Here is a 57,529-nt window from a genome sequence, read left to right on the forward strand (position 1 = left end):
CTCGCTGGGAAGGTCCGAGCGAGACGTGATCGTCGTGATCACGTTGTAGAGCCCCAGCACGAGCAGCGCGATCGTGATGACGCGGTCGGCGGGATGCCTGAGCAACGTCGACCCGTTGTACGCCGACGGGGAGTCCGGGTCGACCGGCGGGTTCTGCCGCGCCGGGGCATCAGGGATCGACGGATGCTGCGCGGCCGTGCTCTCCACGTGCCCGGGTTCCGGCGGAGCATAGTGCGGGTTGGTCTCCGGCGCCTTGATGGCCGCCCGCTGCTCCTCGGGTGTGGCGTATTCGCCGTACTGCGGGCGAGGACGGGATCCGGTGTCGTTCATCGTCCCCGGCCCCCGAGAGCGCGATCGTCCTGGTTGCCCGACTCGTCGCGCCGCAGCTCCTTGGGCAGTGAGAACATGAGGTCCTCCTCCGCGGTCTTCACGATCTGCACGTCGCCGTAGCCGGCATCTGCGAGGTCGTCCAGGAGCTCCTGCACGAGAACCTCGGGCACGGATGCCCCGCTCGTCACTCCGATCGTCGTGACGCCGTCGAGCCACTCCTGCTGGACTTCGCTGGCGTAGTCGACGCGGTGAGCGGCCTTCGCGCCGTTCTCCAACGCCACCTCGACCAGTCGCACCGAGTTGGAGGAGTTCGCGGAGCCGACGACGACGACGAGGTCGGCGTCCTGCGCCACCTTCTTGATCGCGACCTGCCTGTTCTGGGTGGCGTAGCAGATGTCGTCGCTCGGCGGATCGGCGAGGTTCGGGAAACGCTCGCGCAAGCGACGAACGGTCTCCATGGTCTCGTCGACCGAGAGCGTCGTCTGCGACAGCCAGACGACGCGGTCCGGATCGCGCACCTCGAGCGTGTCCACATCGTCGGGACCGTTCACCAACGTGACGTGATCGGGGGCCTCGCCCGCCGTTCCCTCCACCTCTTCGTGCCCTGCATGACCGATGAGCAGGATCTCGTAGTCGTCACGCGCGAACCGCACGGCCTCCCTGTGCACCTTCGTCACGAGCGGGCACGTGGCGTCGATCGCGCGCAGACCCCTGTCGGCCGCTGCCTGAACCACGGACGGCGCAACTCCGTGCGCGCTGAACACGACGTGCGCGCCCTCCGGCACCTGGTCGACGTCATCGACGAAGATCGCGCCGCTCTTCTCCAGCGTGGAAACGACATGGATGTTGTGCACGATCTGCTTGCGCACATACACGGGGGCGCCGTAGCGCTCCAGTGCCTTCTCGACAGCAACGACGGCTCTATCCACACCGGCGCAGTATCCACGGGGTGCGGCCAACAGCACCCGTTTCGGTCCGGGGCCAGGGATATCCTTGAGCCTGCCCCGGACGCCGGGAACACGCGGCATCGCCAGGTCGATCGTCGAGTCGGTCACGGTGGTTAATTCTAGGTTGACTGCACATGCGATTGAGGTGAGTGTGGGGAGGGCCGGCTCTCCTCACCGCACCGATCGAGCATGTTGAGCGGCGCGGCCGCGAACACTGGAGGAACTGAGCGTGGCGGATGCCCTGCCCACCGTCGAGACGCCGTGGCCGGTCTCCATCCTGGCCGGCAAGATCCGTGACTACATCGATCGCCTCGGCAGCGTGTGGGTGGAGGGCGAGATCACGCAGTGGGGCGTCTCTGGCGGAAACGTCTACGGAAAGCTCAAGGATCTCGAGGCGGATGCCACGGTCTCCTTCACCATCTGGTCGTCTACGCGTACGAAGATCCCCACGGATCTGAAGCAGGGCGACCGCGTCATCGTCCTGCTCAAGCCGAACTACTGGCTCAAGGGCGGCACGCTCACCATGCAGGTGTACGACATGCGCCATGTCGGGCTCGGCGACCTGCTGGAGCGACTGGAGCGACTGCGCACCCAGTTGCGCTCTGAGGGTCTCTTCGACGTCGGCCGCAAGAAGGCACTGCCCTTCCTGCCGCACTGCATCGGGCTCGTCACCGGCAAGGACTCGGACGCCGAGAAGGACGTGCTCCGCAATGCGCAGCTGCGCTGGCCGGCTGTGCGATTCCGGGTGCGGCACGCGGCTGTGCAGGGTGACAGGTCGGCGGCCGACGTGGCCGCAGGCATTCGCGAGCTCGACGCCGATCCCGAGGTCGACGTCATCATCGTCGCCCGCGGTGGCGGCGACTTCCAGAATCTGCTGCCGTTCAGCGACGAGGCCCTCGTGCGCACCGCCGCGGCGTGCTCGACGCCTCTGGTGAGCGCGATCGGACACGAGAACGACCGTCCTCTGCTCGACGACGTCGCCGACCTCCGCGCATCGACGCCGACGGATGCCGCCAAGCGCGTCGTCCCTGACGTCGCGGAGGAACTGCTGCGCGTCCAGCAGGCGTCGATGCGCATGAGCACGAGGGTGACGGCCCTGCTCGGCCACGAGATCGACCGGATCGCCCAGCTCCGCTCGCGCCCCGTGCTCGCCTCCCACACGTGGATCGTCGACACGCGCTCCGAGGAGCTCACCCGCTACGTCGCGCGTGGCGAGGAACTCGTCGGCCGTCACCTCGAACGCGCCGAGAACGGCTCTCGCGAACTCGCCGTGCGGTTGCGCGCCCTCTCGCCGCAGAGCACGCTCGACCGCGGCTACGCGATCGTGCAGAGCGAGTCGGGCATCGTGCGGTCGGCGTCGACGGCACCGAACGGCACGGCGCTCACCGTCACTCTGGCCGACGGTGCGATCGACGCTGTGTCCACAGGGGCGCGCGACGACGGGCTCTCCACCGGTCACGACGCATCCAGCGAGCGTCCGGCGCCCGCTCGTTAGGATGGATGCCATGCCAACCGACTCCGCCGGCCCTGCCGACACGCGCTTCGGCGAGCCGCGAACCGCGGACTCGGATCCGAACTCGCTGAGCTACGAACAGGCCCGCGACGAACTCATCGGCGTGGTGTCCCGTCTCGAGCAGGGCACTCCGACGCTGGAGGAATCCCTTGCTCTCTGGGAGCGCGGCGAGGCTCTCGCCCGCCGCTGCGAGGAATGGCTCATCGGCGCCAAGGCTCGTCTCGACGCGGCACGCGCCGGCGCGGAGCGTGGCGCATCGGACGATCCGCGAGGGGACGCGGCCTGAGGCCATGGCGAAGAACGAGCATCCGGTCGTCGCCGAGCTGGGACGGCCGGAGACCGCAAGGGAGACGGCGGAACGCAAGGCGCAGGCGTCTTCTGATCACCGCCGCCGGCAGACGGTCAACAACCTCATCTACTCGCTGCTGGCGACCCTGGGACTCGTGATCGTCATCGTGCTCATGGTGCCGCGCCCGGTCCCGGAGCCGGCAGCGAGCATCGACTACGCCAAGATCGCGGCGCAGGGTGCGGGCGTCGAGCCGGATCCGCTGCTGACGCCCCACCTGCCGAAGGACTGGACCTCCAACTCCGCGCAGCTGCGACAGGAGACCGACGACCAGGTCGATGAGTGGTACATCGGCCTGATCACCCCTTCGAAGGAGTACATCGGCCTCGCCCAGGGCTTCAACGCGAACGCCACCTGGCTGGCGACCCAGGTGGCCAACACCCGCCCCGTCTCGACCACCACGATCGACGGCGTCAAGTGGGACATCTACGACAATCGCGACTCGAGCCGCGACGTGGGAGACGCCAAGTACGCGCTGTCCACAACGCAGGGGAAGAGCACGGTCGTCGTCTACGGAACCGCATCGAATGCCGAGTTCCAGAAACTTGCGGAGTCCGTGAGCACTCAACTCATCCACGATGCGAAAGGTCATTGATGACGAACACCAGCCCGGCACGAGCCTGGTCCCAGTTGCAGGCGGGAAACGCCCGCTTCATCGCAGGACAGCCGCTGCACCCGCGTCAGGATGCCGAGCGTCGTGCCGAAACCCTGGGTTCGCAGGCACCCGTCGCGACCATCTTCGGATGCAGCGACTCGCGCCTGGCCGCCGAGATCATCTTCGATCTCGGGCTCGGTGATGCCTTCGTCGTGCGCAACGCCGGACAGGTCATCTCGGAGTCGGTTCTCGGATCCGTCGAGTACGCCGTCGCCGTGCTGCACGTCCCGCTCCTGGTGGTGATGAGCCACGACAGCTGCGGCGCCGTACGAGCGGCCATCGACTCCGCGGCCCCCGGCTCCGACCGGCTTCCGCCGCACATCGCCGATCTGATCGCCCCCATCGTGCCCGCCGTGCGCCGCGTTGCCGGCGAGGTCACCGATCCGGCCGCCGTCGACTCCTCGGAGGTCGCACGCGAACACGTGAAAGACACGGTCAGCGAACTGCTCCGTCGCAGCGAGCTCATCGCCCAGGCCGTGGCCGATCGGGAGCTGGCGATCGTCGGCGCGAACTATCGGCTCAGCGACGGAACCGTCACCTCGCACCTCGTCGTCGGCGAGGTGTGAGCCGACGCCTGCGGCACTCACGAAGCACGACAGACACCACAGACACGACAAAGGATCCTCGAATGGACAGCCATAATCCCGGCGACGACGCCGACTATCGCATCGAACACGACACCATGGGCGAGGTGCGGGTTCCCCGCAACGCGCTCTACAGCGCGCAGACCCAACGCGCCGTAGAGAACTTCCCCATCTCCGGCTCCAGCTTGGAGTCCGCCCAGATCGCCGCACTGGCGCGTATCAAGAAGTCCGCCGCGCTGGCCAACGCCCGGCTCGGCGTGCTCCAGGGCGACATCGCCGAGGCCATCGCCGCCAGTGCTGACGAAGTGATCTCCGGCGTCCACGACGACCAGTTCCCCGTCGACGTCTACCAGACGGGCAGCGGCACCTCGTCGAACATGAACATGAACGAGGTGCTGGCCACGCTGGCCACCCGCCGCCTGGGGCGTCCGGTTCACCCGAACGATCATGTCAACGCGTCCCAGTCCTCCAACGACGTCTTCCCCACCTCCGTGCACATCGCCGTCACGGGGGCGCTCATCGACGACCTGATCCCCTCGCTCGACCACCTCGCCGTGGCATTCGAGGAGAAGGCCGAGCTCTGGAAGGATGCGGTCAAGTCCGGCCGCACCCACCTCATGGACGCCACGCCCGTCACCCTCGGCCAGGAGTTCGGCGGATACGCCGCGCAGATGCGCCTGGGCATCGACCGGGTGCAGTCCGCGCTGGCCAGGGTCGCCGAGGTCCCGCTCGGAGGCACTGCCGTCGGCACCGGCATCAACACGCCGGCCGGATTCCCCCAGCTCGTGATCGAGCTCCTCACCCAGGAGACCGAACTGCCGGTCACGGAGGCGCGCAACCACTTCGAGGCGCAGGCCAACCGCGACGGCCTGGTCGAGGCCTCCGGCGCACTGCGCACCATCGCGGTGAGCCTCACCAAGATCTGCAACGACCTGCGCTGGATGGGTTCTGGCCCCAACACCGGTCTGGGCGAGCTGCACATCCCCGACCTTCAGCCCGGGTCCTCGATCATGCCCGGAAAGGTGAACCCGGTGATCCCGGAAGCGACGCTCATGGTCGCCGCCCGCGTCATCGGCAACGATGCCACGATCGCCTGGAGCGGCGCGTCGGGGGCATTCGAACTGAACGTCGCCATCCCCGTGATGGGGACTGCGCTGTTGGAGTCGATCCGCCTGCTCTCCAACGCATCCCGTGCCCTGGCCGACAAGACCGTCCGCGGCCTCGAGGCGAACCTCGAGCGTGCGCGCGCACTGGCCGAGTCCTCGCCGTCGATCGTGACGCCGCTGAACAAGATCATCGGATACGAGGCGGCGGCGAAGATCGCGAAGCACTCCGTCGCGCAGGGGATCACGGTACGCGAGGCCGTCATCGACCTCGGATTCGTCGAGCGCGGCGAAGTCACCCTCGAACAGCTGGACACGGCGCTGAACGTGCTGAGCATGACCACGCCGCCGACGGCGAAGTAGTCGAGCTGAACAGCCCGGTGGCCGAGATTCCTCGACCGCCGGGCTGCTCCGTCTCCGTGGTCGTGTCTCAACCGAGGAACGGCAGCGCGCCGATCGACGCCCAGAAGCCGCCGAGCAGGTAGGGGCCGAAGGCGATGTCACCGGATCCGCCGCGCACGGCCAGCCGGAACACCGCCGCTCCGCCGGCGACGATGAATCCCAGCACGACGGCGCCCACGACCACCAGCATCGACACGGATGCCCCGGCGAGGGCCAGCACCGCGGCGAGCTTCGCGTCGCCCATGCCCATGCCGCCTGCCACGACCACGAGCAGGAAGAATCCGCTGACGACGACTGTCGCGAACAGCGCGTCGACGGGGACTTCGCCGGTTGCCAGCCAACCGAACGTCACGCCGACACCAGCGAATCCGATGCCCGGCACCACGAGCGCATTCGGCAGTCGGTGCTCGGATGCGTCGACGCGGCACAGCTCCGGGGTGACCAGCGCGAGGTAGAGGCATCCGACGAGGTCGAAGCGCCATCCGACGACCACGACGGCGATCACGACCAGGGCCGCAGCCAACGGCGCCTGCCATGCCGCGTGCCGAATGAGCGTCGGGAGCGGCCGACGCGACGACGGCACGGGTACGGACACAGCGCGACCATAGCGAGGCGGCTGATCGGGCTGCCGGACTTGTGCACAAGCCCGCCCTCATCAGGAGGCCGACGAGATGAGCCGCGCGCCGGCCCCTCTCCGACGCGCGGCGTCCTTCCGGCGAACGCCCGTCTAGGCGATCTCGCCGAACTCGAGCAGCTCCGTGACCAGGGCAGCGATCGCCGACCGCTCGGAGCGGGTCAGCGTGACATGTCCGAACAGCGGATGCCCCTTCAGCGTCTCGATGACGGATGCCACCCCGTCGTGCCTGCCGACGCGGAGGTTGTCGCGCTGGGCGACATCGTGCGTCAGCACGACCTTCGAGTTCTGGCCGATGCGACTGAGTACCGTGAGCAGCACGTTGCGCTCGAGAGACTGCGCCTCGTCGACGATCACGAACGCGTCGTGCAGAGAGCGTCCGCGGATGTGCGTGAGCGGCAGCACCTCGAGGATCCCGCGGTCGGCCACCTCGTCGATGACGTTCTGCGAGACAACGGCACCGAGCGTGTCGAAGACCGCCTGGCCCCAGGGATTCATCTTCTCCCCCTGGTCGCCGGGCAGATATCCGAGCTCCTGACCGCCGACGGCATACAGCGGACGGAACACCATGATCTTCTTGTGCTGCTGACGCTCCAGCACCGACTCCAGCCCCGCGCAGAGCGCGAGCGCCGACTTGCCGGTCCCGGCTCGCCCGCCGAGCGACAGGATGCCGATCTCCGGGTCCGTCAGCATGTCGATAGCCAACCGCTGTTCGGCCGAGCGCCCGTGCAATCCGAAGATGTCCCGGTCGCCCCGTACGAGCTTCATCATGCCGTCTCCGGTGACCCGGCCGAGCGCGGATCCGCGGTCCGAGTGCACGATCAGCCCGGTGTTCACTGGCAGCTCGGCGACGAGATCGCTTGCCAGCTCCTCGTGCTCGTACAGCTGCGCCATATCGTTCGAGCCCAGGTCGATCTCCGCGACACCCGTCCATCCGGACTCCGGCGCGAGCTCAGCTCTGTACTCCTCGGCAGAGAGGCCGATGGATGCTGCCTTCACCCGCAAGGGGAGATCCTTCGACACGACGGTGACGGTGAGCCCGTCGTTCGCGAGGTTCTGCGCGACGGCGAGGATCCGGGAGTCGTTGTCCCCCAGTTGCAGCCCGCTCGGCAGCACCGACATGTTGGAGTGGTTCAGTTCGACGCGCAAAGATCCTCCCTCGCCGACCGGCACAGGGAAGTCGAGGCGCCCGTGGCGCACCCGCATCTCGTCCAGCAGACGAAGGGCCTGTCGGGCGAAGTACCCGATCTCAGGGTCGTTGCGCTTTCCCTCCAGTTCGCTGATCACGACCACCGGGATCACGACGGCGTGTTCGGCGAACCGGAACACCGCTCGTGGATCCGACAGAAGCACGGACGTGTCGAGCACGTACGTGAGCTCCGTCTGGTGCGTTTCGCGATCGAGTGCGGCCTGGTCCGACGACAAGGTGTCCACCGACGTCATCGGCTCTCGGGTATGCATCGCGGTCACAACCACTCCCACCCCGCGCCTCCCAGAGGGCCGGCGCGGATCTTGTCGGCGAAGCGGTCGCACCTTTCAAGACGATTCCAATGACGGCCGCCTCGGCCGGGCACTATGCCCGACACCTCGAAGGTAGGCCCGTCGCAACGCATCTCGTCGCAGGACACACCTGACCGTCGGTTACGCGCGCGTGAACTCTTCGGCACCCGTGGTCGGGCGTGTCGCCCGGGCACCGCGTCGAGGGAGCGCGGGGACTCCATCGCGGCCGATTTCGGGCGTTCGGGCTCCGTCTAGGCAGTGGCGAACGAGGTGAACGCGCCCCGCAGCATCTCGAGCGTCTCGTCGCCGCACGACACGTGGACACTCAGTCTGACCGCGTGCTCCCTGGTCGTCGCGGTGATGCCGTGGTTGAACAGCGAAGCGCCGAGCAGCGTGAGACGTTCCGGCGAAGGCTCGAGCACCACGATGCCGGCACGTTCAGGGGTCTCCCGTGCAGACGAGATGGGAATGCCGTACTCGTCGGCCAAATCGATCACCCGATCGACGCGGTCGGCGACGGCCGCCTCAATCACGTCCACGCCGACGGACAGCACATCCTCCAGCGCGGCAGAAAGGCGCGCCTGCGCCACGCTGTCCGGCCGCGCAACGGTGAAGGCACTCGCAGCATTCACGGGCGGCAGGAGTTCGTCGAACGGATCCACGACGCCCGCCCCCGTGTGCCCGCTCCAGACCGGCGTGAGGTTGTCGATGGCGCGTTGCGACAGCGCCATGAACGCGGCACCCCATCCGGCTCGCAGCCACTTCTCGGCGCCGACCACCACGACGTCGGCGACCTCGTACGGCGCATCCACCACGCCGAATCCCTGCACGGCGTCCACGATCAGCAGACGGTCTCCGATGACCTGACGGATGCCGTCGATGTCGGCGACGAATCCGGTCCGCGAATCGACGAGGCTCACGGCCACGGCCGTGACGGCGCTCGTGAGCTGCTCCTTGACCGTTCCGGGGGTGACGCGACCGTGATCCGTCTCGAGCCAGATGGGCTGCACGGCGTGCAGCGCCTCGGACGCCCGAGCGGCCGCGAACGTGATGGACGGGAACTCAGCACCAGAGACCAGCACGCCTCCGGTCAGCCCGAACATGGCGTGCATGAGGCCCGTGCCCACGTTCGGCTGGAACACGATCTGCTCCGCGTCGAATCCGGTGAGACGGGATGCCGCATCCCGCATCCGCGCATCCTCGGCACGGAACGCGTCCAGCGACCCGAACCTGGCGCGGGAGAACACGTCGTTGATGCCCTGCACCTCAGCCACCACTGATGCGGACAGCGGACCGACTCTGCCGAAATCCAGGTAACCCGGTTCTTCCAGGAAACCTTCGGCGAACTCCTCGACGGTTGTCACGGGACCTCCCAGTTCCATTCTGCTGCGTTGCAGGGAGCAGACAACAGAGTCAGTCCACCTGACGTGTTCGGCGACAGCCGCCGCGGCGGAAGAACCCGGCGTCAGCCGCCGTAACGACGGTGTCGACGCGAGTAGTCGCGCATCGCGCGCAGGAAGTCGACCTCGCGCAGATCGGGCCCCAGTGCCTCGACGAAGTAGAACTCGCTGTGAGCGCTCTGCCAGAGCATGAAGTCGCTCAGCCGCTGCTCTCCCGAGGTGCGGATGACGACATCCGGATCGGGCTGCCCGCCAGTGTACAGGTGCGAGCCGATCAGGTCCGGCGTCAGACGTTCGGCCAGATCTTCGAGGCTCCTGCCTTCTGCGTGGTGCTCCGCGACGATGCTGCGCATGGCATCCGTGATCTCCTTGCGTCCGCCGTAGCCGACGGCGAGGTTCACGTGCATGCCCTCGTTCTCGCGCGTGCTCTCCTCGGCGTCGGCGAGTGCCTTCACGAGCCGCCCGGGCAGTCCGACGGTCGTCCCGACGTGCTGCACGTGCCAGTCACCGGCCGTCGAAACCGCGTGGGCGAGGTCGGCGATGATCTCGATCAGGTCGGCGAGCTCGCCGCGGTCACGGTTGGTGAGGTTGTCGGCCGACAACAAGTAGAGCGTCACGACCTTCACGCCGAGCTCGTCGCACCAGCGGAGGAACTCGAGCATCTTCGCTGCGCCCGCGCGGTGTCCGTGCGCCACCGTCTCCAGGCCGAGCTGACGGGCCCATCGACGGTTGCCGTCGATGATCATCGCCACGTGGCGGGGAACCACGGCGGGATCGAGGCTCCGCCGCAATCGATTCTGGTACAGCCCGTACAGGAAGCCCGGGCCGGGCCACGGGATCCGACGAGATGTCACCCGAATACGTTAGCGCGCGGAAGCGGCCGCCCGGTCCGCGCGATCCCCAGGGGCAGGCGTCGTTCTGCGATCGGCACTGGGCGGACCTTCCCAGCTTGGCGGCATATCTCCCCGCCTAGGCTTGCCACATGTCTCGCACCCCCAACGAGTACGTCGACGTCGCCGACGAACTGGCCCAGTCCGCCGACCGGCTGTCGGCCGCCGATGCCGCCGTCAAGGCCGACGACGCGCACGAGCGGGGGATCCCGAACCTTCCCCTGGTGGACGCCTCGGCCGCCCATCCCGAGGAGCTGAAGCCCACCTGGCGCGGCTGGATCCACGCGGGCACCTTCCCCGTGACGATCGCGGCCGGCATCGTGCTCATCTGCCTCGCAGACGGTGCGCCGGCGAAGTGGGCGTCGGCGGTGTTCATGCTCACGTCGATGCTGCTGTTCGGCAACTCCGCTCTCTACCACCGCTTCAACTGGAAGCCGCGCGCCAAGATCCTGCTCAAGCGCATCGACCACGCGAACATCTTCCTGCTGATCGCCGGCACGTACACGCCGCTCGGAGTGCTCGCCCTTCCGACGCAGAAGGGCGTCATCCTGCTCTCCATCGTGTGGGGTGGTGCATTGCTCGGAATCGCGTTCCACGTGTTCTGGATCAACGCGCCGCGCTGGCTCTACGTGCCCCTGTACGTGATCCTCGGCTGGGCCGCCCTGATGTACGTCGTCGACCTGGTGAACGCGAACGCCGCCATGATGGTGCTCGTCTTCGTCGGCGGCGGCCTCTACACGATCGGTGCGCTCGTATACGGACTGAAGCGCCCGAATCCGTTCCCGGGCAGATTCGGCTTCCACGAGATCTTCCACACGCTGACCGTGCTCGCGTTCCTCTGCCACTGGGCCGCGTGCCTGCTCATCGTGCTGCACCCGGCCTACCACGGCGCCTGACGTTCGCGGCTCGGCCCACCGGCGGCCATATCAGTCACAGGACGGTCACGTGATCGCGGCGAGCGCCAGTGTTGCGGCGATGACCGTCACCGGCGCCACCACGACGCCGATCACCATGTAGCGACCCCAGGGCACACCGACGCCCAGCCGCTGCAGCCGTGAGTGCCAGAGCAACGTCGCCAGCGACGCCCACGGCGTGATCAGCGGGCCCACGTTCACACCGATCAGCAGGGCCATGAGCTGCACCGGATGCTGCGCCGCCGGTTCCAGCGCCAGGTACGCGGGCAGGTTGTTGGCCGCATTCGCACCCAGCAGTCCCACCCCTGAGACGCGCAGGAGGGCGAGTGGCGACGTCCCGTACCCGACCAGCTCTCGCACGACGGCCCCCGATCCGATCGCCTCGACCGCTCCGGCCGCCAGGAACATTCCGCCCGCGAACACGACCATCGACCACGGCACGAGGCTCACCCGGAGAACATCCCTGCGGAGCACGGCGAACACGATGGCCAGCACGCCTGCCGCGACGCATGCCGGTATCCATACCGGCATTCCCGAGACGAGAGCGGGCAGCAACGCCAGCACGACCACGGCAGCGGCCGTCGTCAGCCTCGGGTCGCGTAACTTCTCGCGTTGCTGAACGACGAATCGCGCAGCCAGGTTCTTCCGTCCCAGTACGGCGATCGCGATGCACGGCAGTACGACGGCGACGAGCGCCGGAGCCCAACTGAGCGCCACGAATGCCGCAGTACCCGATCCACCGGCAGACGAGCCTTTCAGCCGCTGCTCGGCGAGGAGGTTCGTCAGGTTGGAGACCGGCAGGAGAAGCGAGGCCGTGTTGGCCAGCATCACCGTGGTCAGCGCGAACGGAAGCGGGTTGAGCCGCACGTGTCTCGCCATCGTGACGACGATCGGCGTGAGGAGCACGGCCGTCGTGTCGAGGGATAGGAAGATCGTGCTGACGGTCGCCACCGCGGCCGTCAGCAGCCACAACGCCCAGGCGCTGCCTCGGGCAACCCGGGTCGCCCACGCCGCGAGCAGATCGAAGAGACCCGCTTCGGCAGCGAGCTCCGCCACCACCGTGATGGCGACGACGAAGAGCAGGACGGGCCAGACGCGCTCGAGGAGGGCGAACGCATCCGTCGCCGGATAGAGCCCGGTCAGGATCGCTGAGACGCCCGCGGCGAGCAGCGCCGCACCGACGATCGCCGTACGCACGAACCGGTGTTGCCCCGGTCGTCAGGCGCCGCGGTCGGAACGACGAATGTCACCGTCCCGCGACTCCGGACGCGACACCTCGACGTCCGATCCGCCCGACTGCGACGCCTCTTCGGCATCGAGCTTGGCGTTCACCTCTGCGCGATACCTGGTGCGGCGCACCCGCCGCATCATGTCCCAGATGAGGAGGATCGTCGCCAGGCCGACGCCCAGGGTGATGACGAATCCCCAAACACCGGGGGTGACGAGATCCGCGTTCGGTGTCGTCGGCGCCGGCGACGGCGTTGCCGCCAGAAACAGGATGGTATGCACCTAGTCCCCCTTGATTCCGGAGAAGAGGTCGTTCTCGGGCACTGCGGTCTCCACTTTCGAGTCGATCAGCTGGAAGTCCTCGTACGGCCATGCCGCGCGCTGCACGTCGTTGGGCCAGAAGAAGAACGAGCTGTCGGGCGACACCTGGCTCGCGTGCGAGCGCAGGGCTGCATCCCGCGCATCGAAGAACTCGCCGACGGGCACGTGCGTCGTCGCCACGTCGGGCCGTCCCTCCCATCGCTGCTTCATCTCGTCGAAGTGCTCCAGGAGCGGTGACGCCGGATCCTCGTCGCGCACGCGCTCCGCAACGCTCTGCATGCGGGTGGAGTTGAACGTGCGTTCGTAGTAGAGCTTGGCGATCTGCCATGGCGCTCCCTGAGTGGGATAGCGTGACGGATCCGCCGCCCAGTCCCTCGCCGCCACCGACACCTCGTGGCATCGGATGTGGTCGGGGTGCGGGTATCCCCCGTTCTCGTCGTAGGTGACGAGGACGTGAGGACGGAACTCGCGGATCACCCTCACGAGCGGCTCGGCGGAGATCTCCAGCGGGATCGACGCGAACGAGTTGGCCGGCAGACTGCCGTCCTCGCTCGCCATGCCCGAGTCGACGTAACCCAGCCAACGGTGGCGGATGCCGAGAACGCGCGCCGCGGCATCCATCTCGATGCGTCGCAGGCCGGGCATGTCCCGCTCGGCGAAGGCCCTGGCCTCTAGCCCATCGTTGAGGATGTCGCCGCGCTCGCCGCCCGTGCAACTCACCACCATCACCTCCGCGCCGCGGTCCACGTAGTAGGCGTAGGTGGCCGAGCCCTTGCTCGACTCGTCGTCGGGATGGGCATGCACGGCGAGCAGGCGAAGAGTCACGGTAGGCATCCGGCAATCTGGGCAGTGGGGGGCTTGACAGGTGAGAGCACGTAGGCTTGTCCCACAGCCTAATCGTTCGACTTCGGAGGTCGCCTCGTGCCCGAACCCACGGCATCCGGGCGCATCGACTCCGCCGGGACCGACGCCGTCGGCGCTCGCTATGGACGCACGGCCCGCGCCAAGAAGCGCGACCGCTGGTTGCTGATCGGGCTCGGCGCCTTCATCGTCGTCGTGATGGCCTGCTGGACCGTCTGGGCAGGACTCGACCAGGTGAGCGGATCGGGCATCACAGCCGATTCGGGCTCCGACCTGGTGGTCGACGCGCAGCACGTGAAGGTCTCGTTCACCGTGTCTGCGGATGCCGGCGCCTCCGTCGCGTGCGCCATCGAGGCTCAGGATGTCGACTTCACCGTCACCGGCTGGAAGATCGTGCAACTTCCCAGGTCCACCAAGACGACCCGCTCCTTCAGCACCGTGGTGCGCACGATCCAGCCGAGCGTGAGCGGATCTGTGGACTCTTGCTGGTCTTCGGCGACCCGCTGACGTAGAATCCTCTGATACGCCCTGACGGACACGTCGGGGCGTCGATGTTGATGGAGGCACTGTCGGCGGCTGCCGGCGCGTGCCTCCTAGCCCGTTTTCCCCCATCCCTAGGAGTTCACATGTCCCAGGACACGCAGGTCACGTTTCTGACCCAGGAGGCGCACGACCGCCTCGCCGCTGAACTCGAGCATCTCAGCACCGTCGGCCGCACCGAGATCGCGAAGCGCATCGAAGCGGCTCGCGAAGAGGGCGACCTCAAAGAGAACGGGGGCTACCACGCCGCGAAGGACGCCCAGGGCGTTCAGGAAGCGCGTATCGCCCAGCTCACCGAGCTGCTCCGGCACGCCAAGGTCGGCGTCGCCCCCGAGAGCCGCGGAGTCGTCGAGCCCGGTACGGTCGTCACGGCCGTGATCGCCGGTGACGTCGACACGTTCATCATCGGCAACCGCGAGATCGGCGACGGCAGCGAGCTGTCCGTCTACAGCGAGGCGAGCCCGCTGGGCGCCGCCATCCTCGGTCTCAGCATCGGCGAGTCCACGTCGTACACGGCGCCGAACGGTCGTCAGATCCAGGTCGAGATCAAGAAGGTCGACACCTGGACCGGACAGTAGCGCTCGCGACCGCCGTCGAGGCGGTCAGCACGAACGACGATGCGCCGTCCACCTGTGGTGGGCGGCGCATCCGTCTGTCCGGAGCCCGAACGGGTGCTCAGAACGGAAGTCAGTCGACGATCGGGTCGTAGCCCGCTTCGCGGAGGATGCGCACCACTTCGGCCCTGTGGTCGGGGCCGCGCGTCTCGACGCTCACCTGGAGCTCGACCTGGCTGATCTGCAGTCCGTGTCCGTGGCGTGTGTGCAGCACCTCGACGACGTTCGCGTTCGCCGCGGCGATCAGCTCGGACGTGCGCGCGAGCTGACCCGGCCGATCCGGCAGCATCAGCCGGAGGTTGAGGTAGCGATCCGAGACCGCAAGCCCCGCTGCGACCACGCGCTGCATGAGCAACGGGTCGATGTTGCCGCCGGAGAGCAGCACGACGGTGCGGCCGAGGTCGCCGCCTGATGCCTGTGCCGCTCCGGTGAGGAGCGCCGCGACACCGACGGCTCCCGCCGGCTCCACGACGAGCTTGGAGCGCTCCAGCAGCAGGAGGAGGGCTCGCGCCGTGTCGTCGTCGCTGACCGTGACGACGTCGTCGACGAGCTCCTTGACGATCTCGAAGTTGAGCGTTCCCGGTTTCGCGACGGCGATGCCGTCGGCGATGGTCGCTCCGGTCGTGATTTCGACCGGCTTGCCCGCCTTCAACGAGATCGGGAAGGGCGCGGCGTTCTCCGCCTGCACGCCGATGATGCGCACGTCGCGTCCCTGCTGACGAGCACGCTGCTTCACCGCGGCAGCGACGCCTGAGATCAATCCGCCGCCGCCGATCGGCACGATGACGGTGTCGACATCGGGGACGTCGTCCATGATGTCGAGGCCAAGGGCCGCCTGGCCGGTGATGATGTCCGGATGGTCGAACGGGGGAACGAAGATCGCTCCCGTGTCACGCGCGAACTCAGCGGCGGCCCGCAGCGGTTCCTCCACGGTCGCGCCGCCCAGCACGACGTGGGCGCCGTAGTCGCGGGTCGCCTGCAGCTTCGGCAGCGCGACCCCGAGCGGCATGAAGATGGTGGACTTGATACCGAGTTCACGGGCACCGAAGGCGACGCCCTGCGCGTGGTTGCCCGCCGAAGCTGCGACCACTCCCCTCGCCCGCTCCTCCGCGCTGAGCTTCGACATCATGTAGTACGCGCCACGGATCTTGTACGACCCGGTTCGCTGCAGGTTCTCGCACTTGAGCAGCACGGGAGATCCGAGGATCTCCGAGAGGTACGTCGACGTCTCGATCGGGGTCTTCTTCGCCACTCGGGACACGATCTCGTGAGCGCGCTCGATCTCGTCCAGGGCGGGACCGACGGTGAATGGACGAGTGGATTCGCTCACGGCTGTCACCCCAGAAGTCTACGTTTCGGCCCATTCCGGACCCGGAATGGGCCCTGGGGTAGCCGACGGCGGGCATCCGGGAAAGGGTGACAGCTCACAGACCCCTGCGACTTAGCGGTTGTCGTCGCCTCGTCGTGCGTCATCCGTCTCCACATCGCCCTTGCCATCGTTGCCCTGTCGCGCGACGGATGCCTCTGCGCGGAGCTCCCGCCAGCGACGCGGTCGCGGCACGGTCTGCCACAGCGCGTCGGGAGGTCCGGCATCCGCCGGTACCGCCCCCGGCCGCCACGCACCGGAGGACACATACCTCACCATGACGTTGAGCACTGCGGCGAACGGCACGGCGAAGAGCGCGCCGGGGATTCCGGCCAGCAGGGATCCCGCCGCCACGACCAGGACGACGGCGAGCGGATGCACCTTCACGGCTGATCCCATGATCAACGGCTGCAGAACGTGGCCCTCCAGCTGCTGCACGGCCAGCACACCGGCGAGCATGATGATCGCGGCCACCCAGCCGTTGTAGACGAGCGCGACGACGACGGCGAGAGCGCCCGTGATGACGGCACCGACGATCGGGATGAAGGATCCGAGGAACACCAGCACCGCGATCGGAACCACCAGCGGGAGGCCGAGCGCGAAGGCGACGAGGCCGATGCCGAGCGCGTCGATCGATGCCACGAGCACCTGCACCCTGGCGAAGCTGGTCAGCGTGGTCCATCCTGCACGACCCGCGCCGTCGGCTGCCAGCCGTGCCCCGCGCGGGAAGATTCGCACGATCCAGGACCAGATGCCCTTGCCGTCGATGAGGATGAACAGGGTGCTGAAGGCCGTGAGCACGGCACCCGTCAGAACGTGTCCGAGGGTGGAGCCGATGGAGAGCGCACCCGAGATCAGCACCTGGGTGTCCTGCTGGAGGGCCTTCAGGAGCTGTGCGACATATCCGTCGATCTGCGAGTCGGAGAGTGCGAGCGGAGGGGCGTGCAGCCAGTCGCGGAATGCCTGAAGCGCTTCCGTGCTGCGCGACTGCAGCGAGGGGGCCTCCGCGCGGATCTGCCATACGACCAGAACGAGCAGCCCGCCGACGACCACGGCGACCGCCACGAGGGCGACGACGATGGCCAGCCAGCGCGGCCACCTGCGCTTCACCAGCACCTCGACGAACGGCACGAGAAGCGCGGCGAGCAGCACAGCGACGAGCACAGGGATGACGATCAGCCGCAGCTGGACGACGAGGAACACGACGACCGCGATCACGGCTCCGATCAGGAGCAAGCGCCACGACCAGGCTCCCGCGACGCGGACGCCGCGTGGGATGGACTCCACGACAGACTCCCGACCGGGTATGTGAGCCGACTCTGCGACGGGCTCCTGGACGGGGCGGTCGGGCTCCGGTTGCTGCGCCATCGGGTCAGTCTATTTGCCGTGGCCGACCGCGAGGTCTGCCGTTCGCATCGGGTGCGCCTCCCCGCGCCGCGCTCGTCGGTGCAGGGAGCTGCTCCTGGCACGAAGGCCGACGCGACGAACGGAGCGAGCCGCCTCGATGTCGGAGGGTGCGGTTAGTCTCGTGCGGATGACATCTCCGAGCGGCCCGGCGTCGATCTCCGCGGCACAGGCCAGGCGCGTGGCGTTGGCGGCCCAGGGATTCACCCGTGCGCGCACCGCCCCGATCGGCACGCGGCAGCTCAACGGACTCGTCGACCGGATCGGGCTCCTGCAGATCGACTCGGTCAACGTGTTCGAGCGCAGCCACTACCTCCCCGTGTTCGCCAGGCTCGGCGCCTACGACAAGTCACTCCTCGACGCCATCACGTTGAAGGCCCGCGCTGCGCACACCGAGTACGTGGCGCACGAGGCGGCCTTCGTGAGGCGGGAAGACCGCCCGCTGTTCCGTTGGCGCATGGACGACTTCCGGTCCCGGTATGCCGGCGATCGCGACGTCTGGGATGCCGCCCACGGCCGTACGGCGCGCTGGCTGCTCGCCGACCTCGCCGATCGCGGGCCGATGGCGGCCAGTGCGATCGAGCACGAGGAGAACGTGCGCAAGGGACCGTGGTGGGGCTGGTCAGAGGTGAAGCACACGCTCGAGCTGCTGTTCCGCTTCGGCGACGTCGCGATCGCCGGACGCGACCGCTTCGAGCGGCGGTACGGACTGCCGGAGCAGGTGTTCCCGGCCTCGGTCCTCGACATCGAGGTGGCGGAGAGGGATGCAGTGCGCGAGCTCGTGCGCAGATCCGTCACTGCCCTCGGCGTTGGCACGCTGGGCGACATCGCGGACTACTACCGGTTGAAGAACGCGCCGACGCTGGCCGCGCTCCGCGACCTCGAGGACTCCGGAGACGTTCAGCCCGTCAGCGTCGCCGGATGGGAGCGCTCGGGAAAGCCGGCCCCGGCCTGGCTGGCCGCCGGGATGCGGATACCGCGCGCCGTGCGCGCATCCGCTCTGCTCTCCCCGTTCGACCCGATCGTGTGGCGCAGAGAGCGAGCCCTGCGGATGTTCGGCCTGGACTATCGCATCGAGATCTACACGCCGGCGCCGAAGCGTGTGTACGGCTACTACGTGCTGCCCGTGCTGCAGGACGATCGCATCGTCGGCCGTGTCGACCTGAAGAGCGATCGCAAGGCCGGAGTCCTCATCGTGCAATCCGCGTGGGCGGAAGCAGCAGCCGACACCGACACTCCCGAGGCTCTCGCCGCTCTCCTCCGCGACGCCGCCGACTGGCAGGGCCTCTCCGCCATCGAGGTGCGGGACCGCGGAACGCTGTCTGCTCCATTGGCAACGGCGGTGGCATCGGCCAACTGACCGATGCCACCGCCGTCGACGGATGCGATGCTCAGGCCTGAGCCGCGTCCGAGTGCTCGTCGACCTCGGGGTGCAGCGGCGGCTGGTCCTGCTCGACCGCGATCACCCTCGGGTCGTTCTCGTCTGCTCCGTAGTCAGAGGGACGTGTCGAATCCGTCGTGTCCTTGACCTTGACCAGGCGCAGCACGAGTGTCACGACCACCGAGATCACGGCGTTGATGACGAAGGCGGAGACGCCGATGTAGACCGGCACGGTGGTGAACGGGAACGGTGAGATGGATCCGCCGAAGTGCGCGTGGGTGGCGGGGTTGATCACGTTGTACGCGGTGACGGTGCCGTAGATGATGCCGGCTGCCCAGCCCGCCAACAGCGCCCACTTATTGAACCAGCGCGTGTACAGGCCGGCCACGATGGCCGGGAAGGTCTGCAGGATCCACACGCCGCCGAGCAGCTGGAAGTTGATCGCAGACGACTGATCCAGGCCGAGGACGAACACCAGGGCGCCCAGCTTCACGATCAACGACACCAGCTTCGAGGTGTTCGCCTCCTGCTTCGGCGTCGCGTTCTTCTTGAACAGGTCCTTGTAGATGTTGCGCGTGAACAGGTTGGACGCGGCGATCGACATGATCGCGGCAGGCACGAGAGCACCGATGGCGATGGCCGCGAGCGCGATGCCGCTGAACCACGACGGGAACGAGTCGAGGAACAGCTGCGGCACGACCAGCTGGGCGTTGATCGCACCGTTCGTGTCGATCGGCTGGGTGCCGGCCTTGATCGCCACGTACCCGAGGAGCGCCAGGAAGCCGAGCAGCAGCGAATACAGCGGCAGCACCATCGCGTTGCGGCGGATGGTGTTGCGGCTCTTCGTGGACAGCACACCGGTGACCGAGTGCGGGTACATGAAGAGCGCCATGGCGCTGCCGAGCGCGAGAGTCCAGTACGCGTTGAAGCTGCCGGCGCCAGGGATGGTTGCGCCGAACGGCGTGCCGGTGGCCGGATTCGTCTTGCCGAGCTTGTCGCCCGCGGCGGAGAAGATGCCCTCCCAGCCGCCGAAGTGCGCAGGCAGATAGGCGATCGCCACGATGATCGCGATGTAGATCAGGATGTCCTTCACGATCGCGATCAGGGCAGGTGCACGCAGGCCGCCGGTGTAGGTGTAGGCCGCGAGCACGACGAACGCGATGATCAGCGGCAGGTCTGCCATGAACGGGTTCGTGTTGGAGCCCAATCCGAGAACGGTGAGCACGGCCTTGATACCGACCAACTGAAGGGCGATGTACGGCATCGTGGCCACGATGCCGGTGACGGCGACGGCGACGGACAGCCACCGGCTGCCGTAGCGGCCGCCGACGAAGTCGGCCGGCGTGACGTATCCGTGGCGGTGCGAGACCGACCACAGCCGGCTCATCAGCAGGAAGACGATCGGGTAGAGCACGATCGTGTACGGCACGGCGAAGAATCCGCTGACCGCTCCCGATGCCCACATCGCTGCGGGGACCGCGACGAACGTGTACGCGGTGTACAGGTCGCCGCCGAGCAGGAACCAGGTGACCCAGGTGCCGAATCCGCGGCCGCCGAGGCCCCACTCGTCGAGAGAGTGCAGACCGCGTGCGCTCGGGTCGGTGCGCCAGCGGGAGGCGAGGAATCCGATCACTGCGACCACGACGAAGAGCACGATCACCACGGTCAGTGCGACCCAGTTGACCGGACGGTTGCCGTTGGCGTCAGGTCCCGTCGCCGTTGCGAGGTGTCCGGCGAAAGCGGCGAGGTGGAGCGAGTTCGCGATCATCGGGCGTCCCCTTCCCCGTTGTTCCGGTCGTTCGTTGTCTGGTCACCGGTGGTCTGGTCGCCGGAACGTGCGGATGCCGCACCCGCAGCCCCGCGAACCGCTTCGCGGCGACGCCGATCCTCCTTGCGCATGATGAGATATGCGATTCCCAGCAGTCCGGCCGCGATGAACACCCAGAGCAGCTGGTACCAGTAGAAGAACGGCATCCCCCAGAAGGTCGGCTCGGTGAATGCGTAGAGGGGCACGATCAGCGGCATGATGATCGCGATCGCGATCAGGATGCCCGAAATCACATACGGAACCGGCTTCGCCGGACCGCGCGTGGGGGTATCGGGTTCAGACACCTTTGTCTCCTTGACGGAACTGACTGCGGAACAACCACGCACCGGAATGGCTCCGGATCGGGTCGCCGTGACCCCCGAACGGGGCCGACGCAGAGCCCAGGATTCACCCGGGCGTCTGTGCGCGTCAAGGGCTTTCCGGGGAAGGGATGCGCGGGCGCGGCACGGCGCGCGGCCGTGCACCGCCCCCGTCGTTGCGGGCTCGGGGCCTCGTCAGCGCGGGCCCTGGGTGTCGTCTGAAGCGGCGAGATCGCCCAGTCGCACCGGCGAGGCAAGGACTCGCTTGCTCATCGCGCGCAGATCGTCGGCGGTACTCGAACGTGCTGCGCAGGATGCCGTCACCTCGCACGTAGCGAAGCCGCAGACCCTGCCCTGACACCAGCCCATGCCCGCCCTGGTGAGTGCTTTGACCGTGCGTGCGTCGTCGGCGCCGAGGTCGCCGCAGGCGTTGCGGATGTCACCCGCCGACACCTCTTCGCATCGGCAGACCACGGTGTCCGGATCGAGCCACGCGGTCCAGCCGGCCGGCAGCGCGCTCGCGCCGTGCATCGCGCGGGCGAAGGCGCGCTCGCGGGCGATCGCTCGACGCAGCCGGGCTGCTCGTGCCGGCCCCACGCCGACTCCGGTCTCGCTGGCCACAGCTGATGCCGCGAGCTCTCCCTCGTGAACGGCCATCATCGCGCCGCCCACCCCGGTTGCCTCGCCCGCGATGCTCAGGCCGGCGACGGAGCTGCGGTAGTCGTCGTCCACGACGGCCACGAGGGATCCGTCCACATCGCGTCGCACCTCGGCTCCGGCCGCGACCGCGAGCCCGAGATCCGGTGTGAACCCCCAGCCGAGCGCCACGAGATCGACCTCGAGATGCGACCGGGCGCCGGCGGACGGGACGATCCCGCCATCCGCTCGCACACGGGACAGGGTGACGCCCTCGACATGATCGGTCCCGTGGATCCGGGTGACGGCGGTTCGCGTTCGATAGGGGATGCGATGCCGCCCCAGCACCAGACCGAACTCGAGCGCCTCCGCGATCTTGGACGGCATCCGCAGCACGCTGCCCGTTCCGGTCAGCCATGCGGACGGCGGATTCGCCTCGCAGACGGCGACGACCGTCGCGCCCGCCCTGGTCAGCGCGGCCGCGACAGGCAGCAGGAACGGACCGGTCCCCGTGACGACCGCCCGTCTGCCGTCGAGCCTTCCGCCGTTCTTGACCAGCGCCTGCACGCCGCCTGCCGCCATCACGCCGGGCACCGTCCATCCTGGGACGGGGAGTTGCCGGTCGTATCCGCCCGGACAGAGGATCACGTGCTCGGACCGCACGGATCCCGCGATGAGCTGCACGGCATCCCACGAGCGAGTGAGCCGGACGACGGAGGCCGATTCCCCTCGCTCGATCGACCACGCCGTGTGGCCGGCCAGGTGCAGCACCCGGCCCGTGGCGATGAAACCGCGGAGCTGTGCGCGCATCCGTTCGAAGACGCGCCAGGAGTGCTGGCCGTCGGATTCGGCCTGGCCCGGGGCAAGACTCTGCGGGTCTGGATGCCGCCAGAACTGTCCGCCAAGGCGCGAGCCGGCGTCCACGAGTGCGACCCGGAGGCCGGCATGGGCAGCTGTGAGCGCCGACGAGAGTCCGGCAGGCCCGCCGCCCACCACGGTGACCTCGACGCGAAGTTCACTCGTGGCCGGCACGCGTGTTCACCTTCATTCCGTCGGCGACGGGCACGATGCAGGCGCGTTGTGCCGGCGCCCCGTCGATCTCCACGAGGCAGTCGTAGCAGACGCCGATGCCGCAGAAGAGTCCACGCGGTGCACCGCCGAAACGGGTCGTGCGCCACGCGAGCCGACCGGTCTCCGTGAGCGCGACGGCAACGCTCGTGCCCGCCCGAGCGATGACCGGCGCGCCGTCGACCACGATGACGACCTCGGCGCTCATGCCACGGCTCCGAACCGCTCGGGCGCGAAGTCGGCGAGACTCGGCATGGTCGGATCGCTCGTGAGCGCGCGCGCCACCAGCGAGCCAGTGCCCGCGGCGAGACCGATGCCGGCGCCTTCGTGACCACACGCGTGCCAGAGGCCCGGCGCCCGCGGATCGGGGCCGATCACGGGCAGATGGTCGGGGCAGTACGGCCGGAAGCCGTGATAGGCGCGGATCGCCTTGGCGTCGGCGAGCATCGGGAAGAGGGCGATCGCCTTGGCCGCTATCGCGCTGATCGCCCTGACCGAGAAGGTGTCGTCGAATCCGACGCGCTCCCGGCTCGATCCGATCAGGATGGTGCCGCTCTCGGTGCCCTCGACGACGGGCGACGTCTGCAGTCCGGCGTCTGAGCTCTCCACATCGTCGACGTAACCCGCCGCGTAGACCTTGTGCCTGACACGCCCGGCGAGCGGTTCCGTGACGAGCACGAAGCCGCGACGCGGCAGCACGGGCACGTCGACCCCGGCGAGCGCGGCGACGCCGCCCGCCCACGTGCCCGCCGCGTTCACGACGCAGCCACTCGGGATGTCGCCGGCCGTGGTGCGCACTCCGATCACATCGGCGCGCTCCTGCGGGCGGCCCCGGCGCAGGAATCCCGTGACGGAAACCCGTGTGTGCACCACCGCGCCCGCTTCGCGCGCGAGTCTCAGCAGGTGCGCGGCGACGAGCATCGGCTGCACCTGGGCGTCCTGCGGGTAGTAGACGCCGGCGACGAGGTCCGGTGCGAGGTGAGGCTCGTAACCGCGGAGGTCGTCCTTCGCGACGTCGATCGCGTCGATCCCTGCCTCGCGCTGTCTGACCGCGCGCCGTTTCAGCGACTGCGCCTGGGCTTCCGTCGCCGCCACGACGAGGCCGCCCTTGGAGTCGAACTCCCAGCGGTCGGCGTGTTCCGACAGCTCGTTGCGCCACACCGACTGGGAGTACAGCGCGAGGTCGAGCTCGGGGCCGGCATCCTTGTCGGAGACCAGGATGTTCCCCTCCCCGCCGCTCGACGTGCCGGATGCCACGGCCCCCCGCTCCACGACGGCGACGGACAACCCGGCCCGCGCGGCGAAGTACGCACACGCTGCGCCGACCGCCCCCGCACCGATGACCACGACGTCGACGGCGGGGTGCCGCAGGATCTCCTCGCTGGGAACGACCACGTCAGCGGCCATTGGCGATCCGCTCGCCGGCCCATTCGCCTCTGGTGTGCTCGATGTGCCTGCGCATGAGGGCCTCCGCGTCATCGGCCTTGCGGTCGCGCATCAGCTCCACCAGCTCGAGGTGCTCCAGCGCCGACGCGTGCAGGGCGCCGCGCTCGACGAGGGATCCGAGACCGAGAAGACGGGTGTCCGCCCGTAGCCGCGAGATCAGGTCGACAAGTCGCCGGTTGCCGCTGTACTCGAGCAGCTGGATGTGGAACGCGCGATCCGCCTCCGTGTAGGCGATCAGTTCACCTCGGTCGGCGCAGTCGACGATCGTCTGGGCCATGCCGCGGAGCCGCTCGAAGTCCTCGTCGGGAACGACGGGCGTCACAGCACGGATCGTCGGCGGCTCGATCATCAGGCGCAGCTGCGCCACGTCGTCCAGGTCGTCATCCGACACCGCCACCACCAGAAAGCCCTTGTTGGGCATCGCGGTGACCATGCCCTCCTTCACGAGATCGAGCATCGCCTCGCGCACCGGGGTGGCCGACACTCCGAGCAGCGTCGCCAGCTTCGGAGCCGAGTACACGAGTCCGGGCTGCATCTCGCCGGAGACGACGGCGGCACGCAGCGCGCGGGTGACATCCTCACGCAGGCTCACGTTCTTCGTGAGCGTCGTCAGGCTGGAGTCATTGCCCGTCACGGCGCGCTCGCTCACAGGAGGAATCCCGCCGGGAACGGATCGCTGGGGTCGAGGTGGTACTGCGCGGTCCCGGTCACCCATGCCCGGCCGGTGATCGTGGGGAGCACGGCGGGCACGCCGCCCACTGTGGTCTCGCCGACCAGTCGTCCGATGAACCGGGTTCCGATGTAGGACTCGTTGACGAAGTCAGTGTTCAGAGCCAGCTCGCCTTTCGCATGCAGCTGGGCCATGCGCGCGCTGGTACCGGTTCCGCACGGCGACCTGTCGAACCAGCCGGGATGGATCGCCATCGCGTGCCTGGAGTGCGTGGCGGTGGACCCCGGCGCAGCGAGGTAGACATGGTGGCATCCGCTGATGTCGCTGCGTTCCGGATGCGTCGGAGGTGCCTGCTCGTTGATCGCCCCCATGATGTCGAGCCCCGCAGCCAGCAGCTCGTTCTTCGCGGACCGCTCGAACGGGAGGCCCAGTGAATCGAGCTCGACGATGGCGTAGAAGTTGCCGCCGAACGCCAGGTCGTACGTGACAATCCCTCTGCCAGGGACCTCGACCGTCTTCCCGAGCCCTGCGCTGAACGACGGCACGTTGTGGATGGTCACCGAGGTGGCCGCCCCGTCGGTCACGGCGACCTCGGCCACCACGAGACCGGCAGGAGTGTCGAGACGGATGACGGTGACCGGCTCGACCACCTCCACCATCCCGGTCTCCACGAGCACCGTCGCGACGCCGATCGTGCCGTGCCCGCACATGGGCAGCAGCCCAGACACCTCGATGAACAACACGCCGAAGTCGGCATCCGGACGAGTCGGCGGCTGCAGGATGGCTCCGCTCATCGCGGCGTGACCGCGCGGCTCGTACATCAGCAGTGTGCGGACATCGTCGCTGTTCTCGGCGAACCAGGTGCGCCGCTCGGCCATGGTGGCACCGGGGATGACGCCGACTCCCCCGACGATCACCCTGGTTGGCATGCCCTCCGTGTGGGACTCGACGGCGTGGAACACGCGTGTGGATCGCACTGCTTCTCCCTTCGCCCTGTCCGGCCGGGTCGCGTCGGAACACGCCCGACGGATGCCGTCCTACATGTAGCCCTTCGCGACGGCGCGCTCGGTATCACTGACGATCTTCGCAGCGACACCGTCGGACAGGGCACCACGTGGTGGTCGGCACACGCCTCCGCGGCGACCGACGACATCCATCGACAGCTTGATCGCCTGCACGAACTCGGTCTTCGAGTCCCAGCGCAACAGCGGATGCAGGTCGCGGTAGGTGCCGAGGGCGGCGGCCCAGTGCTCCGGATCGCTGGAGGTCGCCATCCGGTAGAGCTCGACCGTGCTGGCGGGCAACGCGTTCGGATATCCGGCGATCCAGCCTTTCGCTCCGGCGATGCCGAGTTCGAGGAGCACGTCGTCGGACCCGATCAGGATGTCGAGCTCTGGCGCCAGCTCCTGGATCTCGTACGCACGCCGCACGTCCCCGGTGAACTCCTTGACGGCGACGATGAGGCCCTCGCCGTGCAGTCGCGCCAAGAGGGACGGGCTGAGGTCCACCTTCGTGTCGTACGGATTGTTGTACGCGACGACCGGGAGCCCGACCTCGGCGACGATACGGTAGTGCTGGACGACGGCCTCTTCTTCGGCCCGATACGTGTTCGGGGGCAGCGCCAGCACGCAGTCGGCACCCGCTTCCGCGGCCTGCTCGGCCCACCTGCGGGACTCGGCCGATCCGTATGCGGCCACGCCGGGCATGACCGTGAACCCTGCCGGCGCCGCGGCCACCGCCGTCTCCACCACTCGGGCGCGCTCCTGGGGAGTCAGTGTCTGGTACTCGCCGAGGGATCCGTTCGGGCAGACGCCGTCGCATCCGTTCGCGGCCAGCCACGCCACGTGCTCCGCGTACGCGTCGAAGTCGACCGCGAGATCGTCGGTGAACGGGAGCGCCGTGGCCACGTTCACGCCGTGCCAGGGCTTGGTCTTGGTCGTCATCGGTGACACTCCCTCGGCCGCCCTGTGGTGGGCATTCGCCAGTACAATGTCACATTACAGTGGGCGATCCGGCTCTGCCATACAAAGCAGGGTCGGGACGGCGATCTCGTCGACCGCCTCCATCACGGCCTCGGGGCGCGTGACGCCCGGAGCATCGGGTGCCTTGCACCTCGTCGAGTGTGCAGAAACGCGCTCCGTCGCGAAACGAAGCGGGTTGTCTGCACGCCGACCCTGGTGCGGCGCGGTCAGCCCTCGATCGACCTGGCGGCGAGCACGCCTAGAAGTTCGAACCCATCTTCTTGAGCCGGGCGATGCGGTCCTCGATCGGCGGGTGCGTCGAGAACAGCCGGCTCATCACGGACGGCTTGAGCGGATTCGCGATCCAGAGGTGCGCCATGGACGAGTTCTGCTTGCGCATCGGCCGTCCGTATTCCTCGAGCTTCTGCAACGCACTGACCAGCTCGTCGGGGTTGCGCGTGGTGATCGCGCTGGTGGCATCCGCCAGGTATTCGCGCTGCCGCGAGACGGCGAGCTGCACGAGCGACGCCATGAGCGGCGCGAGGATGAGCGCCACGATGCCGACGACCAGCAGGATCGGGTTGCCTCCGCCGCCCCCGCTGTTGTTGTTGCGGTTGTTGCCCCCGGCGAACCCGCCGAAGATGCTCATGCGCAGAAGGATGTCGGCGATCAGTCCGATGGCGACGGTGAGACCGAAGACGATCATCGAGACCCGGATGTCGTAGTTGCGCACGTGGCCCATCTCGTGCGCCATCACGCCCTGCAGCTCGGAGTCGTCCATGATGTCGAGCAGCCCGGTCGTGGCGGCGACGACCGCATGCTGGGGATCGCGTCCCGTTGCGAACGCATTCGGAGCCGGGTCGTTGATGATGTACACCTTCGGCATGGGCGTGCCCATGGTGATCGAGATGTTCTCGACCGTGTTCCAGAGGCGTGGGTTGTCCGCCTTCTGGATCTCTTGGGCGCCCGACGCCGCGACGGCTTGCCCGGATGCGGTCCAGTACTGCAGGAACGCGTACCCGATCGCGATGATCATGACCACGGTCAGGATCGTCCAACTGTTGAACAGGAAGCTGGCCAGCCATCCGATCAGACCGATGATGATCAGGAAGACGATGATGATGAAGACGGTGTTCCGCTTGTTCGCGGCGATGGCCCTATACATAGACGGGTGCCCTGTGATCCACGGATTCCTGTAGCGCTACGGTCGCTGGCCGGTCAGAACTGCACGCGAGGGGGCTCGGCGATCGCATTGGCGTCGGCCACCTCGAAGAAGTCGCGGGCGCTGAATCCGAGGCGCTTGGCGAAGATGTTGTTCGGGAACACCTTGATCTTGGTGTTGAACTCGCGCACCCCGCCGTTGTAGAAGCGCCGCGCAGCCTGGATCTTGTCCTCGGTGTCGACCAGGTCGGACTGCAGACGCAGGAAGTTCTGGCTCGCCTGCAGCTGCGGATAGGCCTCTGCCACCGCGAAGATGCTGCGCAGAGCGGTCTGGATGTGGTTCTCCGCAGCTGACGCCTCGGCCGGTCCGCTCGCGGACAGCGTCTCGGCACGCGCCTTCGTCACGTCTTCGAAGACGGATTTCTCGTGTGCGGCGTATCCCTTGACCGTCTCGATCAGGTTCGGGATGAGGTCGGCACGACGCTTCAGCTGCACCGTGATGTCGCTCCACGCCTCGTCGACACGCACGTTGAGCGTGACGAGCGAGTTGTACATCGCCCAGAAGTAGATGCCGATGATCACCAGAATCACGACGATGATGATGACGGGGATCAGCCATTCCATGGCGGGCAACTCCTCGGGAACCGACGGGGACGTGTCGGACGACGACACCCGGCCATCCTACTGGGCGCCTCTCGACGCTCGGCGCGTTCTCACGACACTCGAAGCAAGGGTGAGGTTGCCGCAGAGGCGACGGCGAGGTTGAACACCGTCAGACCTCCGTTGCTGCGACTTTCACGGGTCCGAGGACGGTGCGGAGGTATCCGTTCTCGAACACTCCCTGCGGGTCTAGCCGGTCGCGGACGGCGACGAACTCATCGAACCTCGGGTAGGAGGGGCGCAGGTCATCCGCCGTCCTGGTGTGCATTTTGCCCCAGTGCGGACGACCGTCGTGGGCGCGCATGATCGCCTCGACGGCGGCGAAGTACTCCGTCGGATCCTCGCGGAAGTAGCGGTGCACGGCGATGTAGCCGGTGTCACGGCCGTGCGCCGTCGACATCCAGTTCTCGTCGGCTGCAGCTGAACGCACCTCGACCGGGAACGAGATGCGCCATCCTCGCGAGCGGATGAGCGCATCCACCTCGCGCAGGGCTCCTGGCACTGCCTCTCGGGGCAGTGCGTACTCCATTTCCCGGAAGCGCACGGCGCGGTCGCTCACGAACACGCGTGGTGAATGGTCGGTGAACTCGCCGTTGCCCATCAGCCCGCCGGCCATGCGGTTGACGGGAGGGATGATCCCGGGAACCACCGACCCCACGGCGCAGATGCCGCGGTACAGGCCGTTGGCGATGATCTCGTCGGAGACCCACGCAGAGAAGCCGCCGCGGGGGCGGCGTTCGGCGTCGACCGGCAGGCGGGTGTTGGTCTTCGTGACGGCGACGTCGGTGTGCGGGAACCAGTAGAACTCGAAGTGGTCCTCTGCATGAGAGCGGTCGAGGTATCCGTCGAGCACATCGGCCAGCGCCTCCGAACGCTCGACGGCATGCAGCAGGAACGCTGGCACGCACTGCAGCGTGACGTCCACGAGCACGCCGAGGGCACCGAGCCCGAGGCGCACTGCCGGGAGGAGCTCGGCGTTCTCCGTCTCCGAGACGTGCAGCAGGGATCCGTCCCCCGTGACGAGCGTGACCGCGACGATCTGGGTGGCGAGTCCACCGAATCGGCCCCCGGTGCCATGAGTGCCCGTCGACGTCGCGCCTGCGACGGTCTGCCGGTCGATGTCGCCCATGTTCTCCAGGGCCAGCCCGTACGGCGCCAGCAGCTCCGGAAGCCGGTAGAGGTTGGTGCCTGCGCCGAGCGTGACCCGAGCGGATGCCTCGTCCACCGCGATCACTCCGCTGATCCGATAGAGATCCAGCTGCACGCCCGGCGCGACGGCGATGCCGGAGAAACTGTGCCCGGCTCCGACGGGCTTGACGTGCAGGCCGCGCTCCGCAGACGCGACGACCGCGCGCTGCACGGCAGCGACATCCTGCGGCCGCTCGACGTGCGCGGGACGGATGCGCTGACTCCGTCCCCAATTGCGCCACACGGCGCCCGTCGCCGTCACAGGAACGCTTTCCCTTCTCCGCGGTAGGTGGGCACGGATCCGATGACCTCGCCGCCGGCGACGAGCACGAACTCGTTCACGTGCTCGCTGAGCTCGCCGGACTTCGTGTGCCGGAACCACACGCGGTCGCCGACCCGCAACCCGGACGCGTTCGGACCGCTCACCGGGGTCTGCACCTCGCCCGCCATCTCGCGCGGCGCCATCTTCAGGCCGGTCGGCCAGGCGACCGCAGGCAGCCGGTCGACTGCAGGCGGGCCGGACGCCACCCATCCGCCGCCGAGGATCGTCGCGCTCCCCTTCTCCGCGTTGCGCACGACCTCGAGCGCGAAGGATGCCGCTGGCGCCGGCGAGAAGGAGCGGTAGTTGTCGAAGAGGTGGCCGCCGAGCAGCCCGCTGCCGGCGCCGATCTCGGTGACAGAGGGATCCGCGGACGTGAACTCGAGAGAGCCCGTTCCACCGCCGTTCACGAACTCCAGGTCGGCGATGCGGCGCACCGCTGCGACAGCAGCGGCGCGCCGCTCGAGGAGCTCGGCCTTCGAGTTGCGCTGCATCCAGCGAACGGTCGCGGCATACGCGGGGCGGCCGCGCGGGGCATCCCCCTGTCCGGCGATCTGCGCCTCGTACGCCATCATGCCGACGAGCGTGAAGCCAGGGCGGACGACGATGTGCGCTGCCAGAGCGGATGCCTGGCTCGGCGAATGCACCGGCGAGCGGTATACGCCGATGCGGCCGACCGGCCCCATCCACGCGGTGTCCAGCTCGATCGCCACCCGGATGCTCTCGCGCTTCTCCGGCGGGACGACAGCGTCGATGAAGTCGAGATGCTCGACGGAGTCGACCATCAGGGTCACCCGTGAGGCGAACTCGCCGGAGGCACCGAGCCGCCGCAATGCGGAGCGATCCGCCGTCGGGTAGCCGAGCACGATGTCGTCGATCGGCGCGTGGTCTGCGTCGCCGCTTGCGAGCCAGAGCGCCTCGTCCAATGTGTACGCGAGCACCCCGTGGAAGCCCGGCAGCGCAAGGGCCGCATCGATCACCGCCCGCACGCGCACCGACTTCGATGCGACGCGGATGGGGGTTCCCGCTGCACGAGCGAGCATGTCGTGGGCGTTGGCCCGCAGCGCGTCGAGCTCCAGGACGGCGACGGGTGCGTCGAGGTGAGCCGTCGCAGCGCCGAGTCCCGGCCAGAACAGCGCGGGATTCCCCCAGCGCCGTCGAGACGCCTCAGGTGCCGTCATCAGGTCGATGGTCGCTGAGCCGGGCGACGTCATGGATTCAGCCGCCATCAGCGCACCGCTTTCACTCGGGAGACGGCCACCGCGCCCGCGAAGGCGAACACCGCGGCCGTGACGAACAGGCCGGCGAAACCGGAGATGAACACCAGCAGGGCGCCCAGCAGAGGCGCCAGGGCCTGCGGCACAGCGGTGGCGATGTTCATGATCCCGAGGTCCTTGCCGCGGGTCTCCGGGTCGGGAAGTACCTGGGTCGCAAGCGCCTGGTCGACGGCGAGGAAGCATCCGTACCCCAGCCCGAGGAGCCCGGCGGCGACCATGGCGACGCTCAACAGCGGGACGAACGCCAGGATGATCGCGGCGATCGCCTGCAGCGTCGAGGAGAGGAACACGAATGCCTTGCGCCTGCCGAGCACGTCGGAGAGCTTGCCGAGCACGAGTGCCGCCGCGATCACGAACACCATGTAGATGAGGGTCAGCACGAGCAGGTCGTCCTGTGCCTGCCCTGGAGTCTCGTGAAGTCCGAACTCGATGAAGTAGAGCAGGAGGGTCGTGCCGAACGCGTTGCCGAAGTTGACCAGGATGCGGCTGAGCAGCGTCCAGCCGAAGTCCGGGTACTTCTTGGGGCTGATCCAGAGCGAGTCGATCATGCCGCGCAGGGACCAGGGGGCACGCTGCGAAGGCAGCAGCACTGCATCAGGGATGAACAGGAACGGCGTCACGAACACGATGAGCAGCACGGCCATCGCGGCGTAACCGAGGAACGTGCCGAGCGCGAGCATCGTGACGAGGAGGATTCCGGCGATGATGCCGATCGCCTGCGGTGCCGACAGCCAGCCGGAGACGTATCCGCGCTGGTCGACGGGGACCTGATCGCTGATCGTCGCCGTGAGCGCCGCGGTGAGCACGCAGAATCCGGTGAGCGCGAGGCACCAGAACACCCCGATGCCTACCATCGTGGTCTGCAGGCCGAGCAGGAGCAGGGACACCGCGAAGAGCAGAGCACCAGCGGCGATCCAAGGGCGCCGGCGTCCGAAACGACTCGTCGTGCGGTCGGAGAGCGCGCCGGTCACCGGGAAGGCGACGATCGCGCACACCGCCGAGATGCCAGAGATGATGCCGAACGCGATGACGTTCTGCACCCAGGCATCCGTCTTCAGCTGCTCCTGGATCTGCGCGGGCAACAGCAGTTGGATGGGCGTGAGTTGCGCCATCCAGACGCCGAACCAGGCGAAGGCGAAGGCGGCGATCCAGCGACCGCCGACCCTGCGAACCGGCTCGGCGAAGACGTCGACGGTCAGCCGGGGTCCGCCGGCCAGCGTGCCATCCGCGGTCACGATCGTGATCCCTGCTGCGAAGCGGCATCGACCGTCACGGCCGCGCGGGATGCGGCGGCGCGACGTGGCCGGCTCAGGGAGGCGAGGGCATCCGCGGCGAAGTCGATGAAACGGTGCGCAGCGTCATCGTCACGGGTTGCCAGCCACGTGAACGTGAGCCCGTCGGTGAGGCCGACGAGCATGCGCGCGACCTCGTCGACCGGGCGGCTCCACTGCTCGTCGACGAGCTCGGCCGCCGCAAGGAGCGACGACTCGGCCAGCGCGTAGTACCTCTCGTACTGCACCAGGGCGAGTTGTTCGGCGCCAGGCGTTCGCTGCGAGTACTGCGCGAGCTCGAACATGGCGCGCTCGTGGTCCGGGTCGGCCGTCACGCCCGCGAAGTAGTGTTCGAGGCCGCTCTTCAACGCCTCTCGCATGTCGGCGGGAACGGATGCCGGCGCCATGGCGGGCAGGACCGATCGCTCCTCCTGCTCGACGACGTGCCTCACGACCTCGCGCATCAGTTCGTCGCGGGACTCGAACGCGTAGTGGAAGGATGCCTGCGGCATGCCGGCCTCGCCGGTGATCGCCCGAGTCGTCGCTGCGGCGACGCCCTCCCTGGCGATGACGCCGAGCGCTGCTGCGATGAGCGCCGCTCGTCGCTCGGCGACGGACATGCGCGTCATGCGCGGATCCGTTCACGTGAGGTGCTGTGTTGATGCACGGTGTCGCTCCTGCTCTCCATCGGGCGGAACTGGGTCAGTTGACCAAGTATGCACGATACGTGCCGTGGCCGCATCTCCTCCGGTCTTCTACGGCTTGGTGACCGATGCCGCGACCGCGGATTGAGGCGCCGGCCACGCGACCGGGCCAACGGCGCCGCGGCGCTTCGCGGAAGCAGCGATCGCTCAGGAAGAAGGCCCGAGCGGCTCCCGTGCGGTCTTCGCCCATCCGGTGCGACCGGACAACTGCCTGAAGAGCGCCCTGGCCAGCGTCGGGAACACGAGCCAGGTGTATGCGGTGTACGGAATCACCTGCAGGATCGACACGAGCACGTGCACGAAGCCGCGCCCACGGAACAGGAGCGTCAGCAGTCCTGGTCCGAACCCGAGGGTGATGAAGACCAGAGCGACGGTGATCGTTGCGGGCACGAGCGGGATCTGCCAGACGGCTGTGAGCACGATCGTGGCCACGAAGTCGATGCCCGTGATCAACTGCAGCACCGGCGTAATCAGGTAGTAGCCGGCATCGATCCTGGCGCGGACACCGGGACGCATGCGCCCGACGCCGCCGACGAGGGGAACTGCCTGCCAGGCGCCCTGACCCCAGCGAGTGCGCTGCCGGTACAGCTTGCGGAGCGAGTTGAGTCCCTGCTGGTCGACCTGGCATCCGTTCTCCTGGCCGCCGCGCCAGCCTGCCTGCAGCAGCCTGACGCCCAGGTCTTGATCCTCGGTCAGCCGTTCGCGCCACGGTCCGCCGTCGATCTCGATCGACTCGAGAGCCGACAGTCGGTTGAACTGGGCATTTCCGCCCATGTTCGCTGTGCCCCAGGCCGATCGTCCCGCCTGATACACGAAGCCGAAGGATCCGAATTCCACATCCTGGGCCCACGTGAGGTAACCCTGCCGGTTGTAGATGCGCACCAAGCACTGCACGCCGCCCATCGTCGGGTCCGCGAAATGCCAGGCGACGGCGCGTGGCGCGTGTGGCGCGAGCCGGCCGTCCGCGTCGACGATGACCATGATCACCCGGTCGGAGGTGAACGGCGAGAAAGCCGGCTCGGCGAGAAGGCGCTCTCGCACGTACCGGTAGGCGTCGTTGAGCCCCTGGGCCTTTCCCTTGCGGGCGTTCGGGAGTTCACGGCGCAACACGCGCAGTCGCGGCTCGTCGAGTGCGGCCAGGATGCTCGGGGTCGCGTCGTCCGAGCCATCGTCGACCACCAGGATCACCGCATTCGTCGCCTCGGCGGCGCCGAGACGGGCGACGCTGTCGGCGATGGTCACTTCTTCGTTGAGCGCCGGCACCACGAACACCCAGAGGAACTCGGACTCCGGAATCCCCTGGGACCGCTTGCGGCGCCGCCTCTGCCGACCGGCGGCCGATACCAGGGCCACGATCGAGATGAAGGAGCTGAGCGTGATGACGAAGACGACCCAGAACAGCACCTGGAAGCCGACGGGCACGCCGCTGAACAGGTTCCACCACTGGTGCTGATGCTCGATCATCGCCTTCGCTCCGTCAGCATGCGCGCACGCGCATCTTCGCCGTTCAGACGTCTTCCGCGCTGAGCTCGCCCACCAGCATGGCCGCCGACGGAACGGGGACACGACGTGCGGGGTCGTTGTAGTAGCCGGCGCCGCGGAGTATGTCGAGACGGTTGAACCCGTTGCCGAACGCCTGCGGCTGCTCGGCATCGAACGCCACGTACTCGCAGGCCGCCACGATCCGTTCTGCGGCACGCCCATCGCCGTACGGGTTCACGATCGCGGCCCTGCGCGCCCGCTCACCCTCGTCATCGAGCAGACGGGATGCCGCCGCCACGATCGAGTCGAGGTCGGTGCCGACGAGCTCGAGGGTGCCGGCGTCCACTCCTTCTTGTCGCTCGGTGGTCTCCCGAACGACGATCACCGGCGTGCCGAGGGTCGGCGCCTCCTCTTGGATGCCCCCGGAGTCGGTGATCGCGATCGTGGCCCGTCGCAGGACTCGAGCGAACGCCGCATATCCCATCGGCTGAACGAGGGAGACGTTGGTCTCGAAGGCGAGCAACCCTCGCAGCACGTCGGCCACCGCCGGATTCGGGTGCAGCGACACCACGAAGCGCACGAACGGATAGCGCTGCGCAAGCTGCCGCACGGCCGTTCCGACCTGCAGGATGCCGGCTCCCCAGTTCTCGCGGCGATGAGCGGTGACGACGACGACCCGGGTCTCCTCATCGTCTTCGAGATCGGCGAGCTCTGGCGCGTCGTAGGGCACGTGCAGGCCGGCGGCCCACATCAGAGCGTCGATCGCCGTGTTCCCGGTCACGAAGACCTTGCCGTGTCGCACGCCCTCGCGAACGAGGTTCTCCTCGTTGCGGTAGGTCGGCGCGAGGTGGAACGACGCGATCCGGGAGATCAGCTGACGGTTCAGTTCCTCCGGATACGGCGACAGGATGTCGGAGGTGCGTAGACCGGCCTCGACGTGCGCCACCGGGATGTGCAGGTGGAAGGCGGCCAGAGCCCCCGCGGCCGCACTCGTCGTGTCGCCGTGCACGAAGCAGGCGACAGGGTATCCCTCGTACGCACGCCATTCGGCATCGACGATCGGTTCGCCGAACCGCTCGGCGACGAATCGCTGCAGCCCGGCGAGCACCTCGGCGAACAGCCCGTTCAGGCTTCGTCCCTTCGGGTTCGACACCAGTTCGACGTCGGCGCGGATGTCCGCCACCGCCAGCACCTGCCGCACCAGCTCGGCATGCTGCCCCGTCGAGATCACGACCGGCGTGATCCGCTCTGCTGCCTGGAACGCCCGGATGACCGGGATCATCTTGATCGCCTCAGGACGCGTGCCGACGACGACGAGCACCGTCGGAGCGTGCTGCTCCGCTTCCCCCATTTGAGCCAGGCTAGACGCAGGGTCGGCCGCAGTCGAGCATCATCCCCTCGAACGCGCCGCGAGTCGCCGCCGGCGTTCCGATCCGTCAGAAGCGGGCCATGGCGGTTGCACCCTTTCTCTGACAGGCAGCAGTGCGGCGAGCAAGGTCAGGGCCCCGACCGGAGCCAGCCAGGGTGAGGTCTGACCGAGCGCGGTTCCCAGGGACAACAGCGGCGCCCACCACGGCGCGACTCCCGACCTCGGCAGGGCGAGAAACAGCAGCAACGTCGTGATGCCGGCGAAGCACATGGCGGGCGCCAGGTCGGAGACGATCTCGGGTACAGGGATGAGGGCCGACCCGAACGCATCGAAGAGTTTCGACATATCCGCGCGGCTCGTCGCCGTGAATCCGACGATCAGGTCGATGACCGTTGTCCTGATCGTTGCGACGAGCCCCGCCCCGGCCGCGATGGTGACGACCACCGCCGTCCGCCGCATCCAGCGTCCACTCACCCGCCGGCAGAGGCCCACCAGAACAACACCGAACAGCAGCAACGATGCCAGGAACAAGCTGTGGGAAGCGGTCCACCAGAACCCCGGCCCGTGCCCATCCGCCATACCGTCGACGATGCGCAGCAGCCCGTAACCGGCGAAAAGTACTGGAGCCCCGACGAAGCAGAAACCCGAGAAGGATCGGGCGACGGATGCCCATGGCACTGCGCCGGTCCCGTCCTGTTCGCGCATCGCCGAGTTCACCGCACACCCGCCTTCGAGCTCGATCCGAGCCGGCCGCGAGTGGCGACGACCACCGCGACCGCCGCCGCGGCGTAGAGCGCCGCCATGGTCATGGCTCCGGCACCAGAGCCGATCACGCTGGAGGGCATGAGGTCGACAGCGAGGTTGTGGCCGGCGTGGGCGACGAGGACCACGGGGAGGCATCGTCCAGAGGCGTTGTACAACCAGGCGTAGACGACGGCCGTCGCGATCAGTCGCAGGAACGTCTGCGCGACATCCACAGGGCCGAGCTCGGCGCGGCCGACGGGAGTGAGCATCGGCCAGAGGTGCCATACCGACCACAGAACGCCCACCACGACAGCAGTGAGCAGCGCGCCCCACCTGGTCTGCAGCCGCTTCTGAGCGAAGCCCCGCCAGCCAGGCTCTTCGCCGAGCGAGCCCGCGATCAGGGGGCCGAGCAGCACCGGAATCGCCGAGACCGCGGGGAGCACCAGCGGGGTGGAAGGCGTGATGGTGCCCGAGGCGAAGAGCGCTCCGGCCGTGATCAGCGCGAAGACGAGCGGGCCGATGAGAGCGACGACGTACCACAATGGCCGGGTCCGCCACTGCAGGAAGGCGCCCAGAAACGCCCGCACCCCGTACGGTCTCGCCTCGAAGCAGCAGACGACGATCGCCGCGATCGCGGGTGAATACGCGACCACGAGGATCGCGGGTGAGAAGTCGCGGTAGTCGCCTCCGGTCGACGTGAGCCACGCCGCAGCTCCGACCGTGAGTCCGGAGAGCACGATCGCCCAGGCGACCACGGGAAGCAGTGTCGCTCGATCAGCGGAGCGGGGACTGTCGGATTCGGTTTCGGACACTGTCGCGTTCATGGTCACCCCTGACGAAAAGGAAGCATCGACTCTTCGATGCTTCCGTGACCGACCGCGGTGGCGAATCGCCGCGCAGACCGAGATCCGGCATCCTTCCCCCGCACGAGACCGCGTGCGAACTCATTCGCCAGAGGGATGGGCAACGGTTCGATGGGGGCCAAACACCTGCCGGAGGTCAGGAGACCAGGCCGCACTCGTACGCGAGGATGACCGCGTGCACCCGGTCGCGAAGCCCGAGCTTGACGAAGACGTTGCTGACGTGGGTCTTCACCGTGTGCTCGCTGACGACCATCGCCCGAGCGATCTCCGCATTGGACAGGCCGCGGGCCATCAGGTTGAGGGTCTCGCTCTCCCGTTCGGTGAGCGAGCGGAGGCGTTCGTCGGGGTCGGAACCCGCCCGCGGCCGGTTGCGCACGACGTCGGCGATCAGCCGTCTGGTCACGGTCGGTGCCAGCAGGGCGTCCCCGTTCGCGACGACGCGCACGGCATGCACGAGGTCATCGCGACGCAGGTCCTTCAGCAGGAATCCGCTCGCGCCCGCTTCCAACGACTCGTAGACGTAGTCGTCCTGGTCGAACGTGGTCAGCATGACCACCCGGCACGCGGTGCGTGCGCAGATGATGCGTGCAGCCTCCAAGCCGTCCATGCGCGGCATCCGGATGTCGAGCAGCGCCACGTCCGGCGCGAGCTCCTGCACCGCGGCGACCGCAGCAAGCCCGTCCCCCACCTCTGCGACCACTTCGATGTCCTGCTGCGCGCCCAGAATCATGGCGAATCCGCTGCGCACGAGCTCCTGGTCGTCGGCGAGCACGACCCGGAGCGTCCGGCCGGCCGCCGGTTCAGCCATGTTCCCGCACGCGCGACGTGCCGGGGAGTGACGTCGTCTCGCCGTCGTCTGGAAGCCAGGCCGTCACCAGGAAGCCGCCGTCCGCGTTCGGTCCCGCCTCCGCGCTGCCACCGCAGGCGGCTGCACGTTCCCGGATGCCGATGATGCCGCGACCGCCGTCGCTCGCGACGCCGTCCGCGCATCCGTCGTCGACCACGGTGAGCGCCAGACCGCCACTCGTCCAGGTCAAGCTGACATCCGCCGTCGACGCATGCGCGTGCCGGACCGTGTTCGTCAGCGCCTCCTGGACGATTCGGTAGGCGGCGAGCTCCACGTCGGCAGCGAGCCGGCGAGGCGTCCCGGTCGTGTGCAGTCTCACGTTCAGGCCCACCTGCGCCAGCTCTGCCGCCAGCGAGGGAAGCAGGTCGAGCGTGGGCTGCGGACTCGGTCGCCCCGCTGTCTTCTGGCTGCCGAGTGCACCGAGCACGCGGCGCAATTGCGCCATCGCCTCCCGTCCAGTGGTGGCGATGGCGTCGAACGTCTGGGCGGCGCGTTGCGGATCGGTGTACACCACCACTGGACCCGCCTCCGCCTGAACGACCATCATGCTCACCCCGTGCGCCAGCACGTCGTGCATGTCCCTCGCGATTCGAGCACGCTCCTCCGCAACGATCCGCGCCGCGTCGGCTGCCCGCTCGCGCTCCAGCTGGAGGGCACGATCCTGCAGTGCCAGCGTCCGTGCCCGGCTCGCGCGCGCGAGAGAACCGAGAAGGTACGCGGTGAGGGGCAACAGCAGGGTGAACATCAGCTCGGCAGGCAGATACCGCGTCAGCAGCCATGCCTGCACGAGCATCGTGGCCAGCACGACCGTCACGTAGCTACGCCGTTGCCAGGGTCGTCCGCGATCCGCGATCGTGTACATGACGACGAGCAGTCCGTACTGCAACTGCTGTCCGGGCGCGTGGTAGACCGACACTCCGAGCGCGAACAGTCCGACCGTGATCGCGACCGTGAAGGGCAGCCGGCGGCGCCAGATCAGCGGCACCACGGTGCCAAGGTTGAGCGCAGCACCCAGGGCCGTGACCGTGCCCGGGGAAGCTGCGACGAACGGCACCGACGTCGGCACCGCGACCGCGAACGCGATCGCCGAGTCCAGCACGTAGGGATTCGCGGAATGGATGCTCGTTCCGAGCCGGTCGCGCACGCCGGCGATCCAGGCGAACATGGAGCAAGTATCCCAGCTACCCTGGGCAGCCGCCTCGGTCGCGAGAGGGAGATATTCGTGGTGATCGGGATGCCACGCACCGCTCAAAGGAGTCGATTGGCTCAGCCGAGAACGAGCGAGCTCGTTCCCGATCAAGCCTCGATCGTCGGTGCCCCCGCTGGGACTCGAACCCAGACTGCGGCGATTTTAAGTCGCCTGCCTCTGCCGATTGGGCTACGGGGGCTGACGCTCGGCTCGGATCGAAGACCCTGTCGGCCTTCGCCGCGACGCCGGCGCCGCGGGAGAACTGCGCTCACGCGGTCACACGAAGGCTATCCGAACGCGCGATCCGGCCAGATGCGAAACGGCCGCACGGGAAGTGTCCCGAACGGCCGTTCCGCATCGAAAATGTCAGGCGGACGCCTTCACAGGCTCCTTCTCCTCGGCCTTCGGCGCTGCGGCCTCGACCGGCGGCTTCGGGCGAGCGGCGAACTCCTCGAACGCCTCGCGCGGCTGCTGGATCTTGGACATCGACACGTTGTCGCGGCCGAGCAGGAAGTCCAGCACCCAGTCGCCGACCACACGCCACTTGCGCTCCCAGCTCGGCATGGCGAGGCCGTGGTAGCCGCGGTGCATGAACCAGGCGGGCCAGCCCTTGATGGCGATCTTGCGCCACTGGTACACGCCCACGCCGAGACCGAGACCGGCGACAGCGCCGAGCGGCTTGTGGAAGTAGTTCTTCACACCCTCGCCGCGCAGCGTCGCGACGATGTTCTTCGCGAGCAGCTTGGCCTGGCGGACGGCGTGCTGCGCGTTCGGCACCGTGTTGCCGCCGACGCCGAAGCCCGACAGGTCGGGCACAGCTGCGACGTCACCGCACGACCACGCGTCGGCGACGATGTCGTCGCCGTCGGTCGTGACGCGAAGGTCGGCCCGCACCTTGACGCGGCCGCGCTCTTCGATCGGGAGATCGGTGTGGCGCACGATCTGGGGCGTCGCCATGACTCCGGCGGTCCAGATGATGAGGTCGGTGGCGAAGCTCTCACCTGTGCTCAGCTGTACGACGCCATCGACGGCGCTCTGCAGCTGCGTCTCGAGGTGGATCTCCGCCCCGCGCTGCGCGAGGTTCTTGATCACCCAGTGGCTCGTCTCGAGCGAGACCTCGGGCATGATGCGGCCCATCGCCTCGATGAGGTGGAAGTGCGTGTCCTCGAAGTCGATCTCGGGGTACTGACGCAGCAACGCGCTGGCGAAGCCGCGCAACTCGGCGAACACCTCGATGCCGGCGAACCCACCACCGACGACGACCACGGTGAGCAGGCGGTCGCGCTCGGGGCCGGCGGGCAGCTGGGCAGCCTTCGCGTAGTTGTCGAGGATGCGATCGCGGATCGCGACGGCCTCCTCGATGTTCTTCAGGCCGATCGCCTGGTCGGCGACGCCCGGGATCGGGAACGTGCGGCTGACAGCACCGGCGGTGATGACGATCTGGTCGTACTCGAACTCCCAGGGCTCGCCGACGGGCGGCGTGATCGTCGCCTTCTTCTCGGCGTGGTTCACGTACGTGACCTTCGCGCCGATGATCTTCGTCTTCTTCAGGTGACGACGGTGGGAGACGACGGCGTGACGCGCCTCGATCTCACCCGCCGAGACTTCGGGAAGGAACGGCTGGTACGTCATGTAGGGAAGCGGGTCGACGAGTGTGACCTCCGCCTCCCCCTTGCGCAGCCACTTCTCGAGCTTCCAAGCCGTGTAGAAACCAGCGTATCCACCGCCGACGATCAGGATTTTGGGCACAGTGCAGCGTCTCCTTGAAACGAAAAGTATGGGTCCAATCTACCGCAAGCCGTAGTCAGGACATTCACAGGCATTCGGCGACCAGTCGCCGCGTTCCAGCGCCAGGTCTCCGATCGGGTTGATCCCGGGGCCGGCAGCCAGCGAATGAGCAGCCAGGGCGTGCAGGCATTTCACGCGAGCCGGCATGCCGCCCGCGGAGAATCCGGCGATCTGCTCGACAGCCTCGATGCTGTCGCGATCGCTCAGATAGGACTGATGCGCCTTGTCGTAGGCGGCGCGCAACTCCTCGTCATCCGCCAGCAGTTCCGTGAACTCGGCCATGACTCCTGCCGCCTCGAGCCGGGACATCGCAGCCGTCGCTGCCGGATGGCTCAGGTAGTAGAGCGTCGGGAATGGGGTGCCGTCCGGGAGCCGCGGCGCAGTTGCCACCACCGTCGGCGCACCGCAGGCGCACCGGGCGGCGATGCCGACGACGCCTCGCGCCGGGCGTCCGAGTTGAGCGGAGACGATGGCGATGTCGCGGTCCGACACGGGTTCGAACGGGGGTGTTGTCATGGGAGAACTGCTGTCAAATGGTCAATGGGAGAGCTGGGATGCGGTCTGATCGGTAAGACCCGCCGTGAAGAACGATCCCGTGATGGCGCCCAGCCAGTCGGTCTTGGTGGACTGGATGTCGGTGCTCACGTCGGACGCGTCCTTCTTCGGTGCCGGCGGGCGATCGTCGATCACAAGATAGCTGGTCTCCCCCGGCATCACGAACAGCAGCCGGCCTCTCGCCTGCGCCTTGATGTAGTCCGGATCGCTCCAGTTGGCCGCCTGCTTGTTCAGACTGGCGATGGTTGCCGCGGTGTCGGTGTTGCTCTTCTGCAGCTGCGCGATCTCGTGCTGTTGATCGATGTACAGGTGCAGCGTCGGCGCGATGACCAGCACGCCGAGCACGACCAGCCCGAGCATGACAAGGCTGAACCAGGAGAAGCGGATGCCACGCAGCCAGTTCGCGGAGGCACGACGATTCGAGGCGGGCATGCCGTCAAGTCTCCGGCATGCCCGTCTCGATGCTCGTGCGCTACGCCGTGAAGCGCGGGAACGCGCTGCGGCCGGCGAAGGTCGCAGCCGTGTCGAGCTCTTCCTCGATGCGAAGGAGCTGGTTGTACTTGGCGACGCGCTCGCTGCGGGCGGGGGCGCCGCTCTTGATCTGGCCGGAGTTCGTGGCGACCACGAGGTCGGCGATAGTGGTGTCCTCGGTCTCACCTGAACGGTGCGAGAACATCGCGGTGTAACCCGCACGGTGCGCCATTTCGACCGCGTCGAGCGTCTCGCTCAGCGTGCCGATCTGGTTCACCTTGACGAGCAGCGAGTTCGCGACACCGAGCTCGATGCCACGCGCCAGACGCTTCGGGTTGGTGACGAACAGGTCGTCACCGACGAGCTGGATCTTCGAGCCGAGCTTCTCAGTGAGGAGCTCCCAGTTCTCCCAGTCGTCCTCGGCCAGACCGTCCTCGATCGTGACGATCGGGTAGGCGTCGACGAGATCCGCGTAGTAGTCGATGAGCTCGGGCGCCGTCCACTGCTTCTTGTCGAGCGTGTAGACGCCGTTCTCGAAGAACTCGGTGGCTGCGGCATCCAGTCCGAGAGCGATGTCGGTGCCAGGAGTGAAGCCGGCCTTCTCGATCGCCTTGACCAGGAAGTCGAGACCCTCGCGGTTGCTGGGCAGGTCGGGTGCGAATCCGCCTTCGTCGCCGAGACCGGTGCTGAAGCCGGCGGCCTTCAGCTCCGACTTGAGCACGTGGTAGGTCTCGGCACCCCAGCGCAGCGCCTCGCGGAAAGTGGAGGCGCCGATCGGTGCGAGGAAGAACTCCTGCATGTCGATGCCGTTGTCGGCGTGCTCGCCACCGTTGATCACGTTGAACAGCGGCACGGGAAGCACGTGAGCGTTCGGGCCGCCCACGTAACGGAACAGCGGAAGGTCGGCGGCGTCGGCTGCGGCACGGGCGACGGCGAGGCTGACGCCCAGGATGGCGTTGGCGCCGACGCGGCTCTTGTTCTCTGTGCCGTCGACCTCGATGAGGGCGGCGTCCACACCACGCTGGTCGGATGCCTCGAAGCCCTCGATCGCCGGGCCGAGTTCGTCGAGCACGGCGTCGACGGCCTTCTCGACGCCCTTGCCGCTGTAGCGGGACTTGTCGCCGTCGCGCAGCTCGTAGGCCTCGAAGGCTCCGGTGGATGCGCCGGACGGCACTGCAGCGCGCGACACGGTGCCGTCTTCGAGGAGAACCTCGACCTCGACGGTCGGGTTGCCGCGGGAATCCAGAATCTCGCGAGCGCCTACAGCCTCGATCAAAGCCACAACGGTCTCCTTAGAAAAGTCTTGATGGGGAGGGACGAGTGTCCGCCGGCAAGTCTATCTGCGCGCTGGAGCTAGGAGCGGAGGCCATTTCTGGCCTCCGCCGCGACGCCAGCGCTGGCGGCCGTCTCGGCCGCCAGTCACCCCCGCCATCAGCGCCCGAAAGCACGACGAGTCGCATCACGCCAATCACTGCGCGCTCGAGCTAGGAACGGAGGCCATTTCTGGCCGCCGCCGCGACGCTGACTTATCTCCGCCCGGCGCACGCAGAAGGCGGCCGTCGATGACGGCCGCCTTCCATCCCTCGGAGTGGGATTCCTCGACTACTTCATCGTTCCCTGCGACACCGAGCCCTGGAGCTGGCGCTGGAAGAAGATGTAGACGATGAGCACCGGGATGACGGTGATGACGACTGCTGCATAGAGCGCACCGAAGTCGACCGAGTATCCGGCTTGCGATGCGAACTGCGCCATGCCCTGGGTGAGCACGTAGTTGCTCTGATCCGAGTTCAACGCCACCGGCAGGAGGAACTGGTTCCACAGGCCGAGGAAGTTGAAGATCGCTACCGCCGCCATGCCGGGAGTGGCCATCGGCAGCATCACCTGGAAGAACGTGCGCCACTCGCTCGCACCGTCCACCTGCGCCGCCTCGTAGATCTCGTCGGGGAGACCCTGGAAGAAGGAATACAGGAAGAACACCGTGAACGGCAGCGCGAACGCCACGTAAGTGAGGATCAGGCCGGGCAGCGTGTTCAGCAGTCCGATCCCCTGCAGGATCTTGAACAGCGGAACGATCGCCAGGAACGGCGGGAAGGTGAGTCCTGCGAGCATGAGCCAGTAGATGGCCCGCGCTCCGAAGAACTTGAACCTGGCCAGCACGTACGCGCACATGGCGCCGAGGATCATGACGATCACGAGCGCGAAGCCGACCACGATCAACGTGTTCACGAAGTAGCTGCCGATGCCCGATCCGTTCCACGCATTGACGTAGTTCGTGAAGTCGAGCTTGGCAGGAAGCGAGAACGGGTTGTCGAGAATCTGCTTCGTCGTCTTGAACGACGACATGAACACCCAGAGAAGCGGGATGGCGACGACGAGCGACCACGCGATCAGGAGCACATGCGAGGCCGTGCCGACTGCCTTGTCGCCGGCCGACAGCTTCTGCTTGTTGGATCCCGGCTTCAGCGCACCCTTCTTCGAGGTGACGATGCTTGCTGTGGCGGTCATGACCGGCCCTCCTCTCTACCCTTGCTCAGGCGGCCGACCGTGAAGACGATCGCAGCGAAGATCAGCGTGATCACGGCGAGCACGACGCCCATCGCCGTCGCGTAGCCGAACTGGCCCTTGCGGAAGGCAGTGTTGAACAGATCCTGGCTGATCACGAGCGTCGTGTTCTTGGGTCCGCCCGCGTTCGGGAACAGCGCGGACATGTAGACGAAGGAGTCGAGGGCCGCGATCCCCAGGTAGATGTACGCGGTCTGGATGTTGTCGCGGATGGAAGGCACCGTGATCGAGATCGCGGTGCGGAAACGACCCGCGCCATCGAGGCGGACCGCCTCGTAGATCTCGGCGGGAACGCTCTTGATGGCCGCGACGAAGAGCACCGTGTAGAAACCGATGAAACCCCAGATGATGACCCACATGGAGGCGGGCATGGCCGTTGCCACCTCGCCCAGCCAGGCGAAGTTCTCGAAGTTCTTCAGGCCGATGGCCGTGAGGAATCCGTTCAACAGTCCTGCGCTCGGGTCGTACACCTCCGCCCAGATCAGGCCGACGACGATGGCCGGGATGCAGTACGGGAAGAACGAGACCGTGCGGTAGAACCCGGAGGCCCTGACGCCGCGGATCTGGCCCTTGCTCGGCCCGGCGACGGTGACGACGCTCGCGATGACCAGCGCGACGACGATCGTCACGAGGGGAACGACGACGCCCAGCAGGATGCAGTTGAGCACGGCCTGCATGAACGTCGAGTCTTGCGCGAGGTTCACGAAGTTCTGGAACCCGATGAAGTTCATCGTCGGGGAGAACCCGCCCCAGTCGGTGAGCGAGTAGTAGATCGCCTGGATGAACGGCCAGATCACGAAGACCAGGAAGATCACCAGGGGAAGAATCAGGAACACGGCCATGAAGCTGACCTTGTCGAAGGTCAACTTCCGGGCGCGGCGGCGCCGGGAGGGCGGGGAGACCCGCCCTCCCGACGTCGTGGTGCTGGTTGCTTGGGTCACTTGGATGCCGCGGCCTTATCGGAGATCGCCTGCATCTGAGTGGTGAGCGCCGCGACATCGGCCTGCCCGGAGAGGAACGCGTTCCAGATCACGAGCTGGTCGGTGTTGAGGCCGTACAGGCTGGAGAACTCCCAGTCGAAGATGTTCTGCCCGGCCTTGTCGAGCATGGTCGTCTGCGACACGAGCGCCGTCGAACCGAATCCGTCGGAGGGCACAAGGCCCTTGACGATGGTCGGCGCGAGGCGCGTCTTCGAGAAGTTCGTCGCGGAATCCTTGGAGAGCATGGCGCGCATGATCTCCTTGCCACCCGCGACGTTCTTGCCCTGGGAAGGCACGATGTACGGCTCGCCGGCAGCCGCGCGAAGCGCCTCGTAAGGCATCTTCGAGCTGCTGGTGACGGTCGGCTCTGGAGCACCGGTCATCTTGAAGCCCGACTTCGTGGCGTTCTTCATCTCGTTCTCGATCCAACCGCCCGAGGGGTAGAGGATCGCCTGCTGGTCGTTGCTCCACTTGGCCTGCGCCGCCGTGAACTGCGTTCCGGCGCCACCGGGGATGAAGTAGCCGGCCTGGACGATCTCGGCGAGCTTGTTGAAGACATCCTGGATCGGCTTCTGCGACCAGGCGTTCTTCTCCAGGTTGTTGACCGAGTTCAGCACGTCCTCGCCACCCTCCTTGATGGCCGAGTCGAGCGCCAACGTGAGGTAGTACGTCGCGGCTTCCTTGCCCCAGACGAACAGGTACTTGCCCGCAGCCTTGGCCTTGGCACCCAGGTCGAGTGCTTCGTCCCAGGTCTTGGGCGGGGTCCAGCTGTTCTGCTCGAACAGGCTGGCGGAGTACCAGACCGCGTACACGGTCATCACATAGTTCATCGCGACGAACTTGTTGCTGAACGTGCCGGGGACCTTGACGTTCGGGTACAACGTGTCGGAGATCTTCTTGCCCTCGTAGTTGTTCGCGTCGAACACGTCGTCGAGGGTCTCGAGGCTCTTCAGAATGGTGTTGAACCCGATCTGGTTGGCACCCGAGTTGTCGATGAGGTCCGGTGGGTTGCCACCGACGAATCGCGGCTGCAGGGACTGCGCGATGTTCGTCTGAGGCGTGACCGTGGACGTCGTCTTCCACTTCTTGTCGACCAGCTTCGCGGCGAAGGTCACGTAGTCGTAGCCGTAGCCGCCGTTGAAGATCACCGCTTCGATCTTCGAGCTGTCGGCGATGCCGAACGGGTTGGTGGACGACTTCGTGCCACTGCTGGTGGTGCCACCGCCGCTGGAGCACGACGCGAGGCTCACCGTGATCGGGACGGCGACCGCCGCAGCGAACGCACCGCGGATGAACGTCCGCCGGTCGAGTCCTCTGTTCTCTGTGGTCATGATTCGAATGCTGCCTTTCGTTTGTTTCTCTTAGGTGATGGGTGGTGCGTCGGGCGACCGGACGGTCGGGCCGTCAGGCGGTCCGGGTGATCCGGTCTCGATAGAGATCCTCCAATGCCTGGTTGTGCTCGTCCCCGCCCGGGATGTTCGCCGAGATGTAGACGGGCGGGGTGGCTCCCGTCTGGGCGAGGCGTTCGGCGACCGCGATGGTCAGCAGCTGGGCGATGAATGCGGCGGTGATGGACGAGATCGCCCCGACCTTCACATCCCCTGACACCTCCAGCGTTGCGTCGCCGTACGGCGCCTTGTTGTCGATCACGACATCCGCAACATCGCGCAGTCTCAAGCCGCTCGGATGCTTCGGCTCGACCGCGTTCGTGTGCTCGAGGCTGGTCACCGCGATCACCTTGTGACCGGTCTCCTTGGCCTTGAGCGCCATGCCGACGATGGATCCGTTGACACCCGAGTTCGACGCGATGAGGAAGACGTCGTTCTCGCCGACGGGTGAGAGCTCGAAGAGCTCATCGACGACCGACGGGTCGCGCTCCAGGCCGCTTCCGCCGAGGATGTCGGCCGTTCGGGATCCGCGCAGCACGACGTCGCGCAGGGCGATCCGGTTCGTCGGGATGAGCCCACCGGCCCGTCCCGCGATCTCCATCGCGAACGCCTCCGAGTGCCCGGTGCCGAACGCCTGGAGCACACCCCCGGCAGTGACCGCCTCGACGAGGATGTCGATGGCAGGGTCGAGGGCGCCGGCATCCGCCTCGGCCGTCAACGCGTCGATGCGCGTCGCGGCCTCCTGCCGGAAGTCGTCGTAGAGGCGGGTCATGCGTGCTCCTTGTCGTGGTCGTGCGTTGTGGATCGGTCGGAAGCCGCGAAGCTGCTCCGGCCCGACTCCCGTCCTGGAAGACGTCGGGCGCGGTCGGCGCGACGATGTGGCAGGACGGCGAGGGCGGATGCTGCCAGCGTCGTCGTCGTGCGCCCGAAGTTCTGCTGCGCGACGAGCAGGTAGAGCAGGTCGAGCACGAACAGCTGGGAGTGCTTGGCCGACAGGTCGTCCGGCTGCAGGAACTGCTCGTGCGCGAGCGTCACGATGTGCTCGTGGGCCAGCTGCGCCAGCGGCGAGTCGGGAGAGTTCGTGACCGCGACGGTCAGGGCGCCGGTGGACTTGGCGCGCTCGAGCATCTGGATGGTCTCCTCGGTGCGACCCGTGTTCGAGATGCCGATCGCGACGCAGTGCTCGTCCTGCAGCGACGCGCTCGTGAGCCCGGTGTGCACCTCAGGCCAGACGTGCGAGTTGATGCCGATGCGGTACAGCCGGGACTGCATCTCCTCGGCCATGATGGCGCTGCCGCCGATGCCGTAGAGATCGACGTGGTGGCACGTGGCGACCCGGGTCGCGATGCGCTCGAGACGCACGAGGTCGATGAGGTCAGCGGTCTCGTGCAGCGACCGCGTGTGCGCGGTCAGCAGGGTGCTCATGACCTCGGTGGGCGAGTCGTCCGGTCCGAAGGCACGGCCGATGTCTTCGCTCCAGGTCTCGCGAGCGCGCTCGCGTCCCACGTCGGAGGCCACAGCGACGCGCAGTGGGACGTATCCGGAGAAGCCGATGGTGCGGCAGAACCGCGTGACCGTGGCGGGCGATGTGCCGGCCGTCTCGGCGAGTTCGGTGATGGACAGTCGCAGCGGGGCATCAGGGGACTCGAGCAGGAGTGCGGCGATTTTCGCCATTGCCTGCGACATCTGCGGCAGTCGAGACTGAATGCGCATGCCTACTCCCGGGCCTGTGACAACGGCCTGGGCGCTGCCCTGGTCGCTCGTCAGTTCGGGTGCTGCGTTCACGTGAAAATCCGTCTCACTTCTTCGGGGGATGGTTGAAAAGTATTATCAGGACTGTTCGCTCCAGGATCAAGACCCGAAATCGAAAAGCAACCAATGGGAAATCTCCTCGCCGTCGACGCCGGCGGTACCTCGACTCGCGCCATCGTGCTGACGACGAGCGGCGAATGCCTCGGCTACGGCCGAGCCGGGTCCGGAAATCCGATCTCATCAGGCACGGAACACGCCGCCCGCGAGGTGGCCTCTGCCGTGACGCTCGCGATGCACGCCGCGGGAGCCGATGCCATCGACAGCACTCCGGTGCTCGCCATGGCCGGCTCGCGGGCACACGTCTCGAGCGAATGGATTGGCGGCCCGCTCGCCGCGATCGGCGTGTCGGGCACCGTCAGATTCGAGTCCGACCTGCTCGCGACGTTCTGCTCCGGCGCCTGGGAGGCCTTCGGATACGCGATCGTCGCCGGCACAGGTGCTGCCGCCATCCGCGTCGTGGACGGACGTCCCAATCGAGCCGCGGACGGCCTCGGCTGGCTGCTCGGGGACGATGGATCCGGATTCTGGATCGGACGCCGCGTCGTGCGCGCCGTCTCCGACCACCTCGACGATCGCGGCCAGACGACGGCACTCACGCCGTTGCTGCTCGACATGCTCGGCATCCCGCTGGATCTGCGCATTCTCGACCCTGAGGACGGACGCGTCGAGTCGCTCAAGCACCTCGTCGACGAGGTGTACGCACTGAGGCCCATCGAGCTCGCGCGCTTCGCCCCGCTCGTCTTCGCGGCGGGCGACGATCCGCTCGCTGCCGCGATCATCGCGGATGCGCGTGCCGGCCTGCGCACGACCCTCGCCTCGATCGACTCCGCCGACGTGCGCGGTCCCGTGGTGTGCGGCGGCGGCGTGCTCGGCACCCTGGGGCTTCCCGTCGACGGACTCGCCGGTGTCACCGAGATCCGCAAGGTCGCCGACGGCGCCGTCGGCGCCGCCGTGCTCGCTCTGCGGGACAACGGCGTGAACGTCGACCGCGAGCTGTTCGAGCGCGTGACTCGGACGCTGGCGGTGTTGCGCGGTTAGCAGGAGCGCCTATCCGACGCGGCGCACTTCGGCTCGTCGCGCTCGCTCGGCGGGCTCCACCGACACCGTCAGTTCAGGTCGCGGAACTGCAGCGTCGAGACGTCGGTGACGCCGGCGGCCACGGGAGCGAACCGGGTGTAGCCCGCCTCCGCGAGGCGCTCCAGCAGCGGTTTCAGGTTCTTCACGCGCTTCTCGACCCTCACCCGTGCGCCAGAGTCAACGAGTGCTGCCTTCAGGCGGAAGAGGGTCGTCGGCTCGACGTCGCGGTCGTAGACCAGCACCACCGCGTCGGCCGCCTGCTCCTCCGGAACGTCGACGAGGTCGACGATGCGCTCGAAGCCGAGAGAGAAGCCCACTGCAGGAACATCCGTGCCGAGGAAGCGGCCGATCATGCCGTCGTAGCGGCCGCCTCCGCCGAGGGAGTATCCGAATTCCGGGTGCTGGATCTCGAAGATCGCACCCGTGTAGTACCCCATCCCGCGCACCAGGTTGTGCGAGAACACCAGCGGGGTGCCAGGGGCCACGGCGGCGACGGCGTCACGGATCCCGTGGAGGCCTGCGTAGGCATCCATGTCGAGCCAGGCAGGCGGTGGCACCACTCCCCTGTCGAGGTTCCAGCCGTCGTCGGGAAAGCCCGACAGGCTTTCGGCGACCGCTGCGCTGTCGGCCTCGTCGACGAGGCCGAGGTCCACGAGCTCGGCGACGACGCCCTCGACGCCGATCTTGTCTTCTTTGTCGATCGTGATCATGGCCCGCTCGTAGTGGGCGTCGGCGACACCCCACGACGCGATCAGGCCGCGCAGGATGGCGCGGTGGTTGATGCGGATCGTGCACCCGGTGAGTCCGAGCGCCTCCAGGGCGGCGATCGTCGAGGTGATGAGCTCGATCTCGGCCACCATTCCCGGCTCGCCGATGATGTCGATGTCGCACTGCACGAACTGCCGGTAGCGACCCTTCTGCGGGCGCTCCGCGCGCCACACCGGTGCGATCTGGATCGCCTTGAAGACAGCGGGCAATGCCGCACGGTGGGTGGCGTAAAAGCGCGCGAGCGGGACCGTCAGATCGAACCGCAGACCGAGATCCGTGAGTCCTTCCAGGTCGCCGGCTGCCGCGAACTCGGCCACGGCATCCGCGCTGAGGCCGCGGCGCAGGATGCCGAACGCGAGCTTCTCGTTGTCGCCGCCGAGCCCGGAGTGCAGGCGCGAGGCATCCTCCATGACGGGCGTCTCGATCTCGTCGAAGCCCTGAGCCGCGTAGCTGGAGCGGATGACGCCCAACGCGTGCTCGCGGCGTGCCTTGTCGGCGGGGAGGAAGTCGCGCATGCCGCGGGGCGGATTCACCGTTTGAGCCATTCCTCCATTCTTCCAGGGCAGAAGGAGTGCCACTCCCCCGGGCGCGCCCGTCCCGGATGCATCGCGCGTGTTCTGCGGACAGCTCCCGGGCACCCGGCCCATACCCTCCGTTCAGCGGTGAAGGCGCCTCACGGACGCGGACGGAGTCCGTCGACTGCGATCTCGAGCGCGAACCCGGCGCGATCGGAGGGAAGGCGTCGCTGGGCCTCGATCACGCCCGCGAGGAGCGCGTGCAGGTCGGCGACCGTGAGATCGGCCCGCACCTCACCGGATGCCTTCCCCCGTTCGAGCAGCTCGCCGAGCGCCGTCGACAGCCTCGCGCCGGCGCGCGCTCCGTCATCGCCGAGCGCCGCACCGCCGAGTGCCGATGTGAGCACGAGGTTGTGTGCCGCCTCGAGGGTCAGATCGGCCACGAACGCGTAGAACGTCTCGCCAGGATCGTCGGATGCCGCGCACCGCTCCGCACGATCTGCCAGGCCGTCGAGACGGTCGGCGACCACGGCCGTGATCAGGGCTTCTTTCGTCGAGAAGTGCCTGTGCACAGTGCCGGCACCGACGCCGGCGCTGGCCGCGATCGTGTCGAGCGGAACGTCGGCGCCGTAGGCCGCGAAGGCCTCCTTCGCGGCCTGCAGCACACGCTCGCGGTTGCGCTTGGCGTCCGCGCGGAGCGGCCTCTCATCGACGGGTTTCGCGGTACCGATGACGACCTCCTTGTAAACGGGGCGCTCGCCCCGTATCTTTAACCGGGGCATTCGCCCCGTTTCAGCATCGTTTCCAGCATAGGAGGAATCATGACGATCGTGATCACCGGATCCACCGCGCCCTTCGGCCGTGGAGTCGTGGAGGCACTGGCGGAGCGGATCCCCGTCAGCGGTCTCGTCGCCGCGACGCGCGACCCCTCGCGTGCAGCCGTACTGAGCGGACGCGGAATCCGCGTGCAGCACGTGGATTTCGACGAACCGGACACGGCGGCGAGCGCCTTCGCGGGCGCCGACACGGTACTGATCAACGCCACGTTCTTCGGCGTTCCACCGGCGACCCGTGCACGGCGCGTCGCGGCCGCCATCGATGCGGCCGACCGTGCGGGCGTCGGTCGCGTCGTGCTCACCAGCTGGCCGGATCCGGAGAAGACGACGTCGCCGCTCGTGGCGGACTTCGCCGTCTCCGAGGGCGCGCTCCGCAAGCGCAGCGGCTCCTGGACCATCCTCAGGCTCGGCGTGGGCATCCCCGACGCACTCGCGCGGGACGTGAGCTGGGCACGGCGGGACGGCGAACTCGTCGCGCCGGCTGCGGACGCTCGATGCGCCGCGGCGGCGGCATCCGATCTGATCGAGGCGACAGCCGTCGTGCTGTCGCAGAACGGTCACGACGGGCAGTGCTACGAGCTGTCGGCCGCGCGCAGCCTGGACTGGACCCAACTGGCGGCGCTGGCATCGGAGCTGGAGGGCCGCGACATCCGGTACCGACGGGTCGAGCCGGACGCGTACGACCGATACCTGCGCGAACAAGGACTCGGCGACGACCTCGTCGAGGGTCTTCAGGGCCTGTACGCCGACTTCCGGAACGGATGGACGGGCACCCCGCACCGCATGCTGGCCGCGCTGCTCGGGCGGGAGCCGCTGGATCCGGTCGAGGCGGTGCGTCGTCGGGTTCCGGCGTGAGAATCGTCGTCCCTCGGGAATAGCGGAGACCGGGTCCGGATTGCATCCAGCGATGTCAGAGAACACGATTTCGCGCCGCAGCGTCGGGCTTCGTTCGGAGCGCGGTCCCATCCTCCTCTCCCTCATGCTCGCCACGGCGCTCGTCGCCCTCGACTCGACCATCATCGCGACGGCCTCGACATCGATCGCGCGCGAGCTCGGAAACTTCGCGCAGATCCCCTGGCTGTTCTCGATCTACGTGCTGGCCCAGGCGGTCTCGGTGCCGATCTACGGCCGACTCGCCGACTTCTTCGGGCGCAAGCACCTCATGCTGATCGGCATCGGTCTCTTCCTCGTCGGCTCGATCCTCGCCGGCTTCGCCTGGTCGATGCCCGTGCTCATCGCGTCGCGCGTCATCCAGGGCCTCGGCGCGGGTGCCGTGCTGCCGATGAGCATGACGATCGCCAGCGACATCTACACGCTGCAGGAGCGCGCCAAGACCCAGGGCTACCTGGCCAGCGTCTGGGGCATCTCCGCGGTCGTCGGTCCGACGCTCGGCGGCGTCTTCAGCGAGTTCGTCAGCTGGCGGTGGATCTTCTTCATCAACATCCCGCTGTCGCTGCTCGCCGCGTGGATGCTGTGGCGCAAGTTCGACGAGAAGCGCCGGCTCGACGACGGGACCGGGCGCGAGCGCAGCCGCCCGCGCATCGACTATCCGGGGGCAATCCTGCTCACGGTCGGTACGGCGCTCGTCATCCTCGGGCTGCTCGAGGGCGGGACGGCGTGGGCGTGGAACTCCGCAGCGTCGATCGCCATCTTCGCGGTCGGAGCCGCTGCGCTGGTGGCGTTCGTGTTCGTGGAGTTGAGGGCGGAGCATCCGATCCTGCCGCTCGGTGTGCTGAAGCGGCGCATCATCTGGAGCTCCACGCTCGCCTCGCTCATCATCGGCGCCGTCGTTCTCGGGCTCACGACCTACGTGCCGATCTACGCGCAGGACGTGCTCGGTACGAGCGCCCTGATCGCCGGATTCGCGGTGGCGGCCCTGACCGTCGGCTGGCCGTTGACGGCATCCATCGCCGGGCGCTTCTACCTGCGGATCGGATTCCGCTGGACAGCCGTGATCGGTTCGGCGATCGTCGTCGTGGGCACCGTACTGCTCACCACGCTCGGCGCAGGCACGAGCGTCTGGCTGGTCGCACTGTTCTGCTTCGTGATCGGCGCGGGCATGGGTCTCACGGCCGTGCCGACGTTGATCGGCGCGCAGAGCTCGGTCGACTGGCAGGAGCGCGGGCTCGTGACCGGAACGAACATGTTCGCCCGTTCGATCGGCTCGGCGGTCGGGGTCGCCGTGTTCGGCGCGATCGTGAACGCGAACGCGACGGTCGGGCCTGATGGCGCCCCGCACGGCCCGCAGCTCCAGGTGGCGACACACCTCGTGTTCCTCGCGATCGCCGTGATCGGCGTCGCGCTGTTCGCCGCCGTGCTGCTCATGCCAACGCGGCGTTCACTGCAGGTCGGCACGTCCACGACTCCAACGGAGACCGCGGCCGCACAGTGATCAGAGTGCGGTGCTCGGCCGAGCGCGACGAGTGCCGTGCCTCAGTCGTGACCGGACGAGGACTGCTCTGCAGCCCTGACCTCGTCCTCGAGCCCACGTATCGCGATGCGCAGCGCGCGCTCGGCGTCCAAGCCCCGCTCACGGGCCGACGCAACGATCGACAGCAGCAGGTCACCGAGGCCGCGTTCGTCACTCGGAACCGACGGCCCTTCGACCGCCTCAGCTCGCTCTGGGAGTTGGGAGCGCTGCGTTCGCTCAGCGAGCTCGGGTGCGGCCAGCGACCGCGGGACCACGCCGAGCCGCCCAGCACGGCCCAGCACCTTGTCCGCGAGCGCCAGGGCCGGCATCGAACGAGGAATGCCGTCGAGCACGCTGCGACGCATGGTCTTCTCGGCGGCCTTCGCCGCCGTCCAGAGCCGAAGGACCTCCTCCGGCGTCTCCGCGACCTCGTCGCCGAAGACGTGCGGATGACGGCGCACCATCTTCTCGGTGACGCGCTGCGCGACATCCTGAATGTCGAAGCGCTCGCCTGCCGTGCGCGATGCGATCTCCGAGTGGAACGCCACCTGCCACAGCACGTCGCCGAGCTCCTCGATGATCTCGTCGGTGGTGCCGGCCTCGATCGCCTCGACCAGCTCGTACGACTCCTCGATCAGGTACGGCACGAGCGTCTCGTGGGTCATCGTCTGCGACCAGACGCATTTGTCGAGGACGGATGCCATGGCATCCGCGAACAGGTCGAGTCGCGACCCGCCGCCCCCGGCTTCGCGCTCGTTCCGGTCGTCGCCACTCGCGTGATCGATCATCGCGCCTCCCGTCGTCGGATCTCATCGTGTCATGGGCGTCTGTTCCGTCATCGCCGCGATTGCGCTGTGCCGATACCCCCTAGGCTTGCGGGGTGACCAGCGTGCGTCGGATCGTCGTGTCGGTGTCGGACCTCGAACGATCGCTCGGCGTGTACGCCGGCGCCCTCGGGCTCTCCGTTGCGTGGTCGAACGACGAGGTGGCGACGCTCGACGCCGACGGCGTAGAGGTCATGTTGCACAGGCGGCAGCCGACCCCGGGCGACCACGGGATCGCGGCCACGTTCACGGTCGACGACGTCGACCAGGCCACGACAGCTGCGGTGACTGCCGGAGCGGAGATCGTGCACGGCCCGGATGACGAACCGTGGGGCGAGCGGCAGGCCGTGCTGCACGATCCCGACGGACACGTGATCTGTCTCGTGACACCGCTCGACCGCGCAGCGGTCTGACTCGAGCGGCCCGATAGACTCGCTGCTGGTGTGCCGGGAAGTCTGGTCGGCCCGCGGCTGCCGCCGCTCGTGACGAGCGGCCTGTCTCATCCGCGGTCGCGACGAGGGGTGCGCGCATGGGCCTGATCCGGTCCGAACGGGCGGCTGCCGGCATCCTGCTGGGCGCCGCCGCACTCGGGCTCGTGCTCGCGAACACCGCGGTGGGGCCCGCCCTGCAGCATCTGATGGAGATCCCGGTCGGTGTGTCTTCCTCAGGACTCGAGCTGAGCATCTCGCACTGGATCAGCGACGGACTTCTCGCCGTCTTCTTCTTCATTGTCGCCGTCGAGCTGCGCCACGAGCTCACGGTCGGTGAGCTGAGCTCGTGGCAGAAGGCTCTGCACCCGGCGATCGCCGCGGTCTGCGGTGTGATCGCTCCGGCGCTCGTGTACATCGCGTTCACCGCGGGAAGCGGCTACGAATCCGGCTGGCCCGTGCCGACGGCGACCGATATCGCTTTCGCGCTCGGCGTGCTCGCCGTGTTCGGACGCGGGCTGCCGCGGCGCATCAGGGTCTTCCTGCTCGCGCTCGCCGTGCTCGACGATCTGATCGCGATCATCATCATCGCCGTGCTCTTCACATCGAGCCCGAACCTGATCGACCTGGGCCTCGCGGCCCTCGCCGTCGCCGCCTTCGGACTTCTCAGCCGAATGCTGCACGGCAGGATGCGCGCACCCATCGCCGTTCTCATGGTGCTCGTCGCCCTCCTCTCCTGGGCGCTTGTGCACGACTCCGGCGTGCATCCGACGATCGCCGGCGTCGCGTTGGGACTCGTCATGTCTCGCGAACCGGCCAGGCGGGTCACGCACGTGCTGGAGCCATGGTCGAACGGCATCGTCCTGCCGCTCTTCGCGTTCTCGGCGGCGCTGGTCACCATCCCCAACGTGCCGCTCTCCGAGTTGTCCGCGTCGTTCTGGGGGATCCTCGTCGCGCTGCCCGTCGGCAAGTTCGTCGGCATCTCGATCGGCGGCTGGCTCGGCGGCAAGCTCGGACGCGATCGAGGGCCGTCGCTCAGCCTGTCGGGCGCCCTGGTGGTGGCATCCCTCGGCGGCATCGGGTTCACGGTGTCGCTGCTCATGAACGAACTCGCGTTTCGTTCCAGCGCCGAGGTGCGCGACGAGGGAGTGCTCGCGGTGCTGCTGGGCTCGGCTGTTTCCATCGTCGCCGGCGGGATCAC

At 67.8% G+C, this 57,529-nt stretch carries 57 protein-coding genes and 1 tRNA gene (2 of these 58 running past the window's edge); 14 read left to right on the plus strand and 44 right to left on the minus strand.

Annotated elements, in window-relative coordinates:
* Together HII28_RS05040 and HII28_RS05045 are read right to left on the minus strand one after the other, a co-directional pair.
* A protein-coding gene (locus HII28_RS05040) for a DUF6264 family protein (protein ID WP_170024408.1) crosses the window boundary here: on the minus strand, positions 1-330 show its 5' portion. 270 nt of this gene lie to the left of the window's left edge; the window shows 330 of its 600 coding nt (coding positions 1-330); it begins with the start codon at positions 328-330; its stop codon lies beyond the left edge, outside the window.
* Positions 327-1,358 (minus strand): 4-hydroxy-3-methylbut-2-enyl diphosphate reductase, encoded by a 1,032-nt coding sequence (locus HII28_RS05045; RefSeq protein WP_170025965.1) that lies wholly within the window; start codon positions 1,356-1,358, stop codon positions 327-329. The genes HII28_RS05040 and HII28_RS05045 overlap by 4 nt, the downstream gene beginning before the upstream one ends.
* 142 nt (positions 1,359-1,500) lie before the next feature.
* On the opposite strand from HII28_RS05045, the gene xseA reads away from it, so the two are divergent.
* From xseA to HII28_RS05070, 5 genes are all read left to right on the plus strand, one after another.
* A complete protein-coding gene (xseA, locus tag HII28_RS05050; protein ID WP_346769318.1) occupies positions 1,501-2,772 on the plus strand; it encodes an exodeoxyribonuclease VII large subunit in 1,272 nt (423 codons plus the stop codon).
* Between the two features lie 10 nt (positions 2,773-2,782).
* Positions 2,783-3,076, plus strand: a complete 294-nt coding sequence (locus tag HII28_RS05055; protein WP_170024409.1) for an exodeoxyribonuclease VII small subunit — start codon at positions 2,783-2,785, stop codon at positions 3,074-3,076.
* Positions 3,077-3,080: 4 nt separating this feature from the next.
* On the plus strand, positions 3,081-3,731 hold the full coding sequence (locus tag HII28_RS05060; RefSeq protein ID WP_170024410.1) for a DUF4245 domain-containing protein: 651 nt from the start codon (positions 3,081-3,083) through the stop codon (positions 3,729-3,731).
* A complete protein-coding gene (locus HII28_RS05065) occupies positions 3,731-4,357 on the plus strand; it encodes a carbonic anhydrase (protein WP_170024411.1) in 627 nt (208 codons plus the stop codon). The genes HII28_RS05060 and HII28_RS05065 overlap by 1 nt, the downstream gene beginning before the upstream one ends.
* A gap of 62 nt (positions 4,358-4,419) precedes the next feature.
* On the plus strand, positions 4,420-5,841 hold the full coding sequence (locus HII28_RS05070) for a class II fumarate hydratase (RefSeq protein WP_170024412.1): 1,422 nt from the start codon (positions 4,420-4,422) through the stop codon (positions 5,839-5,841).
* A gap of 67 nt (positions 5,842-5,908) precedes the next feature.
* Here HII28_RS05070 and HII28_RS05075 read toward each other — a convergent pair whose 3' ends face one another.
* The 4 genes from HII28_RS05075 to HII28_RS05090 form a co-directional block, all read right to left on the minus strand.
* Positions 5,909-6,475 carry a prepilin peptidase gene (locus HII28_RS05075; protein WP_170024413.1) on the minus strand — a complete coding sequence of 189 codons (567 nt, stop codon included), beginning with the start codon at positions 6,473-6,475 and terminating at the stop codon, positions 5,909-5,911.
* A gap of 132 nt (positions 6,476-6,607) precedes the next feature.
* Positions 6,608-7,957 (minus strand): PhoH family protein, encoded by a 1,350-nt coding sequence (locus HII28_RS05080; RefSeq protein WP_170024414.1) that lies wholly within the window; start codon positions 7,955-7,957, stop codon positions 6,608-6,610.
* Between the two features lie 308 nt (positions 7,958-8,265).
* Positions 8,266-9,378 (minus strand): aminotransferase class V-fold PLP-dependent enzyme, encoded by a 1,113-nt coding sequence (locus tag HII28_RS05085; RefSeq protein WP_170024415.1) that lies wholly within the window; start codon positions 9,376-9,378, stop codon positions 8,266-8,268.
* A gap of 101 nt (positions 9,379-9,479) precedes the next feature.
* Entirely contained in the window at positions 9,480-10,268 is a 789-nt protein-coding gene (locus HII28_RS05090; protein ID WP_346769190.1) for an isoprenyl transferase, read from the minus strand.
* A 128-nt stretch (positions 10,269-10,396) separates the two neighbouring features.
* On the opposite strand from HII28_RS05090, the gene HII28_RS05095 reads away from it, so the two are divergent.
* Complete coding sequence (locus tag HII28_RS05095; RefSeq protein WP_170024416.1) at positions 10,397-11,200, plus strand: hemolysin III family protein; 804 nt, start codon at positions 10,397-10,399, stop codon at positions 11,198-11,200.
* Positions 11,201-11,245: 45 nt separating this feature from the next.
* On the opposite strand, the gene HII28_RS05100 is transcribed toward HII28_RS05095, so the two are convergent.
* Genes HII28_RS05100 through mca form a run of 3 tightly spaced genes read right to left on the minus strand, consistent with a single transcriptional unit; the run spans position 11,246 to position 13,600 of the window.
* Entirely contained in the window at positions 11,246-12,415 is a 1,170-nt protein-coding gene (locus HII28_RS05100; RefSeq protein ID WP_170024417.1) for an SLC13 family permease, read from the minus strand.
* A 21-nt stretch (positions 12,416-12,436) separates the two neighbouring features.
* Positions 12,437-12,727, minus strand: coding sequence for a hypothetical protein (locus HII28_RS05105; RefSeq protein ID WP_205864569.1), 291 nt, complete (start codon positions 12,725-12,727; stop codon positions 12,437-12,439).
* Entirely contained in the window at positions 12,728-13,600 is an 873-nt protein-coding gene (gene mca / locus HII28_RS05110; protein ID WP_170024418.1) for a mycothiol conjugate amidase Mca, read from the minus strand.
* Positions 13,601-13,687: 87 nt separating this feature from the next.
* Here mca and HII28_RS05115 point away from each other — a divergent pair, with 87 nt between their 5' ends.
* Positions 13,688-14,134 (plus strand): DUF4307 domain-containing protein, encoded by a 447-nt coding sequence (locus tag HII28_RS05115; protein WP_170024419.1) that lies wholly within the window; start codon positions 13,688-13,690, stop codon positions 14,132-14,134.
* 119 nt (positions 14,135-14,253) lie between these two features.
* Complete coding sequence (greA, locus tag HII28_RS05120; protein ID WP_170024420.1) at positions 14,254-14,745, plus strand: transcription elongation factor GreA; 492 nt, start codon at positions 14,254-14,256, stop codon at positions 14,743-14,745.
* Positions 14,746-14,854: 109 nt separating this feature from the next.
* Here the strand turns inward: greA and ilvA are convergent, their stop codons facing one another.
* Both ilvA and HII28_RS05130 read right to left on the minus strand, forming a co-directional pair.
* The gene (ilvA, locus tag HII28_RS05125) at positions 14,855-16,072 is read right to left on the minus strand and encodes a threonine ammonia-lyase (protein ID WP_205864786.1); all 1,218 of its coding nucleotides are present in this window, start codon (positions 16,070-16,072) and stop codon (positions 14,855-14,857) included.
* Between the two features lie 150 nt (positions 16,073-16,222).
* Positions 16,223-17,515: an AI-2E family transporter gene (locus HII28_RS05130; protein ID WP_170024421.1), complete on the minus strand. Its 1,293-nt coding sequence runs from the start codon at positions 17,513-17,515 to the stop codon at positions 16,223-16,225.
* Positions 17,516-17,681: 166 nt separating this feature from the next.
* Between HII28_RS05130 and HII28_RS05135 the strand changes: the two genes are divergently transcribed.
* Entirely contained in the window at positions 17,682-18,911 is a 1,230-nt protein-coding gene (locus HII28_RS05135) for a crosslink repair DNA glycosylase YcaQ family protein (protein ID WP_170024422.1), read from the plus strand.
* A 31-nt stretch (positions 18,912-18,942) separates the two neighbouring features.
* Here the strand turns inward: HII28_RS05135 and HII28_RS05140 are convergent, their stop codons facing one another.
* From HII28_RS05140 to HII28_RS05280, 30 genes are all read right to left on the minus strand, one after another.
* The gene (locus tag HII28_RS05140) at positions 18,943-20,700 is read right to left on the minus strand and encodes a sodium:solute symporter (protein ID WP_170024423.1); all 1,758 of its coding nucleotides are present in this window, start codon (positions 20,698-20,700) and stop codon (positions 18,943-18,945) included.
* Positions 20,697-21,044 carry a DUF3311 domain-containing protein gene (locus tag HII28_RS05145; RefSeq protein ID WP_205864570.1) on the minus strand — a complete coding sequence of 116 codons (348 nt, stop codon included), beginning with the start codon at positions 21,042-21,044 and terminating at the stop codon, positions 20,697-20,699. Before HII28_RS05145 ends, HII28_RS05140 begins: the two co-directional genes overlap by 4 nt.
* 210 nt (positions 21,045-21,254) lie before the next feature.
* Positions 21,255-22,727, minus strand: a complete 1,473-nt coding sequence (locus tag HII28_RS20085; RefSeq protein WP_346769191.1) for an NAD(P)/FAD-dependent oxidoreductase — start codon at positions 22,725-22,727, stop codon at positions 21,255-21,257.
* Entirely contained in the window at positions 22,711-22,971 is a 261-nt protein-coding gene (locus HII28_RS05155; protein ID WP_170024424.1) for a (2Fe-2S)-binding protein, read from the minus strand. The genes HII28_RS20085 and HII28_RS05155 overlap by 17 nt, the downstream gene beginning before the upstream one ends.
* Positions 22,968-24,170, minus strand: coding sequence for an FAD-dependent oxidoreductase (locus tag HII28_RS05160; RefSeq protein ID WP_170024425.1), 1,203 nt, complete (start codon positions 24,168-24,170; stop codon positions 22,968-22,970). The genes HII28_RS05155 and HII28_RS05160 overlap by 4 nt, the downstream gene beginning before the upstream one ends.
* Positions 24,160-24,858, minus strand: coding sequence for a GntR family transcriptional regulator (locus HII28_RS05165; protein WP_346769192.1), 699 nt, complete (start codon positions 24,856-24,858; stop codon positions 24,160-24,162). The genes HII28_RS05160 and HII28_RS05165 overlap by 11 nt, the downstream gene beginning before the upstream one ends.
* Entirely contained in the window at positions 24,855-25,856 is a 1,002-nt protein-coding gene (locus HII28_RS05170) for a proline racemase family protein (protein WP_170024427.1), read from the minus strand. Before HII28_RS05170 ends, HII28_RS05165 begins: the two co-directional genes overlap by 4 nt.
* Positions 25,857-25,916: 60 nt before the next feature.
* The gene (locus HII28_RS05175) at positions 25,917-26,822 is read right to left on the minus strand and encodes a dihydrodipicolinate synthase family protein (RefSeq protein WP_170024428.1); all 906 of its coding nucleotides are present in this window, start codon (positions 26,820-26,822) and stop codon (positions 25,917-25,919) included.
* Positions 26,823-27,099: 277 nt separating this feature from the next.
* On the minus strand, positions 27,100-28,005 hold the full coding sequence (locus tag HII28_RS05180) for a M48 family metalloprotease (protein ID WP_170024429.1): 906 nt from the start codon (positions 28,003-28,005) through the stop codon (positions 27,100-27,102).
* Positions 28,006-28,058: 53 nt separating this feature from the next.
* Positions 28,059-28,625, minus strand: a complete 567-nt coding sequence (locus HII28_RS05185; protein ID WP_170025971.1) for a LemA family protein — start codon at positions 28,623-28,625, stop codon at positions 28,059-28,061.
* 148 nt (positions 28,626-28,773) lie between these two features.
* A complete protein-coding gene (locus HII28_RS05190) occupies positions 28,774-30,111 on the minus strand; it encodes a D-arabinono-1,4-lactone oxidase (protein ID WP_346769193.1) in 1,338 nt (445 codons plus the stop codon).
* Entirely contained in the window at positions 30,108-31,397 is a 1,290-nt protein-coding gene (locus HII28_RS19850) for an alanine racemase (protein WP_240977242.1), read from the minus strand. Before HII28_RS19850 ends, HII28_RS05190 begins: the two co-directional genes overlap by 4 nt.
* Positions 31,397-32,680, minus strand: coding sequence for an MFS transporter (locus tag HII28_RS05195; RefSeq protein ID WP_346769194.1), 1,284 nt, complete (start codon positions 32,678-32,680; stop codon positions 31,397-31,399). The genes HII28_RS19850 and HII28_RS05195 overlap by 1 nt, the downstream gene beginning before the upstream one ends.
* Positions 32,677-33,345 carry a TetR family transcriptional regulator gene (locus tag HII28_RS05200; protein ID WP_170024431.1) on the minus strand — a complete coding sequence of 223 codons (669 nt, stop codon included), beginning with the start codon at positions 33,343-33,345 and terminating at the stop codon, positions 32,677-32,679. The genes HII28_RS05195 and HII28_RS05200 overlap by 4 nt, the downstream gene beginning before the upstream one ends.
* A gap of 222 nt (positions 33,346-33,567) precedes the next feature.
* A complete protein-coding gene (locus tag HII28_RS05205; protein WP_170024432.1) occupies positions 33,568-34,884 on the minus strand; it encodes a glycosyltransferase in 1,317 nt (438 codons plus the stop codon).
* 43 nt (positions 34,885-34,927) lie between these two features.
* Entirely contained in the window at positions 34,928-36,253 is a 1,326-nt protein-coding gene (gene wecB / locus HII28_RS05210; RefSeq protein WP_170024433.1) for a UDP-N-acetylglucosamine 2-epimerase (non-hydrolyzing), read from the minus strand.
* Positions 36,254-36,292: 39 nt separating this feature from the next.
* On the minus strand, positions 36,293-36,988 hold the full coding sequence (locus HII28_RS05215) for a hypothetical protein (RefSeq protein ID WP_170024434.1): 696 nt from the start codon (positions 36,986-36,988) through the stop codon (positions 36,293-36,295).
* Positions 36,985-37,839 (minus strand): CPBP family intramembrane glutamic endopeptidase, encoded by an 855-nt coding sequence (locus tag HII28_RS05220; RefSeq protein ID WP_170024435.1) that lies wholly within the window; start codon positions 37,837-37,839, stop codon positions 36,985-36,987. The genes HII28_RS05215 and HII28_RS05220 overlap by 4 nt, the downstream gene beginning before the upstream one ends.
* Before the next feature lie 175 nt (positions 37,840-38,014).
* Positions 38,015-38,686: a response regulator transcription factor gene (locus HII28_RS05225; protein WP_170024436.1), complete on the minus strand. Its 672-nt coding sequence runs from the start codon at positions 38,684-38,686 to the stop codon at positions 38,015-38,017.
* Positions 38,679-39,890 (minus strand): sensor histidine kinase, encoded by a 1,212-nt coding sequence (locus HII28_RS05230; protein ID WP_170024437.1) that lies wholly within the window; start codon positions 39,888-39,890, stop codon positions 38,679-38,681. The genes HII28_RS05225 and HII28_RS05230 overlap by 8 nt, the downstream gene beginning before the upstream one ends.
* 149 nt (positions 39,891-40,039) lie before the next feature.
* Positions 40,040-40,113: transfer RNA gene (locus HII28_RS05235), tRNA-Leu, on the minus strand.
* A 167-nt stretch (positions 40,114-40,280) separates the two neighbouring features.
* Positions 40,281-41,663 (minus strand): FAD-dependent oxidoreductase, encoded by a 1,383-nt coding sequence (locus tag HII28_RS05240; RefSeq protein WP_170024438.1) that lies wholly within the window; start codon positions 41,661-41,663, stop codon positions 40,281-40,283.
* A gap of 39 nt (positions 41,664-41,702) precedes the next feature.
* Complete coding sequence (locus HII28_RS05245) at positions 41,703-42,218, minus strand: DUF501 domain-containing protein (RefSeq protein WP_170024439.1); 516 nt, start codon at positions 42,216-42,218, stop codon at positions 41,703-41,705.
* A 21-nt stretch (positions 42,219-42,239) separates the two neighbouring features.
* Positions 42,240-42,689, minus strand: coding sequence for a septum formation initiator family protein (locus HII28_RS05250; protein WP_170024440.1), 450 nt, complete (start codon positions 42,687-42,689; stop codon positions 42,240-42,242).
* Positions 42,690-42,729: 40 nt separating this feature from the next.
* Complete coding sequence (gene eno, locus HII28_RS05255; protein ID WP_170024441.1) at positions 42,730-44,010, minus strand: phosphopyruvate hydratase; 1,281 nt, start codon at positions 44,008-44,010, stop codon at positions 42,730-42,732.
* A gap of 320 nt (positions 44,011-44,330) precedes the next feature.
* Positions 44,331-45,233, minus strand: a complete 903-nt coding sequence (locus HII28_RS05260; RefSeq protein WP_170024442.1) for a carbohydrate ABC transporter permease — start codon at positions 45,231-45,233, stop codon at positions 44,331-44,333.
* Entirely contained in the window at positions 45,230-46,132 is a 903-nt protein-coding gene (locus tag HII28_RS05265; protein ID WP_170024443.1) for a sugar ABC transporter permease, read from the minus strand. The genes HII28_RS05260 and HII28_RS05265 overlap by 4 nt, the downstream gene beginning before the upstream one ends.
* 95 nt (positions 46,133-46,227) lie before the next feature.
* A complete protein-coding gene (gene ngcE / locus HII28_RS05270; RefSeq protein WP_170024444.1) occupies positions 46,228-47,601 on the minus strand; it encodes an N-acetylglucosamine/diacetylchitobiose ABC transporter substrate-binding protein in 1,374 nt (457 codons plus the stop codon).
* 73 nt (positions 47,602-47,674) lie between these two features.
* The gene (locus HII28_RS05275; protein WP_170024445.1) at positions 47,675-48,430 is read right to left on the minus strand and encodes an SIS domain-containing protein; all 756 of its coding nucleotides are present in this window, start codon (positions 48,428-48,430) and stop codon (positions 47,675-47,677) included.
* Positions 48,427-49,443, minus strand: a complete 1,017-nt coding sequence (locus HII28_RS05280) for a MurR/RpiR family transcriptional regulator (protein ID WP_346769195.1) — start codon at positions 49,441-49,443, stop codon at positions 48,427-48,429. The genes HII28_RS05275 and HII28_RS05280 overlap by 4 nt, the downstream gene beginning before the upstream one ends.
* A 93-nt stretch (positions 49,444-49,536) precedes the next feature.
* Between HII28_RS05280 and HII28_RS05285 the strand changes: the two genes are divergently transcribed.
* The gene (locus HII28_RS05285) at positions 49,537-50,508 is read left to right on the plus strand and encodes a BadF/BadG/BcrA/BcrD ATPase family protein (protein ID WP_170024446.1); all 972 of its coding nucleotides are present in this window, start codon (positions 49,537-49,539) and stop codon (positions 50,506-50,508) included.
* Positions 50,509-50,576: 68 nt separating this feature from the next.
* On the opposite strand, the gene HII28_RS05290 is transcribed toward HII28_RS05285, so the two are convergent.
* Positions 50,577-51,860: an ATP phosphoribosyltransferase regulatory subunit gene (locus HII28_RS05290; RefSeq protein ID WP_170024447.1), complete on the minus strand. Its 1,284-nt coding sequence runs from the start codon at positions 51,858-51,860 to the stop codon at positions 50,577-50,579.
* Between the two features lie 128 nt (positions 51,861-51,988).
* Entirely contained in the window at positions 51,989-52,612 is a 624-nt protein-coding gene (locus HII28_RS05295) for a TetR/AcrR family transcriptional regulator (RefSeq protein ID WP_170024448.1), read from the minus strand.
* Positions 52,613-52,651: 39 nt separating this feature from the next.
* Between HII28_RS05295 and HII28_RS05300 the strand changes: the two genes are divergently transcribed.
* Together HII28_RS05300 and HII28_RS05305 are read left to right on the plus strand one after the other, a co-directional pair.
* Positions 52,652-53,521 (plus strand): NAD(P)H-binding protein, encoded by an 870-nt coding sequence (locus tag HII28_RS05300; protein WP_170024449.1) that lies wholly within the window; start codon positions 52,652-52,654, stop codon positions 53,519-53,521.
* Positions 53,522-53,573: 52 nt separating this feature from the next.
* Entirely contained in the window at positions 53,574-55,058 is a 1,485-nt protein-coding gene (locus HII28_RS05305) for an MDR family MFS transporter (RefSeq protein WP_170024450.1), read from the plus strand.
* Between the two features lie 41 nt (positions 55,059-55,099).
* Here the strand turns inward: HII28_RS05305 and HII28_RS05310 are convergent, their stop codons facing one another.
* Complete coding sequence (locus HII28_RS05310) at positions 55,100-55,780, minus strand: MazG family protein (RefSeq protein ID WP_240977558.1); 681 nt, start codon at positions 55,778-55,780, stop codon at positions 55,100-55,102.
* Between the two features lie 176 nt (positions 55,781-55,956).
* Between HII28_RS05310 and HII28_RS05315 the strand changes: the two genes are divergently transcribed.
* On the plus strand, positions 55,957-56,313 hold the full coding sequence (locus HII28_RS05315; protein ID WP_205864571.1) for a VOC family protein: 357 nt from the start codon (positions 55,957-55,959) through the stop codon (positions 56,311-56,313).
* A gap of 116 nt (positions 56,314-56,429) precedes the next feature.
* Positions 56,430-57,529 carry the 5' portion of a Na+/H+ antiporter NhaA gene (nhaA, locus tag HII28_RS05320; protein ID WP_170024452.1) on the plus strand. Its footprint extends 55 nt past the window's final position, so 1,100 of the gene's 1,155 nt are visible here — the first part of the coding sequence; its start codon is at positions 56,430-56,432; its stop codon lies beyond the right edge, outside the window.

This window comes from Planctomonas sp. JC2975 (assembly GCF_012985205.1).
GTDB lineage: Bacteria > Actinomycetota > Actinomycetes > Actinomycetales > Microbacteriaceae > Humibacter.

Coding starts and splice junctions, on each gene's coding strand:
- HII28_RS05160 (WP_170024425.1), bottom strand. CDS start 24,170: ATGGCCGCTGACGTGGTCGTTCCCAGCGAGGAGATCCTGCGGCACCCC.
- HII28_RS05290 (WP_170024447.1), bottom strand. CDS start 51,860: ATGGCTCAAACGGTGAATCCGCCCCGCGGCATGCGCGACTTCCTCCCC.
- HII28_RS05140 (WP_170024423.1), bottom strand. CDS start 20,700: ATGATCGCGAACTCGCTCCACCTCGCCGCTTTCGCCGGACACCTCGCA.
- HII28_RS05230 (WP_170024437.1), bottom strand. CDS start 39,890: ATGTTCGCCTGGATCGCCGGCGTGCGCGACCGGCTCGGAACGAGCATC.
- HII28_RS05070 (WP_170024412.1), top strand. CDS start 4,420: ATGGACAGCCATAATCCCGGCGACGACGCCGACTATCGCATCGAACAC.
- HII28_RS05055 (WP_170024409.1), top strand. CDS start 2,783: ATGCCAACCGACTCCGCCGGCCCTGCCGACACGCGCTTCGGCGAGCCG.
- HII28_RS05310 (WP_240977558.1), bottom strand. CDS start 55,780: ATGGCATCCGTCCTCGACAAATGCGTCTGGTCGCAGACGATGACCCAC.
- mca (WP_170024418.1), bottom strand. CDS start 13,600: ATGCCTACCGTGACTCTTCGCCTGCTCGCCGTGCATGCCCATCCCGAC.
- HII28_RS05135 (WP_170024422.1), top strand. CDS start 17,682: ATGACATCTCCGAGCGGCCCGGCGTCGATCTCCGCGGCACAGGCCAGG.
- HII28_RS05065 (WP_170024411.1), top strand. CDS start 3,731: ATGACGAACACCAGCCCGGCACGAGCCTGGTCCCAGTTGCAGGCGGGA.
- HII28_RS05175 (WP_170024428.1), bottom strand. CDS start 26,822: ATGACGACCAAGACCAAGCCCTGGCACGGCGTGAACGTGGCCACGGCG.
- greA (WP_170024420.1), top strand. CDS start 14,254: ATGTCCCAGGACACGCAGGTCACGTTTCTGACCCAGGAGGCGCACGAC.
- HII28_RS19850 (WP_240977242.1), bottom strand. CDS start 31,397: ATGGCGGCTGAATCCATGACGTCGCCCGGCTCAGCGACCATCGACCTG.
- HII28_RS05225 (WP_170024436.1), bottom strand. CDS start 38,686: ATGGCTGAACCGGCGGCCGGCCGGACGCTCCGGGTCGTGCTCGCCGAC.
- HII28_RS05260 (WP_170024442.1), bottom strand. CDS start 45,233: ATGACCGCCACAGCAAGCATCGTCACCTCGAAGAAGGGTGCGCTGAAG.
- HII28_RS05130 (WP_170024421.1), bottom strand. CDS start 17,515: ATGGCGCAGCAACCGGAGCCCGACCGCCCCGTCCAGGAGCCCGTCGCA.
- HII28_RS05285 (WP_170024446.1), top strand. CDS start 49,537: ATGGGAAATCTCCTCGCCGTCGACGCCGGCGGTACCTCGACTCGCGCC.
- HII28_RS05295 (WP_170024448.1), bottom strand. CDS start 52,612: ATGCCCCGGTTAAAGATACGGGGCGAGCGCCCCGTTTACAAGGAGGTC.
- HII28_RS05200 (WP_170024431.1), bottom strand. CDS start 33,345: ATGACGCGCATGTCCGTCGCCGAGCGACGAGCGGCGCTCATCGCAGCA.
- HII28_RS05095 (WP_170024416.1), top strand. CDS start 10,397: ATGTCTCGCACCCCCAACGAGTACGTCGACGTCGCCGACGAACTGGCC.
- HII28_RS05045 (WP_170025965.1), bottom strand. CDS start 1,358: ATGCCGCGTGTTCCCGGCGTCCGGGGCAGGCTCAAGGATATCCCTGGC.
- HII28_RS05245 (WP_170024439.1), bottom strand. CDS start 42,218: ATGACAACACCCCCGTTCGAACCCGTGTCGGACCGCGACATCGCCATC.
- HII28_RS05205 (WP_170024432.1), bottom strand. CDS start 34,884: ATGATCGAGCATCAGCACCAGTGGTGGAACCTGTTCAGCGGCGTGCCC.
- HII28_RS05080 (WP_170024414.1), bottom strand. CDS start 7,957: ATGACGTCGGTGGACACCTTGTCGTCGGACCAGGCCGCACTCGATCGC.
- HII28_RS05265 (WP_170024443.1), bottom strand. CDS start 46,132: ATGGCCGTGTTCCTGATTCTTCCCCTGGTGATCTTCCTGGTCTTCGTG.
- wecB (WP_170024433.1), bottom strand. CDS start 36,253: ATGGGGGAAGCGGAGCAGCACGCTCCGACGGTGCTCGTCGTCGTCGGC.
- ngcE (WP_170024444.1), bottom strand. CDS start 47,601: ATGACCACAGAGAACAGAGGACTCGACCGGCGGACGTTCATCCGCGGT.
- HII28_RS05250 (WP_170024440.1), bottom strand. CDS start 42,689: ATGCCCGCCTCGAATCGTCGTGCCTCCGCGAACTGGCTGCGTGGCATC.
- HII28_RS05220 (WP_170024435.1), bottom strand. CDS start 37,839: ATGAACGCGACAGTGTCCGAAACCGAATCCGACAGTCCCCGCTCCGCT.
- HII28_RS05300 (WP_170024449.1), top strand. CDS start 52,652: ATGACGATCGTGATCACCGGATCCACCGCGCCCTTCGGCCGTGGAGTC.
- HII28_RS05180 (WP_170024429.1), bottom strand. CDS start 28,005: ATGTATAGGGCCATCGCCGCGAACAAGCGGAACACCGTCTTCATCATC.
- HII28_RS05305 (WP_170024450.1), top strand. CDS start 53,574: ATGTCAGAGAACACGATTTCGCGCCGCAGCGTCGGGCTTCGTTCGGAG.
- HII28_RS05275 (WP_170024445.1), bottom strand. CDS start 48,430: ATGACCCGCCTCTACGACGACTTCCGGCAGGAGGCCGCGACGCGCATC.
- HII28_RS05185 (WP_170025971.1), bottom strand. CDS start 28,625: ATGGAATGGCTGATCCCCGTCATCATCATCGTCGTGATTCTGGTGATC.
- HII28_RS05060 (WP_170024410.1), top strand. CDS start 3,081: ATGGCGAAGAACGAGCATCCGGTCGTCGCCGAGCTGGGACGGCCGGAG.
- HII28_RS05155 (WP_170024424.1), bottom strand. CDS start 22,971: ATGAGCGCCGAGGTCGTCATCGTGGTCGACGGCGCGCCGGTCATCGCT.